Origin of the sequence: Pseudomonas sp. B6002, assembly GCF_013385985.1 — a bacterium.
Lineage (GTDB): Bacteria > Pseudomonadota > Gammaproteobacteria > Pseudomonadales > Pseudomonadaceae > Aquipseudomonas.
In genome coordinates this window covers 345735-402425 of record NZ_JACAOY010000012.1, presented here as the reverse complement: position 1 = coordinate 402425, position 56691 = coordinate 345735, and the positions used below count along the sequence as shown (strand labels likewise).

General features: G+C 60.3%; 51 protein-coding genes and 1 tRNA gene (2 of these 52 running past the window's edge). 24 read left to right on the top strand and 28 right to left on the bottom strand.

What is annotated here, in order from left to right; genetic code table 11:
* From bcsB to bcsQ, 8 genes are all read left to right on the top strand, one after another.
* Positions 1-514 carry the 3' portion of a cellulose biosynthesis cyclic di-GMP-binding regulatory protein BcsB gene (gene bcsB / locus HX792_RS17900; protein ID WP_176997316.1) on the top strand. 1760 nt of this gene lie to the left of the window's left edge, so 514 of the gene's 2274 nt are visible here — the last part of the coding sequence; its start codon lies beyond the left edge, outside the window; the stop codon is at positions 512-514.
* Complete coding sequence (bcsZ, locus tag HX792_RS17895; RefSeq protein ID WP_176997315.1) at positions 511-1707, top strand: cellulose synthase complex periplasmic endoglucanase BcsZ; 1197 nt, start codon at positions 511-513, stop codon at positions 1705-1707. Before bcsB ends, bcsZ begins: the two co-directional genes overlap by 4 nt.
* On the top strand, positions 1689-5579 hold the full coding sequence (locus HX792_RS17890; protein ID WP_176997314.1) for a cellulose biosynthesis protein BcsC: 3891 nt from the start codon (positions 1689-1691) through the stop codon (positions 5577-5579). The genes bcsZ and HX792_RS17890 overlap by 19 nt, the downstream gene beginning before the upstream one ends.
* 16 nt (positions 5580-5595) lie before the next feature.
* Positions 5596-6258 (top strand): SGNH/GDSL hydrolase family protein, encoded by a 663-nt coding sequence (locus HX792_RS17885; RefSeq protein WP_176997313.1) that lies wholly within the window; start codon positions 5596-5598, stop codon positions 6256-6258.
* Positions 6258-6923 (top strand): alginate O-acetyltransferase AlgF, encoded by a 666-nt coding sequence (locus tag HX792_RS17880; protein ID WP_176997312.1) that lies wholly within the window; start codon positions 6258-6260, stop codon positions 6921-6923. Before HX792_RS17885 ends, HX792_RS17880 begins: the two co-directional genes overlap by 1 nt.
* Before the next feature lie 17 nt (positions 6924-6940).
* The gene (locus tag HX792_RS17875; protein WP_176997311.1) at positions 6941-8356 is read left to right on the top strand and encodes an MBOAT family protein; all 1416 of its coding nucleotides are present in this window, start codon (positions 6941-6943) and stop codon (positions 8354-8356) included.
* A 12-nt stretch (positions 8357-8368) separates the two neighbouring features.
* Complete coding sequence (locus HX792_RS17870; protein ID WP_176997310.1) at positions 8369-9493, top strand: cell division protein FtsQ; 1125 nt, start codon at positions 8369-8371, stop codon at positions 9491-9493.
* 176 nt (positions 9494-9669) lie between these two features.
* Positions 9670-10596 carry a cellulose biosynthesis protein BcsQ gene (bcsQ, locus tag HX792_RS17865; RefSeq protein WP_176997309.1) on the top strand — a complete coding sequence of 309 codons (927 nt, stop codon included), beginning with the start codon at positions 9670-9672 and terminating at the stop codon, positions 10594-10596.
* Between the two features lie 241 nt (positions 10597-10837).
* On the opposite strand, the gene HX792_RS17860 is transcribed toward bcsQ, so the two are convergent.
* From HX792_RS17860 to HX792_RS17840, 5 genes are all read right to left on the bottom strand, one after another.
* Positions 10838-12025: a methyltransferase gene (locus tag HX792_RS17860; protein WP_176997308.1), complete on the bottom strand. Its 1188-nt coding sequence runs from the start codon at positions 12023-12025 to the stop codon at positions 10838-10840.
* Positions 12006-12695, bottom strand: coding sequence for an ABC transporter permease (locus HX792_RS17855; RefSeq protein ID WP_101273709.1), 690 nt, complete (start codon positions 12693-12695; stop codon positions 12006-12008). The genes HX792_RS17860 and HX792_RS17855 overlap by 20 nt, the downstream gene beginning before the upstream one ends.
* 38 nt (positions 12696-12733) lie before the next feature.
* Entirely contained in the window at positions 12734-13429 is a 696-nt protein-coding gene (locus HX792_RS17850; RefSeq protein ID WP_176997307.1) for an ABC transporter permease, read from the bottom strand.
* Between the two features lie 72 nt (positions 13430-13501).
* Entirely contained in the window at positions 13502-14254 is a 753-nt protein-coding gene (locus HX792_RS17845; protein WP_060754625.1) for an ABC transporter substrate-binding protein, read from the bottom strand.
* A gap of 13 nt (positions 14255-14267) precedes the next feature.
* The gene (locus HX792_RS17840) at positions 14268-15041 is read right to left on the bottom strand and encodes an ABC transporter ATP-binding protein (RefSeq protein ID WP_176997306.1); all 774 of its coding nucleotides are present in this window, start codon (positions 15039-15041) and stop codon (positions 14268-14270) included.
* Between the two features lie 555 nt (positions 15042-15596).
* On the opposite strand from HX792_RS17840, the gene gabP reads away from it, so the two are divergent.
* On the top strand, positions 15597-16988 hold the full coding sequence (gene gabP, locus HX792_RS17835; protein ID WP_176997305.1) for a GABA permease: 1392 nt from the start codon (positions 15597-15599) through the stop codon (positions 16986-16988).
* A 119-nt stretch (positions 16989-17107) separates the two neighbouring features.
* Here the strand turns inward: gabP and HX792_RS17830 are convergent, their stop codons facing one another.
* Entirely contained in the window at positions 17108-17521 is a 414-nt protein-coding gene (locus HX792_RS17830; protein ID WP_176997304.1) for a hypothetical protein, read from the bottom strand.
* Positions 17522-17592: 71 nt separating this feature from the next.
* The gene (locus HX792_RS17825) at positions 17593-18513 is read right to left on the bottom strand and encodes an alpha/beta fold hydrolase (RefSeq protein WP_176997303.1); all 921 of its coding nucleotides are present in this window, start codon (positions 18511-18513) and stop codon (positions 17593-17595) included.
* A gap of 172 nt (positions 18514-18685) precedes the next feature.
* Between HX792_RS17825 and HX792_RS17820 the strand changes: the two genes are divergently transcribed.
* The gene (locus HX792_RS17820) at positions 18686-19651 is read left to right on the top strand and encodes an arsenic resistance protein (protein WP_176997302.1); all 966 of its coding nucleotides are present in this window, start codon (positions 18686-18688) and stop codon (positions 19649-19651) included.
* Positions 19652-19738: 87 nt separating this feature from the next.
* On the top strand, positions 19739-21346 hold the full coding sequence (locus HX792_RS17815; protein WP_176997301.1) for a glycosyltransferase family 39 protein: 1608 nt from the start codon (positions 19739-19741) through the stop codon (positions 21344-21346).
* A 95-nt stretch (positions 21347-21441) separates the two neighbouring features.
* Here HX792_RS17815 and HX792_RS17810 read toward each other — a convergent pair whose 3' ends face one another.
* From HX792_RS17810 to HX792_RS17760, 11 genes are all read right to left on the bottom strand, one after another.
* A complete protein-coding gene (locus tag HX792_RS17810) occupies positions 21442-21843 on the bottom strand; it encodes a GtrA family protein (RefSeq protein ID WP_371319362.1) in 402 nt (133 codons plus the stop codon).
* A complete protein-coding gene (locus HX792_RS17805) occupies positions 21837-23126 on the bottom strand; it encodes an NAD(P)/FAD-dependent oxidoreductase (RefSeq protein WP_176997300.1) in 1290 nt (429 codons plus the stop codon). The genes HX792_RS17810 and HX792_RS17805 overlap by 7 nt, the downstream gene beginning before the upstream one ends.
* 2 nt (positions 23127-23128) lie before the next feature.
* A complete protein-coding gene (locus HX792_RS17800; RefSeq protein WP_176997299.1) occupies positions 23129-24070 on the bottom strand; it encodes an NAD(P)-dependent oxidoreductase in 942 nt (313 codons plus the stop codon).
* Positions 24067-25263, bottom strand: coding sequence for a glycosyltransferase 87 family protein (locus tag HX792_RS17795; protein WP_176997298.1), 1197 nt, complete (start codon positions 25261-25263; stop codon positions 24067-24069). Before HX792_RS17795 ends, HX792_RS17800 begins: the two co-directional genes overlap by 4 nt.
* 73 nt (positions 25264-25336) lie before the next feature.
* Entirely contained in the window at positions 25337-26077 is a 741-nt protein-coding gene (locus HX792_RS17790) for an SDR family oxidoreductase (protein WP_176997297.1), read from the bottom strand.
* Positions 26074-27387 (bottom strand): FAD-binding oxidoreductase, encoded by a 1314-nt coding sequence (locus HX792_RS17785; protein ID WP_176997296.1) that lies wholly within the window; start codon positions 27385-27387, stop codon positions 26074-26076. The genes HX792_RS17790 and HX792_RS17785 overlap by 4 nt, the downstream gene beginning before the upstream one ends.
* The gene (locus HX792_RS17780) at positions 27384-28817 is read right to left on the bottom strand and encodes a UbiA family prenyltransferase (RefSeq protein ID WP_176997295.1); all 1434 of its coding nucleotides are present in this window, start codon (positions 28815-28817) and stop codon (positions 27384-27386) included. Before HX792_RS17780 ends, HX792_RS17785 begins: the two co-directional genes overlap by 4 nt.
* A 435-nt stretch (positions 28818-29252) precedes the next feature.
* Positions 29253-29328, bottom strand: a tRNA-Phe gene (locus tag HX792_RS17775).
* A gap of 103 nt (positions 29329-29431) precedes the next feature.
* Positions 29432-29704, bottom strand: a complete 273-nt coding sequence (locus tag HX792_RS17770) for an oxidative damage protection protein (RefSeq protein WP_176997294.1) — start codon at positions 29702-29704, stop codon at positions 29432-29434.
* Positions 29701-30768, bottom strand: a complete 1068-nt coding sequence (gene mutY, locus HX792_RS17765; protein ID WP_176997293.1) for an A/G-specific adenine glycosylase — start codon at positions 30766-30768, stop codon at positions 29701-29703. Before mutY ends, HX792_RS17770 begins: the two co-directional genes overlap by 4 nt.
* A complete protein-coding gene (locus tag HX792_RS17760; RefSeq protein WP_176997292.1) occupies positions 30765-32975 on the bottom strand; it encodes an AsmA family protein in 2211 nt (736 codons plus the stop codon). Before HX792_RS17760 ends, mutY begins: the two co-directional genes overlap by 4 nt.
* A gap of 326 nt (positions 32976-33301) precedes the next feature.
* Here HX792_RS17760 and HX792_RS17755 point away from each other — a divergent pair, with 326 nt between their 5' ends.
* The 7 genes from HX792_RS17755 (at position 33302) to HX792_RS17725 (ending at position 39111) form a co-directional block, all read left to right on the top strand.
* Entirely contained in the window at positions 33302-34963 is a 1662-nt protein-coding gene (locus HX792_RS17755) for an OFA family MFS transporter (protein WP_176997291.1), read from the top strand.
* A 279-nt stretch (positions 34964-35242) separates the two neighbouring features.
* Complete coding sequence (gene hisB / locus HX792_RS17750; protein ID WP_017849940.1) at positions 35243-35836, top strand: imidazoleglycerol-phosphate dehydratase HisB; 594 nt, start codon at positions 35243-35245, stop codon at positions 35834-35836.
* A complete protein-coding gene (gene hisH, locus HX792_RS17745; RefSeq protein ID WP_176997290.1) occupies positions 35836-36474 on the top strand; it encodes an imidazole glycerol phosphate synthase subunit HisH in 639 nt (212 codons plus the stop codon). Before hisB ends, hisH begins: the two co-directional genes overlap by 1 nt.
* Entirely contained in the window at positions 36475-36732 is a 258-nt protein-coding gene (locus HX792_RS17740) for a DUF2164 domain-containing protein (protein ID WP_176997289.1), read from the top strand.
* A gap of 39 nt (positions 36733-36771) precedes the next feature.
* Positions 36772-37509 (top strand): 1-(5-phosphoribosyl)-5-[(5-phosphoribosylamino)methylideneamino]imidazole-4-carboxamide isomerase, encoded by a 738-nt coding sequence (hisA, locus tag HX792_RS17735; RefSeq protein WP_008435688.1) that lies wholly within the window; start codon positions 36772-36774, stop codon positions 37507-37509.
* A 9-nt stretch (positions 37510-37518) separates the two neighbouring features.
* On the top strand, positions 37519-38289 hold the full coding sequence (gene hisF, locus HX792_RS17730) for an imidazole glycerol phosphate synthase subunit HisF (protein WP_016972251.1): 771 nt from the start codon (positions 37519-37521) through the stop codon (positions 38287-38289).
* A gap of 66 nt (positions 38290-38355) precedes the next feature.
* Positions 38356-39111: an ABC transporter substrate-binding protein gene (locus HX792_RS17725; RefSeq protein ID WP_176997288.1), complete on the top strand. Its 756-nt coding sequence runs from the start codon at positions 38356-38358 to the stop codon at positions 39109-39111.
* Here the strand turns inward: HX792_RS17725 and HX792_RS17720 are convergent.
* The 5 genes from HX792_RS17720 to gpmI form a co-directional block, all read right to left on the bottom strand.
* Entirely contained in the window at positions 39064-40356 is a 1293-nt protein-coding gene (locus HX792_RS17720; RefSeq protein ID WP_176997287.1) for a Vps62-related protein, read from the bottom strand. The two genes, HX792_RS17725 and HX792_RS17720, sit on opposite strands and share 48 nt — an antisense overlap.
* Positions 40357-40419: 63 nt before the next feature.
* Positions 40420-41205, bottom strand: a complete 786-nt coding sequence (locus tag HX792_RS17715; RefSeq protein WP_176997286.1) for a divergent polysaccharide deacetylase family protein — start codon at positions 41203-41205, stop codon at positions 40420-40422.
* 1 nt (position 41206) lies between these two features.
* Positions 41207-42523 (bottom strand): S41 family peptidase, encoded by a 1317-nt coding sequence (locus HX792_RS17710; RefSeq protein WP_176997285.1) that lies wholly within the window; start codon positions 42521-42523, stop codon positions 41207-41209.
* Between the two features lie 30 nt (positions 42524-42553).
* Entirely contained in the window at positions 42554-43849 is a 1296-nt protein-coding gene (locus HX792_RS17705; RefSeq protein ID WP_176997284.1) for a murein hydrolase activator EnvC, read from the bottom strand.
* A gap of 223 nt (positions 43850-44072) precedes the next feature.
* A complete protein-coding gene (gene gpmI / locus HX792_RS17700) occupies positions 44073-45599 on the bottom strand; it encodes a 2,3-bisphosphoglycerate-independent phosphoglycerate mutase (RefSeq protein ID WP_176997283.1) in 1527 nt (508 codons plus the stop codon).
* Positions 45600-45750: 151 nt separating this feature from the next.
* Here gpmI and HX792_RS17695 point away from each other — a divergent pair, with 151 nt between their 5' ends.
* The 3 genes from HX792_RS17695 to secB are packed head-to-tail and all read left to right on the top strand — an operon-like array spanning position 45751 to position 46942.
* Positions 45751-46164: a rhodanese-like domain-containing protein gene (locus tag HX792_RS17695; protein ID WP_176997282.1), complete on the top strand. Its 414-nt coding sequence runs from the start codon at positions 45751-45753 to the stop codon at positions 46162-46164.
* Position 46165: 1 nt separating this feature from the next.
* A complete protein-coding gene (gene grxC, locus HX792_RS17690; RefSeq protein WP_033896917.1) occupies positions 46166-46420 on the top strand; it encodes a glutaredoxin 3 in 255 nt (84 codons plus the stop codon).
* Positions 46421-46462: 42 nt separating this feature from the next.
* On the top strand, positions 46463-46942 hold the full coding sequence (gene secB, locus HX792_RS17685) for a protein-export chaperone SecB (protein WP_012721755.1): 480 nt from the start codon (positions 46463-46465) through the stop codon (positions 46940-46942).
* Positions 46943-47086: 144 nt separating this feature from the next.
* Here secB and HX792_RS17680 read toward each other — a convergent pair whose 3' ends face one another.
* Positions 47087-47542, bottom strand: coding sequence for a tRNA (cytidine(34)-2'-O)-methyltransferase (locus HX792_RS17680; protein WP_176997281.1), 456 nt, complete (start codon positions 47540-47542; stop codon positions 47087-47089).
* On the opposite strand from HX792_RS17680, the gene HX792_RS17675 reads away from it, so the two are divergent.
* Positions 47541-47981, top strand: a complete 441-nt coding sequence (locus HX792_RS17675; protein ID WP_176997280.1) for a hypothetical protein — start codon at positions 47541-47543, stop codon at positions 47979-47981. The genes HX792_RS17680 and HX792_RS17675 overlap by 2 nt on opposite strands.
* A gap of 624 nt (positions 47982-48605) precedes the next feature.
* Here the strand turns inward: HX792_RS17675 and ntrC are convergent.
* The 4 genes from ntrC to glnA form a co-directional block, all read right to left on the bottom strand.
* On the bottom strand, positions 48606-50042 hold the full coding sequence (gene ntrC, locus HX792_RS17670) for a nitrogen regulation protein NR(I) (protein ID WP_176997279.1): 1437 nt from the start codon (positions 50040-50042) through the stop codon (positions 48606-48608).
* Positions 50039-51124, bottom strand: a complete 1086-nt coding sequence (gene glnL, locus HX792_RS17665; RefSeq protein ID WP_016979130.1) for a nitrogen regulation protein NR(II) — start codon at positions 51122-51124, stop codon at positions 50039-50041. Before glnL ends, ntrC begins: the two co-directional genes overlap by 4 nt.
* 371 nt (positions 51125-51495) lie before the next feature.
* Positions 51496-52032 (bottom strand): chorismate mutase, encoded by a 537-nt coding sequence (locus tag HX792_RS17660; RefSeq protein WP_176997278.1) that lies wholly within the window; start codon positions 52030-52032, stop codon positions 51496-51498.
* A 120-nt stretch (positions 52033-52152) separates the two neighbouring features.
* Positions 52153-53559 (bottom strand): glutamate--ammonia ligase, encoded by a 1407-nt coding sequence (glnA, locus tag HX792_RS17655; protein WP_024072899.1) that lies wholly within the window; start codon positions 53557-53559, stop codon positions 52153-52155.
* A 334-nt stretch (positions 53560-53893) separates the two neighbouring features.
* On the opposite strand from glnA, the gene thiI reads away from it, so the two are divergent.
* Complete coding sequence (gene thiI, locus HX792_RS17650) at positions 53894-55348, top strand: tRNA uracil 4-sulfurtransferase ThiI (protein ID WP_176997277.1); 1455 nt, start codon at positions 53894-53896, stop codon at positions 55346-55348.
* Between the two features lie 139 nt (positions 55349-55487).
* Positions 55488-56691: the 5' portion of a translational GTPase TypA gene (gene typA / locus HX792_RS17645; protein WP_176997276.1), read on the top strand. 617 nt of this gene lie beyond the right edge of the window; only the first 1204 of its 1821 coding nucleotides appear in the window; its start codon is at positions 55488-55490; its stop codon lies off the right edge, out of view.

Here is a 56691-nt window from a genome sequence, read left to right as displayed (position 1 = left end):
GTTCAAGCAATGGCAGCAATACCTGCCGGCGACCGCCAATGGCCCGCAGCAGCACTTCAAACTGTCTGACCTGCCGCGCTACGTCAGCACGTGGATCAGCCCGGACGCCGCAGCCAACAAGCATGCGGCCAACGCGGCCATCAGCTTCAACAGCTTGAGCACCAGCACCTGGTTTGCCGGTTTCGAATCGCCGCTCAAGGCCGGTCGCAGCGTGGTGCTGATCTCCAGCACCAAGCCCGAAGGCCTGCAAGCCGCAACCGCCGTACTGATTGGCGGTGACCAATACAAAGACACCATCCAGGGCAGCCTGGCGGTGGTGCAAGGCACACAGGTCGACTCACTGGTGGCCGACCAGCAGTACTACGTCGGCAAACTGGGCCTGTTCAAGTCGGTGCAATGGCAACTGTCGCAAAACCTGGGCTGGATGCTGTTGTTCACCTTCCTTGGCATGGCGATTGTCTCCTGCCTGATCTACCTGTCCCTGCGTGCCCGTGCAAAACGGCGGTTGGCATGATGCGTCCAGCCGCTTGGGTTGTGGTGGGCGCCGTGATGTGTGCGGGGGCGGCCCAGGCCCAGACGTGTGACGCGCAATGGCCGCTGTGGCAGAACTACGCCACGCGCTTTGTGCAGGAAGACGGACGGGTGCTGAACTCGTCCCTGAACCCCAGCGAGAGCAATTCCGAGGGCCAGTCCTACGCCATGTTCTTTGCCCTGGTGGGCAACGACCGTGCGCGGTTCGACAAGCTGTGGACCTGGACTAAGTCCAACATGGCCGGCAACGACATCAATCGCAATTTGTTCGCTTGGCTGTGGGGCAAGAACAAGGACGGCGAGTGGGGCGTGATCGACGCCAACTCCGCCAGCGATGCCGACCTGTGGATCGCCTATTCGTTGCTCGAAGCGGCGCGCATCTGGAACGTGCCGCAATACCGTGCAGATGCGCAGTTGGTGTTGGCCAATGTGGAAAAGACCCTGATCGTACGCGTACCGGGCCTGGGCAAGATGCTGTTGCCGGGGCCGGTGGGCTATGCCTATCCGGGCGGTTTGTGGCGCTTCAATCCCAGCTATCAAGTGTTGGCGCAACTGCGTCGCTTCAATAAAGAGCGCCCGAACGGCGGCTGGAATGAAGTCGCCGACAGCAACGCGAAGATGCTGGTCGACCCGCACAGCAACCCCCATGGCTTTGCCGCCAACTGGGTGGGCTACCGCGCTACCAGCACCAATGCCGGCGTGTTTGTGGTCGATCCGTACTCTGACGACCTGGGCAGTTACGACGCGATCCGCGCCTACCTGTGGGCCGGCATGACCGCCAAGAGCGACCCGCTCGCCGCGCCGATGCTCAAGGCCCTGGGTGGCCTGTCGCGGGCGACGGCGGCGTCGGCCAATGGCCTGCCGCCGGAGAAGGTCCATGTGCTCACCGGTGAAGTCGAGAAAAACAATGGCTACTCGCCGCTGGGGTTCTCGGCGTCGGCCATGGTGTTCTTCCAGGCACGCGGCGAGACCGCCCTGGCGCAGCTGCAAAAGCAGAAGCTCGACGACGTGCTGGGCAAGGCCATGGCGCCGTCCGCGCCCGATACCGCGCAGCCGGTTTATTACGACTACATGCTGAGCCTGTTCGGCAAAGGTTTTGCCGATCAAAAGTACCGTTTCGAACAAGACGGTACGGTCAAATTATTCTGGGAGGGCGCATGCGCCGCCACACGCTAGCCCTTGCGATTTTGGCCACCCTGGCGTCCAGCGCCAGCCTGGCTGCAACCAGCGACCCACAAGCCTTGCTGATCGAGCAGGGCAACTACTGGCAGTCGAAGAAGAACCCCGAGCGTGCCCTGGAAAGCTGGCAGAAACTGCTCAGCCTGAGCCCCGAGCAGCCGGACGCGCTGTACGGTATTGGCCTGGTCCAGGTGCAACAGCAACATCCGGAAGAGGCACAGAAATACCTGGCCCGCCTGCGTGCGATTTCGCCACTGCCGCGCCAAGCCTTACAGCTTGAACAAGACATTGCCGTCAACATTCCCGCCAACGCCAAGCTGCTGGAGCAGGCCCGTGAACTGGGTGAACCGGTGGAAGAGCGCGAGCAGGCGGTGGCGCTGTACCGCCAGATTTTCCAGGGGCGCCAGCCTCAAGGCTTGATTGCGCGTGAGTATTACAACGCCCTGGCGTTCACGCCCAAAGGCACTGCCGAAGGTATCGCCGGCCTGCAACGCGTCACGCGTGAGCGCCCGAATGACTCGATCGCCGCGCTGTTCCTGGCCCGGCACTTGGCGCGTAACCCGTCTTCGCGCGTCGAAGGCATTCGTGCGATGGAGCGCCTGTCGACCGACAACGACGTGGGCGGCGCCGCCGATGAAGGCTGGCGTTTTGCGCTGGTCTGGCTCGGTGCGCCGAACCGTGAGCAGGTGCCATTGTTCCAGCAGTTCCTGGCCAAGCATCCGGACGACACTGAGATCCGTGCCCTGATGAACAAAGGCATTGCCCAAGGCAAGGGCGATGGCGGCTGGCAGCGTGATCCCAAGCTGGTCAAGGCGTTCAAGGCCCTCGACGAAGGCGACCTGAAAACCGCCGAACCGTTGCTGGCAGCGCGCCTGGCTGAAAAATCCAATGACGTCGATGCCCTCGGCGGCATGGGCGTGGTGCGCCAACAGCAGCAGCGCTTCAGCGAGGCAGAGAACTACCTCGGCCAAGCCACGCGCCTGCCCGGTGGTGCCGCCTGGCAAAAAGCCTTGAATGACGTGCGCTACTGGAGCCTGCTGAACCAGGCCCGTGACGCACAGAGCGCCGGCCGCAGCAGCCAGGCCCGTGACCTGGCCGCCCAGGCCGAACGCCTGAACCCTGGCAAGACCGACGCCACCATGGCCCTGGCCGGTTTCCAGGCGCAGGACAACCAGCTCGACGCCTCCGAAGCCAGCTACCGCAAAGTGCTGGCGCGCAACCCCAACGACCCGGATGCCCTGAGTGGCCTGATCGGCGTGTTGTCGCAATCCGGCCGGCCCGATGAAGCCTTGAAGCTGATCGACTCGCTGTCCGCGGCCGACCGTGGCAAGTTCTCTTCGAGTGCGAAGATCAAGGCCCTGCGCGCCACTCAGATGGGCAAGGTGGCCGACCAGCGCGGCGACCTGAAAGCCGCGCAGGCGGCTTACCAGCAAGCCCTCGACGCCGACCCGGAAAACCCCTGGACACGTTTCGCCCTGGCGCGCGTTTACCTGCGCGACGGGCAAATCCGCAACGCCCGTGCCTTGATCGATGGCCTGCTCAAAAGCCAGCCCAACCAGCCGGATGCGCTGTACACCAGCACCTTGCTCTCGGTTGAACTGGATGAGTGGAAAGCGGCGGACGCGACCCTGTCGCGCATTCCTGCGGCCCAGCGCACGCCGGACATGAATGAGCTGGCGAGTGACATCGCCCTGCACAAACAGACTGAGATCGCCATCGAGAGCGCCCGCCGTGGCCAGCGCCCCGAAGCCTTGGCGCTGCTCGGTCGCAGCGCTTCCCTGGCTGGCAAGAAGCCCGAGCGCCTGGCGGTACTGGCCTCGGCTTACGTCGAGGTGGGCGCCCCGGAAGAAGGCTTGCAGATCATGCAAGGCGTGCTGGAAAAGACCTCGAACCCAACGCCCGACCAGAAGCTGCTCTACGCGGGCGTGCTGCTCAAGGCCAACCATTACACTGAAGCGGGCGACATCCTGCGCGACCTGCAGGGCCAGCCGCTGACCGACGCCGGGCGCCAGCGCTACGAAGACCTGATCTTCCAGTACCGAGTCAAGCAAGCCGATGCGCTGCGCGAGAAAAATGACTTGGTGGCGGCCTACGACATGCTCTCGCCGGCGCTGGTGCAGCGTCCTCACGACACCTCGGCGATCAGTGTGCTGGCGCGCATGTACGCCGATGGCGGCGATGGCAAGAAAGCCATGGCGCTGTACGAGCCGCTGGTGCAGCAGAACCCCAACAACGCTCGCCTGCAACTGGGCCTTGCCGGCATTGCCTTGAAGGGCGGTAATCGCAGCCTGGCCGAATCGGCCACCGACAAGGCCCTGCGCCTGGACCCGACCAGTGCCGAAACGCTGACCGCTGCCGGGCAGATCTATCAGGGGCTGGGCCGTAATGCCGAGGCGGCCGAGTTGCTGCGCCGCGCCCTGGCCATCGAGAGCGCCCAGCGCGTCCAGGCGCGTTCGGCGCTGGCTGATGCCCAAGGCGTGGCCTACAACCCCTTCGTCGGCTTGCCGGGCCAGCGTCGGCAGATCACTGACCTGGCCGTGGATCGCGGCGCTGTGCCGCCGCCTATTGATGCGCCGGCCAACACGGTACCGGCACCGGTGGCCGTGCCGGGCGCTGCCGTCCCTGCCAACGGTTTTGTCGCGTCGAACAAGTTGAGCGACCCGTTTGTTCCGCCGACTCGAATTGCCGCGCTGGACAACCCGACCTTGAGCCCGGCACGCCGTGCCCTCGATGGCCTGTTGCGGGATCGCAGTGGCTACCTGGTGCAGGGCTTGAGCGTGCGCAGTAACAACGGTGAAAGTGGCCTGAGCAAAATCACCGAAGTGGACACGCCATTCGAAGCGCGCATGCCAGTGGGTGACTTGAATGTGGCGTTGCGTGCGACGCCGGTGAGCTTGAGTTCGGGTGCGGTCAAAGCTATTTCGGCTGCGCGTTTTGGCGCGGGTGCTGGCGAGGACAAAGCCAAGCGAGAAAACGGCGTCGGCCTGGCTGTTGCCGTTGAAGACCCGGCGCAAGGCGTCAAGGCTGATATCGGTGTGAGCCCGTTGGGCTTCACCTACAACACCGTGGTGGGTGGCGTGAGTGTGAATCGACCGTTCACCGAAGGCGGCAACCTGCGCTATGGCGTTAACGTTTCGCGGCGCCCGGTGACAGACAGCGTGACCTCGTTTGCCGGTTCGACCGCGAGGATTACTGACGCTGATGGCCAGGTCCACGAGAAGAAGTGGGGCGGCGTCACCGCTAACGGCGGGCGTGCCGAGCTGAGCTACGACGACCAGGAAGTGGGGGCCTACGGCTACGCGTCGTTGCACCAGTTGCTGGGCAATAACGTCGAAGACAACACCCGTATGGAATTGGGCAGCGGCGTCTACTGGTACCTGCGCAACACACCGACCGACACCCTCACCCTGGGCGTCAGCGGCATGGCCATGGGCTTCAAGGACAACCAGGGTTTCTACACCTACGGGCAGGGCGGCTACTTCAGCCCGCAACGCTTCTTCTCCCTGGCCGTGCCGGTTCGCTGGGCACAGAGCTTCGACCGTTTCAGCTACGAGTTGAAAAGTTCGGTGGGCGTGCAGCATATCGCGCAAGATGGCGCCGATTACTTCCCGACGGACAGTCGCTTGCAAGCCAATGCGCCCACCCAGAAATACGACAGCAGCAGCAAGACCGGTATCGGCTACAGCCTCAACGCGGCCGCCGAATACCGCCTCAGCTCGCGCTTTTACCTGGGTGGCGAAGTCGGTGTCGACAACGCCCAGGATTATCGCCAGTACGTCGGCAACGCGTACCTGCGCTACCTGTTTGAAGACCTGAGTGGGCCTATGCCGCTGCCGGTCAGCCCTTACCGTTCCCCGTATTCGAATTGATTGATAGGAGTCATCCATGCCTGTTTCCGCGATTGCCGGCCTGACCCTGCTGGTACTGGGCGAAAGCCACTTGAGCTTTCCCGATCACCTGCTGGACCCGCTGCAAGCCAACCTGACGGCGCAAGGCGCCAAGGTCCACACCATCGGGGCCTGCGGTGCTGGCGCAGCCGATTGGATCGTGCCGAAGAAAGTCGACTGCGGCGCCGAGAACCTGCCGGGCGCCAAGCCGCAAGTGTTCGGCAAGAACGCCATGAGCACCACGCCGGTCAAGGACCTGATCGCCAAGGACAAGCCCGATCTCGTCGTGATCATCATTGGCGACACCATGGCGTCCTACCCGGACCCGCAATTCCCGAAAGTCTGGGCGTGGAAAAGCGTGACGTCCCTGACCAAGGCCATCAGCGAAACCGGCACCAAGTGCGTGTGGGTCGGCCCGGCCTGGGGCAAGGTCGGCACGATGTACAAGAAGGATGACGCGCGCACCAAGCTGATGTCGTCGTTCCTGGCGACCAACGTTGCGCCGTGCACCTACATCGACTCGCTGACCTTCTCCAAGCCGGGCGAGTGGATCACCACCGACGGCCAGCACTTCACCATCGACGGCTACCAGAAGTGGGCCAAGGCCATCGGCGGTGCGCTGTCGGCATTGCCGGCTGACGCTGTGAAGGGAGCCAAGTGATGAAGCGTCTTTCCCTGGGCCTGGCGGCCTTGCTCGTCAGCGTCAGTGCCTACAGTGCCGACATCCCGCTGTACCCCACCGGGCCGGAAAAAGACTCGGCGTTCCTGCGTTTTGCCAACGGCACCAGCAGCGAGTTGAAGCTGGTGGCCGACGGATCCAAGGCCAGCCTGGTGCTGGGTGGCGACAAGCTCGTCTCCGACTACCTACCGGTATCGGGTGGCACTGCGCCGATCAAGGGCGTGTTGAGCCAGGGCGGCAAAACTGCTGATCTGGCGGTCACCGTAGCCCCTGGCGAGTTCGCCACGGTGATCGCGGTGGCCGATGCCAAAGGCGGTATTCGCCAGTTGGTGATCCACGAGCAACCGGACGACTTCAACGCGTTGAAGGCCTCGCTGGCTTTCGTCAACGCCGACGCCGCGTGCGCCGACGCCAGCCTGGAAGCCGTGGCGCAAAAGGCCGAACTGTTCAAGAAAGCCGCCGAAGGTTCGGTGCAACGTCGCATGATCAACCCGGTGGAACTGTCGGTGCAGCTCAAGTGCGCGGGTACGCCAACGGGCCAGCCATTGACGTTCACCCTCAAGGCCGGCGAGCGCTACAGCGTGCTGGCATTGCCATCCGCTGCCGGTACCAGGTTGTTGTTCGCGCCTGACACGCTCGCTAACTGATCGGGCCCGAACCCACCATGGTCTTTGCCTCACTCGAATTCCTCACGCTGTTCCTGCCGGCCTTCCTGTTGATTTATGCCCTGGCTCGTCCGAGCTGGCGCAACGTCATCCTGTTGATCGGCAGCTGGTTGTTCTACGGCTGGTTGAGCCCGTTGTTCCTGTTCCTGCACATGGTGTTGACCGTGGTGGCGTGGGTCGGCGGCTTGCTGGTGGACCGCTCCCGTGAGGACGGCAAAGGCCGGGTGCGCCTGTTGATCGCGTTGATCGTGTTCAACACGGCGGTGCTGTGTTGGTACAAGTACGCCAACATCGTCGCGGGCACCGTGAGCGAGGTGATCACCTGGTACGGCTACATGCCGCTTGATTGGCAACGCGTGGCCTTGCCGGCCGGCTTGTCGTTCATCGTGCTGCAGGCCATTTCCTACCTGGTGGATGTGCACCGTCATACGGTGCCGGTGGAGCGTAGCTTCATCAATTACGCCACCTACATTTCGATGTTCGGGCACTCGATTGCGGGCCCGATCATCCGTTACGACTGGGTTCGCCGCGAGCTGAACCAGCGTTATTTCAACTGGCCGAATTTTGCCCTCGGCGCGCGGCGCTTCATGATCGGCATGGGCATGAAAGTGCTGGTGGCCGACACCTTGTCGCCCTTGGTCGACATCGCGTTTCACTTGGAAAACCCCAGCCTGGTGGACGCCTGGATCGGTTGCCTGGCGTACTCGCTGCAACTGTTCTTCGACTTCGCCGGCTACAGCGCCATGGCCATCGGCCTGGGCCTGATGCTGGGTTTCCACTTCCCGGAAAACTTCAACCGGCCTTACCTGGCCAGCAGCATCCAGGACTTCTGGCGGCGCTGGCACCTGTCGTTATCCAGCTGGTTGCGCGACTACCTGTACATCGCCCTGGGCGGTAACCGTGACGGCGTGTGGCGCACCTATCGCAACCTGTTCCTGACCATGGCGATTGCCGGGTTGTGGCACGGTGGCGACAGCTGGAACTACCTGCTGTGGGGTTCGGCCCACGGCGTGGCGCTGTGTGTTGACCGTGCGTGGTCGCGGTCGAGCCTGCCGAGCATTCCGCCGGTGCTGTCGCACATCCTCACGCTGCTGTTTGTGTGCCTGGCCTGGACCCTATTCCGCGCGCCGGACTTCCACTCGGCGCTGACGATGTACGCCGGCCAGTTCGGCCTGCACGGCATGGGCCTGGGTGATGCGATGGCCGTGGCCATGCGTCCGGCCCATGGCATGGCCGCGTTGTTGGGCCTGGTGTGCATCATTGCGCCGATCTGGCAGGTGCGCTGCGAGCAGCGCTTTGGCACACAGCCGTGGTTTGTGGTGGCGGCCTCGCTGTGGCCGGTGGCCGGGTTTGTGTTGTCGTTCGCGCTGATTGCCAGCCGCGACGCCGTACCGTTTCTGTACTTTCAGTTCTAAGGACGCCCGACCATGCCTGCTCCTACCGCGCCGACGCCACCGAGTGAAGTGGCCGTTCGTACCAGCCCGCTGGCGGCCTGGGTGCTGGTGCCTTTCCTGGCGGCCGGGCTGTTGTCCTGCGCCTGGCTGATGGTCAAAGGGCCGATCAGTTTCCTGCCGGCCAAGGTCGACAGCGACATGCTGCTGCACGGTGACGTGACCCATCGCTTTGCCAAGGAGCTGGCCAAGGCGCCGATGGCGATCCAGGCCGCCAACCTTGAGCGCGGCGGCAGTTGGCTGGCGTTTGGCGACACCGGGCCGCGTGTGCGCCAGGGGTGCCCGGGCTGGCTGTTTATCAGCGATGAACTGCGCATCAACCGCCACGCCGATGCCAACGAACAGACCAAGGCCCAGGCGGTGATCGATCTGCACAAGCAACTGGGCAGTAGAGGCATCGACCTGCAAGTGCTGGTGGTGCCGGACAAGAGCCGCATCGCCGCCGCCGAGCGTTGTGGCCTGTACCGCCCGGCCGTGCTTGATGGCCGGATTGAGGATTTCACCGATGCGTTGCAGGCCGCTGGCGTTTCGGCGCTGGACCTGACCGACACCTTGAAACCCTTGGGCGCCGAGGCGTATCTGCGCACCGACACCCACTGGAGCGAGATCGGCTCCAACGCCGGTGCGAAGGCCCTGGCGCAGCGCATCCAGCAGCGCGGCATCCAGGCCACGCCGGAGCAGGCGTTCGACATCACCCAGGCACCGCTCGCGGTGCGTCCCGGTGACTTGGTGCGCCTGGCCGGCCTGGATTGGCTGCCGCCGAAGTTGCAACCGCCAGGGGAGTCAGTCGCAGCGAGCAGCGCCCATGAAACCGGCGGCGCCACCAGCAATGCCGACGACCTGTTTGGCGATGCCGGCCTGCCGAACGTGGCGCTGATCGGCACGTCGTTCTCGCGCAACTCCAACTTTGTTGGCTTCCTGCAAAAGGCCCTGAATGCGCCGGTGGGTAACTTCAGCAAGGACGGTGGTGAATTTTCTGGCGCGGCCAAGGCGTACTTCGACAGCCCGGCTTTCAAGCAAACGCCGCCTAAGTTGTTGATTTGGGAGATTCCTGAGCGGGATCTGCAAACGCCTTACGATCCGATCAACGTAAGTCAGTAATTTGACGATTTGCCGCCTGTCTAAAAAATAGGCGGCCATATACCAAAATAATGACACTTTGACGGCTCTGTAACAGAATGCTTGCACAGAGACGCACACAAAAAGACCTGCGGTAAGCCCTCGTTTTTCTTGCCGACCCCTCACGTCTTTAAGATGCGCCGTGTGGAGTTCAGGCCATGAGCCTTACTGATCGAATTTTCTGTCTGCTAGGCAAGGATGTCGCCCGAGATCCCCAAGGATTGAATGCGCGCCTGCATTTCTTTGGCAGCATTCCCGTCGACGACGGCACCCCGTTTCCCCCTCCCAGTGCCAATGAACACGCCCTGCCGGTGCAGGTGATGGCGCAGCGCCCGAAAGTCGTGGCGTTGGTGTCGATCAATGGCGGCGTCGGCCGCAGCACCCTGGCGGCGGCCCTGAGCAGCGGCTTGCAGCGCCAGGGCGAATCGGTGGTCGCGCTGGACCTGGACCCGCAAAACGCCTTGCGTCATCACTTCGGCGTGAGCGCAGCGTTGCCGGGGATCGGTCGCACCAGCCTGCAACACGGCCAGTGGCGCCCACTTCAACAAGCCGGGTTTGCCGGCTGCCAGGTGATTGCCTTTGGTGATACCACAGAGCAACAACAGGAAAACCTGCACCGCTGGCTCAAGCAGGAAACCGGTTGGCTGGCGCGGCACGTCGCGGACCTTGGCTTGAGCGAGCGGCAAACGCTGATCATCGATACGCAGGCCGGCAATAACGTGTATTTCCATCAAGCGCTGAGCATCGCCGATGTGGTGCTGGTCGTGGCCCAGGCGGATGCCGCTTCACTGGGTACCCTCGACCAGATGGAGGTATTGCTCGCGCCGTACCTGGCACACGCCAAGGCGCCGCGTGTTCATTACGTGATCAACCAGCTGGATGAGGACAATGCCTTCAGCCTGGACATGCTCGAAGCCTTTAAGCAGCGCTTGGGCAATGCCCCGATGGAAGTGCATCACGACGCGGCGATCAGCGAAGCCCTGGCGTTTGGCACCGACCCGTTGGACAGCCCGTCGATCAGCCTGGCGTGTGACGACATCAACGACCTGTGCCGTGTGTTGAAGGCGCCAAAAAAAACCGCATGAAGTGCGGTTTATACGCTTAACGCCCGATGCTTATGCACAATCGGTTGGTTGGGGCTGTCACGAAACAGCCATTTTGTGGAGCCGTTCTCAACACGCCGCAACTGCCTGTTTTGCGTGCATTTTATTTTATGAACAAAAAATGACCAGCAGGGCTTTTGGGCTGTAGCGCTTATAGCTACAGCCTCCGTAAAGAATTCATCAACAGAGTTATCCACAGGGCGCGGCGCGAAGAATTTGCCCCTTAATCGCGCTCGGCCAGCACCATCAGGTTGCGTGGGGTCAGGGCCGGTTCGCAGAAGGTGCCTATCTCAACCTTATAGCCCGCTTCCTTCAGAAAAAGTGCCCGATCCAGCACCAGCCACATCTCCAGCGGGCGCCGAAACAGCCCGCGCACCAATTCCAGGTTGCGCACCTGTGCCAGGCGCTGCCAGCCGTGGGCTTCCAGCGCGTCCCAATCCTGTTCGCCTGTGGATAACCCTTTGAGGGTTGCCAGGGCCTGGCAGTACTCGGCGAACGGCTTGCCCAGCCAACTGGCGGGCAGTGAGGGCGTGGGCAAGTAGTCGTCACACCCGCGCAGCTGGCGTTGCAGATGATCGAACGCCAGGCGCCGGGCCATCGACACATCGCGCTGTTGGCGCACCCGTGCACCTGCGGTGACGGTTTCGCTCAGCGGCAGGCCCAGGTCATCCACCGACAACTGCAAGGCCGAAGCACGCCCCGCAGCGGACAGCGCTTGATAGCGCTCCGCGCCGATGCGGTTGTAGCAGCAAGGCGCCACTGCCAGTTGTTTGCAGCCGGCGGCGCTGGCCAATTGCAACAGCCGCACGTGCAAATCGCCGCAGGCGTGCAGGGCGACGGGGGTGTGCTCGGGGCTTATCGCCACGTTCGCCATGACGTCTTGCAGGGTGTGGGTCGCGGGCAAGTGATGGTGATCACTCAAGGCCTGGCCTGCAGCAATCAGCGCCGGGTCGTATTCCAGGCAGGTCAGTTGCTGGCCGGGCTGCAGCAGGCGACGGCCGAGGTGGCCTTTGCCGGCACACCAGTCCAGCCAGTGTTGGGGCGTGTCAGTAAAGGTCAGGGCGCCGCCGAACGCTTCGATCTGCTGCCACTTGCGTCCGGGAACGTCGACGTTCAAGCGAGGGTGAGCGGGTGCCAGGGGTTGGGTCGGTAACTTATCCACAGCACTGAGCTGGCGTGCTCTAGCGGCCAGCTGTGGAAAAGGTACCGGCGCGGGCAGGTCATGGGGATGGTTGTGGCTGGTTTCGGCGTCCTCCAACGAGCGTTGACGCAGCCAACTCGCAAGCTCGGGATGCTCGGTTTCCCAGGGTAAGTGCAGATGCGTAAAGGGCCGTGGTCGCCACAGCCCTTGGTGCTCGATCAGAAACGCATCCAGCGCCTGGAAGCGTGCCTCAACGTCCTTGGCAGGCATCGACGCGCAGCCAGCGTTCCAGCAGTTTGAAGCCACGCACCAGGATGTAGGCCATCAACAGGTAGAACAGGCCGGCTGCGAAGAAGATCTCAACCGGCAAGTAGGTGCGGGCAATGATGGTCCGCGCCATGCCGGTCAATTCCAGCAACGTCACGGTACTGGCCAGGGCGCTGGCCTTGAGCATCAGGATCACTTCGTTGCTGTAGGCCGGCAGGCCGATGCGCGAGGCGCGGGGCAGGATGATGTAGAACAGCGTCTTGGGCTTGGACATGCCTAGGGCGCGCGCCGCTTCGATCTCTCCCGGCGGGATGGCCTGGATGGCGCCGCGCAGGATCTCGGCGATATAGGCGGCGGTGTGCAGGGTCATGGTGGCGGTGGCGCACCAGAACGGATCGCGCAGGTAGGGCCACATGAAGCTCTCGCGCACGGTGTCGAACTGCGCCAGGCCGTAGTAGACCAGGAACAGTTGCACCAGCAGCGGCGTGCCACGGAAGAAGAAGATGTAGGCGTAGGGCAGGGCGCTCACGTACCAACGGCGCGAAGAGCGGGCGATGCCCAACGGAATCGCCAGCAACAGGCCGGCGATCACGGCAATGGCCACCAATTCCAGGGTCAGGGTTGCGCCTTGGGCCAGTTTGGGCAGCCACTTGATGATCACGGCCCAGTTCAGGCCCAGGTCAAAATGCGACAGCCAGCTGTAGTCACCGCTCATTGGGCGCTCCTTGCAAAGCCGCGGGCGGCGCGTTTTTCGAGGAAGTGCATGCCGGTCATGGCCAGCACGGTGAGGCCCAGGTACATGAAGGCCGCCACCATGAAGAAGGTGAACGGTTGCTTGGTGACGGTCACGCCGATCTGCGCATGGCGCATGATTTCTTCAAGGCCGATCACCGAGACCAGCGCGGTGTCTTTCATCAGGATCATGAACAGGTTACCCAGGCCCGGCAGGGCGATGCGCCACATTTGCGGCATGATCAACCGGGTGAAAATCCGCAGCTTCGACAGCCCCAGCGCCACACCCGCTTCGCGGTGGCCCTTGGGAATGGCGAGAATTGCGCCACGAAACACTTCCGTGGCGTAGGCACCAAAGCACAGGCCCAGGGCGATGACCCCGGCGGCAAAGGCACTGAGGGAAAGGTCGGGGTTGCCGAAGAACTCACCGAGGGCGCGCATCAGGTTGACGGTGCCGAAGTAGATCAGCAGCACCCACAGCAATTCAGGAATGCCGCGAACGATGGTCGAGTAGGCACCGCCCAGCCATTGCAGGGGCTTGTACGGGGAAGTCTTGGCCAAGGCGCCGGCAAGGCCCAGCACCAGCCCCAGGCACAGGGCCGTGAGCGCCAGTTTGACGGTCATCAGCGCGCCAGCGGCAAGCGCCGGGCCGAATCCGTAGAGGTCGAAATTCATGGTGTTTTCATATCGCAAGGCATTGCTAAAAGCCGACGCGCTCAGGTGAGCGCGTCGGGCAAGTCGCTCAGATCATTCGATGCTGAACGGGAAGTACTTGTCGTTGATCTTTTTGTAGGTGCCGTCTGCCTTGATCTCTGCCAGGGCTTTGTTCAGGCGCTCGCGCAGCGGGTCGCCCTTGCGTACGGCGATACCGATCTTGTCGCTTTCTACAACCGGGTCGCCTTTGAACTCATAGGCCGAACCGTCTTTGCTCTTGAGCCATTCGTACTGCACGTACTTGTCGGCGAGGATTCCATCGAGGCGGCCGGACGTCAGGTCGAGGTAGGCGTTTTCCTGGGTGTCATACAGCTTGGCGGTGGTGTCCGGCAGCTTGTCTTCCAGGTAGGTGCCGGCCAGCGTCGCGCGCTGGGCGCCGATGGTCTTGCCCTTCAGGTAAGCGGCGTCGGTCTTGAAGTCTGCGGTGGCTTTGGGCGCGATGAATTGCAGCTTGTTGGAGTAGTACGGGTCGGTGAAGTCGACGGCCTGCTTGCGCTCATCGGTGATGGACAGCGAGGACACCAGGAAGTCGAACTTCTTGGCGTTCAGGGCCGGGATGATGCCGTCCCAGTCGGACACATACACTTCGCACTTCTCGACTTTCATCTTGGCGCACAGGGCGTCGCCGATGTCTTTGTCGAAGCCCACGACGTTACCGCTGGCGTCTTTATTGTTGAACGGCGGGTAGGCCGCTTCGATCCCCATTTTCAAGGTTTCTGCCATGGCCGTGGCGCTGAACGCCATCGAGACGGCCGCGGCCAGAAGGAATTTTTTATAGTTCTGCATGCATGTTGCTCCGTTAGCGGTTGCTGGACATGAATTGTTTGCAGCGCGCCGAAAGCGGGTTTTCAAACACCTGCTGTGGCGATCCTTGCTCTTCGACCAGGCCCTGGTGCAGGAACACCACTTCACTGGAAACCTGGCGGGCGAAGCCCATCTCGTGGGTGACCAGCAGCATGGTGCGGCCTTCTTCGGCCAGCGCGCGGATCACATTAAGTACTTCCTGGACCATTTCCGGGTCAAGGGCGGAAGTGGGCTCGTCAAACAGGATGACCTTGGGTTGCATCGCCAGGGTGCGTGCGATGGCCGCCCGTTGTTGCTGGCCGCCGGACAATTGCGCGGGGTAGGCGTGGCGCTTGTCGGCGATGCCGACCTTGGCCAGCAGGGCTTCGGCCACGTCGATGGCTTCGGCCTTGCTCTGGCCGAGCACACGGCGAGGGGCCTCGATGATGTTGTCGAGGATGCTCATGTGTGGCCACAGGTTAAAGTTTTGAAACACAAAACCGATTTCGCTGCGCAGGCGGTTGATCTGCTTGCCGTCGGCGGCGTGCAGTTCGCCGTTCTTGGCGGCCTTGAGCTTGAGTTCTTCGCCGGCCACCAGGATCTGGCCCTGGTGCGGGTTTTCCAGCAGGTTGATGCAGCGCAGGAAGGTGGACTTGCCGGAACCGGAGGAACCCAGGATCGAGATCACGTCGCCGTCGCGAGCGGTCAGCGAGATACCTTTGAGTACCTCCAGCTCACCATAGCGTTTATGCAAGTTGCGGATTTCAAGCGCGGGCGTGGCCTCAGCCATGTGGGGTCCTCAATGTGTTCGTTGCGTTCTTCGCTGTTGGGCCGCCTTCCTGGCGAGGCGCCAAGCTAGCATAGCGTTTGGATGACAGCCAACAGCGCTGCGGACGGTAAACGGGTGGTCTGCGGCAGGGTGTCGCATCGGCACAGCAGCGTGTCGCGCCATCAACAACCAAACAGCCGTTTGAACCCGAAAACCCGCAGGTTTCGCGTAAAAAAGGGCGCGATGGTGCCAGCTTTGGACGGGTGTTGGAAGGGTTAACCGGGCAAACGGTACGTATCAGCCCTTTTATGGGGCGTCACGTACTTTTTGTGTGTGTTTTTGGTGCGCTCGTTCGTCTTTAAAGTGGGTCGCACGGTAACGCTATAGCGGAATGCCATTGTTCTCAAGGACTTGCGATTGCTGTTGAAGTGCGCTGCAGCCCGCGTCAATCGCGGCTCTGTAACATTTTGGCGCAAATCTTGCGTAAAAAATAAAGAACGCCCTGTTGGATTCTTTTCACGAGAAAGACTGCAGGCCGGGCGGACCGTTTTCGCAATTCCTCGCAAAGGTGTGTCAATGAGTAGTACGCAAAGCTCCAATGACCTCGAACAGGGGCTCAAACCGCGTCACGTCACCATGCTGTCGATTGCCGGCGTTATTGGTGCCGGTTTGTTTGTCGGCTCCGGCCACGCGATTGCTGCCGCCGGGCCCGCCGTACTGCTGGCGTATGCCGCAGCGGGCACCCTGGTGGTGCTGGTGATGCGCATGCTGGCCGAAATGGCCGTGGCGTCTCCCGACACCGGTTCGTTCTCTACTTATGCCGACCGCGCGATCGGTCACTGGGCCGGTTTCACCATCGGCTGGCTGTACTGGTGGTTCTGGGTGTTGGTGATTCCCCTGGAAGCCAACGCCGCTGCAACCATCCTGCATGCCTGGTTCCCTGACGTGGCCATCTGGGTGTTTACCCTGGTCATTACCTTGTTGCTGACGGCAACCAACCTGTTCAGCGTGAAGAACTACGGCGAGTTCGAGTTCTGGTTCGCGTTGATCAAGGTAGTGGCGATTGTCGGCTTCGTGATCCTGGGCCTGGCAGCGATCTTCGGCTTCTTGCCCACCAGCCAGGTCAGCGGCGTTTCGCACCTGTTCGACACCCAGGGCTTCATGCCAAACGGCATGGGCGCAGTATTGGCCGCCATCCTGACCACCATGTTCTCCTTCATGGGCACCGAGATTGTGACCATCGCGGCCGCCGAGTCGAAGAACCCGGGCCAGCAAATCACCAAGGCCACCAACTCGGTGATCTGGCGGATTGGTTTGTTCTACCTGCTGTCGATCTTCATCGTGGTGTCCCTGGTGCCATGGAACGATCCGACCCTGGCAGCCGTGGGTTCCTACCAGACCGTGCTGGAGCGTATGGGCATCCCGAATGCGAAGCTGATCGTCGACCTGGTGGTCCTGGTGGCCGTGACCAGTTGCCTCAACTCGGCGCTGTACACCGCATCGCGCATGCTGTTCTCCCTGGGCCGTCGCGGTGACGCCCCGGCCGTGGCCAAACGCACCAACAAGAGCGGCACGCCTTACTGGGCGGTTCTGCTGTCGACCGGTGCAGCGTTCCTGGCGGTATTCGCCAACTACGTGGCACCTGCTGCGGTGTTCGAATTCCTGCTGGCCAGCTCTGGCGCCATTGCGCTGCTGGTGTACCTGGTGATCGCGGTTTCGCAACTGCGCATGCGTCAGAAGCGCACGGCGGCGGGTGAGAAGATTGTCTTCAAGATGTGGCTGTTCCCAGGCCTGACCTACGCGGTGATGGTGTTCATCGTGGGCACGCTGACCATCATGCTGTTCCAGGAAGCGCACCGGGTCGAGATCATCGCGACCGGGATTTTGAGCGTGTTGGTGGTGGCGGCGGGGCTGATTGTGGCGAGCCGTCGCAAGGCCCAGCGCGTGGGTGCTGCGGTACTCAACTGACGAAATGCGGTCAAAAATGTGGGAGCGGGCTTGCTCGCGAATGCGGTGGATCAGTCAGTACATCTTGTGACTGTCAATCCGCATTCGCGAGCAAGCCCGCTCCCACATTGGGTTTTGCGTCAGTCTGCTGGGTTGGTCAGGGCTTGGGAGGCTGCGACGTAGTCCGCCTGGAACTGCGGCGACTCAATCCATGCCAGCGCCGCGGCTTCATCCTCGGTGTCGGTGGCCCACTGCCGGTACTCGATCAATGCCGCCAGAATGAAATCGGTGGCTTCCTCTTCGCCTTCCTGCTCCAACACCACGGCCAGCAACGGGTGGGACAGGAATGCGGCGCACAATGCCTGCTGGCTGATCTCGCTGGCGGTGCGCATCTCTACGAACAACTCGGTCAAATCCACCGACTCAAGGTCAATGCGGCTGTCATCGCCGGCAAAGGCATCCGGCTTGGTCGCGACGGCGCGTTGGGTGCGGTTCTGCTTGGCCTTGGCCTTTGCCCGGTGGGCGCGTTTTTGCTGCTTGTTCGGCGAAGCCATGGGCTCAACGTCCTGAGGTGTGTATCTGGGTGGCGTATTGAAGCGCAGGTTGGCACAAATCCCAAGGGCTTCTAGATGCGTTCCGTCACCCGGCGCCCGGGCGTGCCGTGTGCCAGCTCACCCTGTTGCAACCACGCCAGTGCGATTGGCCACAAACGGTCCTGATACTGGCTGCGGAAAAATGCGAAATGCCCGACCTCTTTTTCGCCAATGTCCTGCGGGGCGATGCGCAGGTGAGTGCGTTCGCTGTTCTTGAAATACCCCAGCAAGCGGTCGACAGCCGCCACCGTTCCGAATGGGTCGTCGGTGATGCTGATCGCCAGTACCTGTGCCTTCACCCGGGCGAAGGGCAGGTCGCCCAAGGCACGCCCGCTGGGCCGCGTTTCATAGGTGGGCGTTGGCGTGCTCCAGTCCCGTACCACGCCGGCTGGTGTGTCTTCCAGCCAGCCCATGCGCTTGCCGGGAAAGTAGCCGCACACGGCTGTCACCAGTGGCATCACCACATGCCACTTGCCGAACATTTTCCAGCGCCCGCTCGCCTGATAATCACGCCAGTAGGCGAACTGCGCGCCCACTGTCACGATCCGCCGAATCGCCGCCCCCGAAGCGCCCAACCCTGCGGCGCACCCGCCAAAGCTGTGAGCGACCACATCAATCGGCTGCCCGGGAAACTCCCGCTGCGCGCGCTGAAGCATCGCCTCGAAATCCAGCACGCCCCAATCCGACCATGACGCCTTGAACCCCCGCAGCGAGCCGGCCCGCGACTCGCCGATGCCACGGTAGTCGTACGTGATGACGTCAAAGCCGTTGGCAAACAGGTAGTCCGCGAAGCGTGAGTAGTGGCGGCAACGCACGGAGGTGGCGGCGTTGATGATCACGACGGGGCGCGTCAGGTCTGTGCGGACATGGCGCCATGTGAAACCACCGAGGAGGTGACCATCGGCAGCGGGCTCGCGAAATGTTTCGGGAGCAGGTTGGGCTGGCAGATTCATAGGGCGGCTCGGTATGTACGCTTTCGATGTGGGTTTGAAGGCCCGCGCGCTTTTTATCAGTTCCCGAAATTAGCAAATTTGGCGGAGTCTTTGCGCAAAAAAATGGACGTTGCTCGACCTCGACCTGTTGGATGCTTAGGCTGATGTTCTTTCGATCCAGCAGAGTCAGCCTATGACCCGCGACACCCTCGAGCGCAATCAGATCCCCGTCTACTTCGCCACCGTCTTCCTGGCCGTCCTGTTCGGCCTGCTTGTCCCTTCTGTGGCCCATGGTCTCGGCATGCTGGTCACGCCGGCTATCGCCCTGTTGATGTACGCCATGTTCCTGCAGATCCCCTTTCTTGATTTGCGCGAAGGGTTGAGTAACAAGCGCTTCATATCCGCCCTTTTGCTGGCCAATTTCATTCTTGTGCCGTTGCTGGTCTGGGTACTGACCCGTGGGCTCGTGGAGCGCCCGGCGCTGCTGGTCGGGGCTTTGCTGGTGTTGCTCACGCCGTGTATCGACTACGTGGTGGTGTTCACCCATATCGGCAAGGGCGATTCGCGATTGATGTTGGCGGCGACGCCGGTGCTGTTGCTGCTGCAACTGCTGCTGTTACCGGTGTACCTGGGTTTCATGCTGGGGGCGGAATCGGAGGTGGTGGTGGCGGTCGGGCCGTTTGTCGAGGCGTTTCTGCTGCTGATTGTGGTGCCCATGGTGTTGGCGGTGCTGACCACGTCCCTGGCGCGGCGATCCAGGGTTATCAATGCGTGGAACGACGCCTGGGCCTGGCTGCCGGTGCCGGCGATGGCGCTCGTGCTGTTTGTGGTGATTGGTTCTCAGATCACCTCGGTGGTACGGGATATCGCCCTGTTGTTGCCAGTGGTCCCGGTGTACATCGGTTTCTTGCTGCTGGCGCCGTTGATGGGTGTGTTGGCTTCGCGGCTGTTTGCATTGCCTGCGACGACGGCGCGGGCGGTGACCTTCAGCGCGTCCACCCGCAACTCGCTGGTGGTGTTGCCGCTGGCATTGGCCTTGCCCGAGGACGTGCGTGGGTTGGCTGCAACGGTGGTGATCCTGCAAACCCTCGTCGAGCTGGTGGGAGAGCTACTCTACATCCGGTTGATTCCGATACTTGTGTGGCCCGCAGGTCGGTAAACCCGCAATTGTTCGGGTTTGTTCAGGCGTTATTCAGGGTTGCCATCGGCAACATGCGTCAGCGCACCCAACCTGAAAGGACAGCCGATGGACCACCGCAACCGCTTTCGCCTGGAGTCTCTGGGCATTTTCCTGATTGCTTTGTTGCTGTTTACCCTGGGCATCTGGGACCAGCAGCCCCAAGGGTTTGACGGGCGCTGGGCGCTGTTCCTGCAGGAAATGTTTCGCCATGGCGCGAGCCTTTTCCCCACCACCTACGGCCAGCCCTACGCGGACTATCCCGGCACCGCGACCTTCTTCAGCTTTGTATTTGCCCGCCTGTTTGGCGCACCTAACCACTTGGCGAACGTGCTGCCCACGGCACTCGCTTCGGCGGGCGTGGTTGCTCTGATCTATCGCTTGCTGGCGCCGTCCGGTCGCCCTTGGGCGCTGCTCACCGTCTTGTTGACGTTGCTCACGACTCAACTGCTCGAAAAATCGCGCTCGGTGTGTCTGGATCAGATGGTCGCGCTGCTGTGTGTGGGCAGTTTCTACCTGCTGCACAGTGGTGAGCGCCTGGGTTCGCGCTTGAGGCAGTTGGCGGTGTTCCCGCTGTTTGTCCTGGCGTTTGCGATTCGCGGGCCGTTGGGGTTGATCGAGGTTTGCGGTGTGGTGTGTGTGTACTGGGCGTTGGGCAAGCCCGGGGAGCGGGTCAAGCAGGTATTGATCCACGGGGCCGTCGGTTTGGCTTTGCTCGCGGCGTGTTGGTGGGCCTTGATGAAGCTGGCGCGCATCAGTGGCGGCGATGCCTTTGCCGATGCTGTGTACAAGATGCAGGTAGGAGGGCGCCTGGATGAAATTGGCGAGCCGTTCTACTTCTACTTCCAACTGAGCCTGTATCGCTATTTCCCGGTAGTGCCGCTGGCGTTGGCCACGTTGATTGCGCTGCGTCATCGTTGGCCTGAGCGGTGGGCAAATAATGATCTGCAACTGATGCTGCGCCTCGGCGCATGCGGCCTGATGATTCTGCTCGGGCTGTCGGTGCCGCACTTCAAACGCGCCTACTACATCCTGCCGATGGTCCCGATGTTTGCCGCTGTCGCCGCCTATGGGCTGCTCCAGGCGCAAGGCTGGTTGATTGGCGTGCGCCGATGCTATGAATGGCTTGTCGCCGCGCTACCGGCGTTGTGCGTGGTTGTGGTGTTTGTCTGCCGGCACGGGTGGCAGAAGCATGGTTACTGGCCTGACGTTTCGTTGCCGCTGCTGATTGGAGGTTTGGTGATCCTGCAAGTCGCGGCGTTGATTGCGTGGCGGCGGGCGGGCCGGTTGGTGTGGCTCAGCCTGATTGCACTGGCGGCGCAATGGTTGCTGTTGGTGACAGTGGTAGAGCCGTCCAAGGACCTGCAATTCGATACGCGACAGTTTGTCCGCCAGGTTGAGGCGCTTCGCGTGTCGACGCCCGGGCCGTTGGTGTTTGTCCACCTGGGTCGAGACACCTGGGCGGTGCGCTACATGATGAACCTGGATGACGACGAGCAGCCGCTGTTTGTCGGGCGTAACGAGCTTGAGAAGCTGGCGACGCTGCCTCGGCCATCGTGGGTCATTGTGTCGCGCAAGGAGGCCGTACTGTTGAGCGGGACGCCCATGGAGACAATGGCGCCGAGTTTCGAAGGGCGCTTGAACGACAACCCGCTGATGGTGTTTTTGCTCAAGTGAGCGGGCAGCGGGTAGCGCTCATAGGATCGGTCGCTCCCGCTTCGGATGGCTGAGCATTTGCTTTGCCGTGATTCATTGGCAGACCGTGGTCGCTCTTACTTGAACGACCAGTGCTTATGGCCCAGATAGCTGGTGAACACGGGGACAATGACACCTATGGCATGGGATATTTCTTTGATGAAATGAGCCACGCCTAACGCGGGCAGTGCGTAATACGCAAGAAAAAGACTAATGGCTAATGTCTGCAAAATAGCAATTAAGTTGACCAGTACGAAATACATAATGGAATGACGAACTGCCCGCGTACTCTCCGTGAAGACAAAAATCTTGGAGAGTATGAAGGCGGTTACCATGCCTGTTATATAGGCCGCTACTACCGATGTTGAAAAATTTACCCAATGGCTATAAATAATTCTCGATCCAAAGTTAATGCTGGCGGCAAAGCCGCCCACCAGCAAAAACATTATGAATTGCTTTGATCTGAACTGGTTTAGCACGCAGCAGCATCCTTGGCTAATTGTCTGCCGAACCCAATGCTTTCGGAGATCCCCCGGTCTTCAGGGTAGTAGTAGGATGTGTCCGCAACCCACAATCCCCGTACGGGTAGCGCTGCGGGTGGCAGATGTTCCAGATATGCCGGATCGCAGATAGGTTGGGCATGACGATAACGACTTGCGCGAATATCAATAAAGTCGTCAGCACCAAGTTCAGGATTTATCTTTTGCAAGTACGCACGGACCTTATCTATAAACACTTGGTCTGGTTCAGAAAACTTCGGGTGTTCCCCGGGCATATAGAACGGGACGTAGACGATCGATTGATCCAGAGGACGAAGGTTGGAGTACTCGACCAGGCCTGGAATATCCATGTCCGGATCATTGGTGTTCAGCCAGAAATTTTCAGTGAGTGGCTTGCGCAGTTTGGCAATCACACAGACGACCGCGATATTTTTGAGCGCGCGGAATTTTTCCAGTATTTCGACAGGCAGGCCCGGCATGATGTGCGGCACATAGGGCAGTGGCACAGTGCTTATCACCTTATCAAAGACGTGTTGCATACCGGCAACTTCTACGCTGTTGACTTGGCCATCGCTGATGTGGACGCAATCAACCTTTGCACCCAGGTGTACGTCTCCGCCCAGCGCCTCGATTTCTGCTTTCATTGCCTGCAGCAGCGTCGTTGAGCCGCCTTCGAGGTAGCCCAGCTTTTCTCGGAACAAACTGTAGCGAGAGCGGCCAATCCGTCGAATTCGACTCCATATCCACGCCGCTGAGAGCCCGTTCGCATAGTTGTAGAATTTGTAGTCAAACAGGCGGCGCCATAGTACTTCCCACGCTTGTTCGCCGACCCAGCGGCGAATCCATCCGGAAGCTTCGACATTGTCGAGCGGGGTCCAGTCGTTGCGTTTCGTACACAGGAATGCGTGGAGTCCATAACGAATTTTCGCGATCAGCCCGAGGCCACGAAACTTCAGCAAGGCAATAGGGTTGCCCCACGGCTGCAGCTGGTTCTGGTACCAATAGCCCATTTTGGTTTCGACCCAGCGCATTTTTCCGGCCAGGCCCAACTCATCCAGCATGGCCAGGAATGCATGATCTGAAATGCAGTGAAAGTGATAGTAGCGCTCAATTTCCAGCCCGCCGAAGTCAAAGCATGCTGTCATCCCGCCGACACGATCATCGGCTTCGAACAAGACAGGCTTATGTCCATCTTTTGCCAGCTGGTAAGCCACGGCGAGACCCATGGGGCCTGCGCCGAGTACGGCAATGCGCTGTCCCATACTCAAAACTCCAGTTCTACCTTGCTATAAATGGGATGGTTGAATGTTTCGTCCACAGCTTGAGAGAACGGAGTATAGGAAACATCAAAGAGTGTCGGCCAATCAATGATTTCGAATTCATCCTTCGCGCTTAATGCCGCGAGCTGTTGCGTGGTGAAGGGTGGGTTTTTATCAAAGATAGCCCACACCCACAGCAGACCATAAAAGAGCGAATAAGGAATGCGCGCGATAAGGGTATTGACTTTTGTAGCGCGTTTGATTTCACGGATGATGTCAATGTAATCGATTTTTTCATGCCCCGAGATATTGAATATTCCGGTGGCCGAAGATGACGCCAGGCAACTGATGATTATGTTGCAAAAGTCGCCAACATAGAGGGGCTGTCTCATGTAGCGTCCGTCTCCCGGGATAGGGAATACAGGCACTTTTTTCATGAAGCGGGAAAGCCAGCCAAGATGCTTGCGATCAAACCAACCGAACATCAGTGTCGGACGCAGTATCGGGCAAGGGATACCGCTCTCCAGCACCATTTGCTCTTGAGTAGTCTTGGTTTGTGTATAAAAGTCATCCGCGACAGACACAACGACAGAAGAACTGATGTGTACAAGGCGTGGAATGTCATTAACCTTGATCTGCTCAAGTATGAGTCGTGTGGAATCTATGTTGTTGCGCACAAATTCTTGAAAATCGTTTCCACCGATTTGCGCTTGAAGCATGACAACAGCGTCGGCACCGGAAAAATGCTGTTGCCAGTCCCCCGCGACAGCCAAGTCAGCATATATAGCTTCAATCGTAGGCTGGGTTTTCTTTAGCGTAGCAAGGTTTGCGCGATGCTTATCAAGCACAACGATGTTTTTGTAGCCTCTTGCTATGAGCCTGGCTATTAGATTCTGGCCGACCAGGCCTGCCCCGCCCGGTAATAGTATCTTGCTGTTTAAGTTCATTTTTTAAACCCAAGGCTCAAATATTTGAAGAGGAAAGAAAGGCACAGAATATAGATCACCCAGTCGACAGCCTCATCAAAGCAATAAAGGGCAATTCGCGCAGCCAGGAAACCGTCCAGGTATCGTGCAAAAAACAGGTACCAGAATGACAGCAGCACGGCTGTTATGAAAACCTGTGTGCAGAAGCGAGCTGTGCGGCTTGAAAAAATGTTGAGTGCGGATGCCAGTGCTGGAATCGTCAGCATCAGAAAAATCAGGCGATAGTCCCAGTTGTTTCCAATAAAGAAAGTGCCGACATAAATCAGGGCGCCTGTAAGAAAAAAGCCTTTTCCTTCCAGGGCGTTGAACTCTTGCGAGCTGCTCGGCAGCAGTTTCTTGCTGACGAAGTACGCGAGCCCCGACGCGATGAGGAACAATGTATTGATGACGATATCAACGTAAATTGAAAAGTGCTCCGGGATATTCCCTTTCAAGCGATTTGCGAAAACGCTTCTTCCGTAGGAGAGGTCGCCGGCTCTTGGTGTAGAGTGACTGATCAGAATCAGGTCTTGATAGGTAAAGGCAAAGTAGGCCAGGCAGGCGACGGTTGAAACAATGAAAATCCTGATCAGGTTTCTTTTTTTCGATGCCAGGACAATGATCGGCAGGCAGAAAAAGGGAAATATTTTCAGAACGGTTGAAGCCATCAAGATCAATGCTGAAAGTAGAGGGCGCTTATTTACATGAACGGCTGCTGCGGTAACCATCAGGAATATCAATAAATCGATGTTTCCCCTTTCGACACCGAGCATGGCTGCAGGTGATATCGCGCAACAGGTAATTAAAAAATTGGAAAGCGTGTTTTGGCTGACCCTGAGCAGCATGAAAAGAGCGACTAAATAAAAAGCCAACATCAAATAGCCGATCAGCAGGGTATGGCTTTGGTTGAGCCCGAAGTAGAAAAGAGTATGCCAAACTCTCGGGTAGTTCATCGGGTTCTTCGACCACATCATCGGGTTGTTGACCAGTGGGTCGAAGCCTTGGTAGTAGGACTCTGCCCCGGCCGTAATGACGCGTGTGTCATTGAAGATGGGCTTTACTATTTGGACGCCTAAAGCCGACCATAAATCGTCGTAAAAGAAAAAGCACAGGAAGATAAAGGCTGCTATGAAAACAAAGAACAAGGTTGAGTTGGCTTTCTTTAGGTGATTCATTTAAAGCTTTGTCCTGTCGCAAGCCAGTCTGATGATGGAAAGACTAAAGTTGAGGGTGATGTGAGCCAGAAACTTACAGGTTTGTTTTTTTGAAAATAAATTGTGGTACCAGCTTTATGATCAGCATTATTGCTTTCCAGAATCCAGGGGCGTACAGGACGTCTGTGTTGTTCTCAATGCCCTTGACGATGCGTTTCGCAATCTGCTCGGGCTTGACCACCAGCGGGGCGGGCAATGGCAGGCCTCGCGTCATCGGGGTGTCCACAAAGCCTGGTTTGATATCGATCACATGTACCCCGACCTTGTATAAACGGGCGCGCAGGCCTTCGCAGAAGGTCGAGACCGCTGCCTTGGCAGTGCCATACAGATAATTGGATGGGCGGCCGCGGTCGCCGGCAACCGAGGAGATCACGGCGAGTGTCCCGCAATGCTGGGTTTCGAACTGTTTTGCCAATAGGGTGAGAAGGCTGATAACGGAGGTTCCGTTGATGGCGAACTCTCTGAGGGCTAGCTCGACATCCTGTTCGCAGGCCTGCTGACTTGGCAGTGTCCCATGCGCGATCAGAGCGATATCAATCTGCTGCATGGCCACGCGACACTGTTCAACCATGTCGGCATGACTGGAAAAATCGGCAGCATCCATGGTGTAGGAAGTGGCAACTTTGGCTCCGCGTGCAAGCAGGTCGGCGCGGGTCTGCTCAAGTTTTTCGCTATCGCGGGCGACCAGGAAAAACTCCGCGCCTTGCTCTGCCCACAGGCGTGCGCAGGCTGTTGCAATAGCGGATGTTGCGCCAACAATCAAAACTCGTTTCATGTGATAACTCGGTTCCAAAAGCGGGACATCAAAGAAGGGTCGCGCAGGGCTTCAAGCTGCTCCCAGGCTGGGTACGCCTGGCGGAAATCGATGCCGGTCATATGGGCATCTTTCGCGGGGTACAGCCGCCCTCCCGCCTCGAGGACGATGGCGTCCAGGCGGGTGAAAAGTGCTGCAAGGCTGGCCTTTTGTGGAAAGTCCAGGGCCAGTGAAGTGCCCGGCAGCGGGAATGACATCAAGCCCGGTGAGGCGATGTCTCCACAACGCTTGAGCACGGCAAGAAAGGACCCTTGGCCTGACTCAGCAATCACCCTCAACAGCTCTTTCGTTGCCGCTTGCGCCGTCGCATCGGGGATCACGCATTGATACTGTTGAAAACCTTTGCGGCCGTAGATTCGATTCCAGTGCAGAAGGCGATCCAATGGATAAAAGAAGGCGTCGTAACTGCTGCGCTTGAAGGTGTGCTGGGCGGGATGGCTACGCCAGTAAGCTTCGTTGAAAGCGCGTAGCGACAAGTTGTTGATCAGTGAAACAGGAGGCGTGAGGGGCACCTGAAGCTTGGTGCGCGCATCGACCTCCAGCGAGCCGTAGGGCGCATGGTCACCGACGATGAATACGCCGCGCCCTGCGTGAGCGCCTTTGGCCAGGCAGTCTATCCAGGCGACGCTGTACTCATGTTGAGGGTCCAGTTCCGCGGAGAGGGTGAAGAACTCTGCCAGATTGCTGAAGCGCACCACGCTGCTATCAATCTGGCTGCTGCGTATTGGCATCAGCTGGATTTCCGACCAGGCGATTATCCCGGTCAGGCCTAGCCCGCCAATAGTTGCGGCATACAGATCAGTATTCTCTGTTGGTGAGCAGGTCAGAATGCCTTGTTCGTGACGCAATAGGCCAAAGCGCCGAACGTGATTGCCAAAGGTGCCGCGCACATGGTGGTTTTTGCCGTGTACGTCGTTGGCAATGGCTCCCCCCAAGGTGGCGAACTGGGTGCCGGGGGTAACGCAGAGGAACCAGCCATTGGGAATCGCCATGGCGAGGATTTCGGCCAGCGTGACACCGGCTTCGGCCACCACGATCCCCTGTTGCCAATCGACGTGGATAAAACGGTCCAGACTGCGCACATGCAGTGCTTGGCTGCTGCTGGCAAGACAGCTGTCGCCATAGCTGCGCCCATTGCCATAAGGCAGGGTGCTGCCATGGGCTTCGGCCAGCTCCGTGAGCAGGCCTGGAAGTTCGCTGCGCCAGCTACAGGCGTGCGCAGTTTGTGGTGCGTAGGGGTACCGTCCCCATGAGTAGAGAGAATCACTCATGCTGCAATCCAGAACACGAGACCGAACAGCGCACCGACGATCAGGCTGACACGATCACGAATGGCAAAAACTACCGGGTCGTCATGCATTTGCCCGCGATGGGTGAGCATCCAAACGCGCGTTATCCAGAACAGTAGCAGCGGGCAGGAGATCCAGATCAATTGGGGGTGAGCGTAAAGCCCGCTGTCTGTCTGGTCATGGATGTACAGCGCCAACACCATAACTGCGAGGTAGCCGGAGGCTGCTCCCAGAGATGAAATCATTTCAAGGTCCGAGGGGTAGTAGCCTCGTCCTCGGGTTTTTCCGGTACGTCCCTTGTGTCGCGCTTCATGCAGCTCTGCATAGCGCTTGACCAGTGCCAGGCTGAGGAACATGAACATTGAGAACGCAAGCATCCAGAAGGTTAGGGCGAGGCTGAATGCTGCCGCGCCCGCTATCAGGCGAATGGTGTACAGATTCGCCAGGGCTATAACGTCGATTGCCATGTGTCGCTTCAATGACAGCGAATAGGCCAGGGTCAAGACGTAGTAAGCCAGGAGTGTTGCAGCGAACTGCCAGGGCAGCAATAAGGCGGCGCCGGAAAATGCGCCAATCAGTAGCAGCGGGAAGGTAAGCAGCCCCGACTTTATCGATAGGCGTCCTGCTGCAAAGGGGCGTTTGCGCTTGGTTGCATGGTGGCGGTCGTCGGCAAGATCCAGCAGGTCGTTGAGCAGGTAGACGCTGGAGGCGCATAGCCCGAACAGTATGAATGCCAGTATGCCCTGCCATAACAGCGTGAAATTGGTGAGCTGATGGGCTGCCAGCAGCGGAACGAAGATCAACAGGTTTTTCATCCATTGGTGTAGGCGTAAGGCCTTCAGCCAATCCTTGGCGCCCCCAGGATTGGAGTGGATGACTTGTTCTACGTTGCCTTGAGCTTTTGCGCGCCGCTCTACGCCGTTTTCTGGGTTGATGACGTAGGCCTTGCGAGCTTTTGACCACACAGGAAGGTCGTCGCTGGAGTTACCTGCGTAATCGAAGCCCTGTTCGCCGTAATGTTCAACCAGTAAGTCGCGCTTGCGATGGGAAGACAGGTTCCGTTCACCGTCAGATGCCAGCACTTGGTCAAACAGTTGCAGATGCTCTGCGATACGTTCTGCCAGCGTGTAGTGACTGGCAGTTGCCAGCACGATGCGGCGTCCGTTGCTGCGTTCCAGCTTGATTAGCGCAATGACCTCCGGGTCATAGGGCAGCACACTGATATCCATATTGGTTGCGCAGGCAAGCCCTTCCTTGAGGGTTGCTTTGCCCTTGGCCAGCCATCCGAGAGGCTTGAGCAGTTTTAACGGTTGAAGGCGCACATAGGCCATGCCTGTTTCCAGAAGCAAGTCGGAGCGTAGCAGGGTGCCATCAAGATCGACTACTAAAGGGGGGGGCGAAAAGGCGGTCAAAGGAGCTTTCCCTAATGGCTGGTCAAGTAGAGCTGTGCCAGCGAAATGAATCCAAGGTGACAATGATGGGTGTTACCACAAGGTACGCGGGCGTCCAGTGAGGAGAGTTGCATGCCCGGCAGCGTTTACGGCGCTATGCTTTTCTTGCCTGCACTTCGTGTTTGGATCGCCGAGCGCTGACCGTGCTGAGATGCGGTCAGGAGTTTTTGTCAGATGTGGCTGTAGGAAAAATCCCAACTGGCGGAATCATATCACTCCAGCAGGGTCACCTGAACCCGGACGTGATGTGCAGAGCTTTATCGGAAATGCCCCGGGTCTTTTTACGAATGCGTTCGTAATGGTCGGGTTCGACTTTTTTCAGGCAACAAAAAACCCGCACTAGGCGGGTTTTCTGTGTGCTTTCACGTGATGTTGACACCACCTGAAAGCTGAAGGTGGTGCCCAGAGACGGAATCGAACCGCCGACACGGGGATTTTCAATCCCCTGCTCTACCGACTGAGCTATCTGGGCAACGGGGCGCATTAAACGGGTTTTTCAGGGGGTCGTCAAGCAAGTTTTCGAAAAATATTTAATTATTACCGTCGCTTACGTGCTGACCCCGGTTTTTGATCAATTATTGAGCAGGTGGAACGTAGCCATCGGCCTTGGCGTAATCTTCGCCGGAAAAGAACTTGTCCATCTCGCCTGCCAGATATTTACGATCTTCGGCATTCATCATGTTCAGGCGTTTTTCGTTGATCAGCAGGGTCTGGTGTTTCAGCCAGTCGGCCCACGCCTGGGCGGAGACGTGATCGAACACATCCTGGCCCTTGGCGCCCGGATACGGAGGGCGTTCCAGGCCTGGCAATTCTTCTTTGTACTTGCGGCACATTACGGTGCGGGTCATGACGACTCTCCTGCATTCAATACATCGGCCGCGCGCTTCAGCAGTTTTTTCACCGGGGCGGCAAGGCCCAGGCGCGGCGGGGTGGCGAGGTTATACCAGAGCCAGTCGGCCTCGGCCACGTGATGGGCGCTTTCCTCGACCCGGACCAGCCAGGGTTCGATGGCTAGCTGGAAGTGGCTGAAGGTGTGGATCAGCCCCGGTAGTTCCTGCTGCGTGCCCAGCTCCAGCGCGTGCTGGTTGGCGAGGTGTTCCAGGTCTTGCAGGTCATCCAGCTCCGGCAGGCTCCACAGGCCGCCCCACAGGCCGGTGGACGGGCGACGGTAAAGCAGGATCGCGCCCTCGGCATTGGCCAGCATCGGCATCAGTGTGCGTTTTTGCGGGATGGTCTTGCGCGGCTTGGGGATCGGGTAGCGCGTCTCCAGGCCGAGCATGTGGGCTTCGCAGCCTTTTTCCAGCGGGCACAGCAGGCAGCTGGGCTTGCTGCGGGTGCAGAGAGTGGCGCCCATGTCCATCATCGCCTGGGTGTAGGCGTTGACGCGATCATGGGGCGTGAAGCGCTCTGCGGTGGCCCACAGCTGCTTGGCCACCTTCGGCTCGCCTGGGTAACCCTCCTGCGCCGTAAAGCGCGCCAGCACGCGCTTGACGTTGCCGTCGAGGATCGGCGCCCGCAGGCCCATGCTCAGGCTGGCGATTGCGCCTGCCGTGGACAGGCCGATGCCAGGCAGCTCGGTAAGCTTCTCGACGTCCTTGGGAAACTCGCCGCCGTACTCGGCCACCACGATCCTGGCGGTCTTCTGCAGGTTGCGCGCCCGGGTGTAGTAACCCAGGCCGGTCCACAGGTGCAGCACTTCATCTTCCGGTGCGGCGGCCAGTGCTTCGACCGTCGGCAGCGAGGCCATGAAACGGTCGAAGTAATTGAGCACGGTGCTCACCTGGGTCTGTTGCAGCATGATCTCCGAGACCCACACCCGGTAGGGCGTGATGCCCTGTTGCCAGGGCAGATCATGGCGACCGTGGCGGTCGTACCAGTCCAGCACCGCCGTTGAAAACTGCTCGTTTCTCATCGCTTGAACAGGCCCTTCAAAGCGTCTTTAAGTTGCGGGTTGACCTTGTCGAGCTTCTCTTCCAGCTTGTCGCTGAGCTTGTTGCCGGCCGCCTTGATAGCGACCTGGGTCAAGCCGTCCTTGTCCAGTCGGCAAGCCTTGGCGCCCAGTTCCAGCGGGCCGCGGCAGCGCAGCGGCACTTCGATGTTCTGGAAGTTGGAGCCGACCTGGCAAGCCGGGTCTGGCACGTCGCGCTGGTCGCCTTCGACGATGATGCCAACGCGGTAGTCCATGCCCAGCACGCGCAGGTCGACGTCGCCGTTGCCGTTGACAGTCAGGCCAGGGATGCGGACTTTCAGGTCCGGGTTGTTGGCCACGCCATTGCGGAACGTCAGGTTGCCGCGCAGTTCCTGGAACGGGGTGTCCTTGCCTTGCGGCGTGGCGCTCAATGTCTTGCGGTTGAGCAGGGCGATGCCCGTGCACAGTTGCTGTTCAAGGTTGGCGTTGAGCAGCACGCCGTTGTTGATCACAAAGCTTGCCGTACCGTTGAGGCTGTCGATCAGTGCCTTCTGGCTGTTGCCACGGCCGGTCAGGTTGCTGTCGAGGGTGATCTGGCCCTTCACCGGCGGGTTCTGCCCTTGGGCCTGCAGGATGCGTTCAACCGGCACTTGCTTGATATGGCTTTGCAGCGCGAGTACCGGAATGTCCTGGCGTACATCGAGCGAACCGTTGGCCTGGAAGGTGCCGTTATAGAGCCCGCCACTGAGGGTGTCGAGCTTGAGCTGACCATCGATGCCGGAGGCTTTCAACGCGGCGTTCTGGATCGGCAGTTTGCTCAGGGTCAGTTGGCCGAAGGACAAATCGGCGTTCACATCCAGGGTGCGCAGGCGCGTCAGGGGCAGCAGCTTGTCAGTGCTCCAGGCGCCTTTGGTCGGTGCGTCCGGCAACGGTGTGGTGCCCCCGGCCGCCATGGCGCCGGCTTCACTGTTCTGCACTTCGGCCTGGCGTGCGGCGCTGGCGCCCTTGGCGGACTCGGACTTGGCCGGCAGGTAGTTGTCGGCGTTGAAGGTGTCGCCCTTGAGTTGCACGCGCAGGGACTGCTTGGCGAAATCATCCACAGCGACGCGGCCGGTGAAGGTGCTGCCATCGAGCTTAAGGTTCAAGTCTTCCAGGGCCACGCTGGTGGGCGTGCCCTTGAGGCGGCTGACCAGTTCGACTTTGCTCAGGCTGCCTTCGGCCATGGCCGGTAGCGGGTGGCCGATGCTGTCGAGGAACTTGGCCAGGTCGAACTGGGCAATGGACAGGGCGCCACTCACTTGCGGGGTTTTGTTCAGGTCATTGACCTTCACTTCGCCCAGGGCGCGCAGCTGGTTGGCCGACAGCTTGAGGTTGGTCCACTCGGCAATGTTGGCCGCCAGGTCTACCAGCAGCTGGCCCTGGGTGGAGAACGTCACGGTCTTGTCCTGCAGTGGCTCGCCGGTGGCTTCGCCGCTGAGCTTCATGTCTTCGAACTGGTAGCGCTTGAGGGCGCGTTGGATTCGCAGGTTGCCGTTCAGCTCGGTCTTGACGCGCATCAGTGGCTGGTTGGTGCCCAGGAAGGCGGTGAGCTTCAGCGGGATACTGGCGCCTTCGTGCACGGCACCGGCGCTCAGCTGGATGCTTTCGGCACTGTATTGCTTGCCGGTCTGCTCATCGTTGTATTCAACGCGGGCGTTGTTGATGGTCAGGCTGTCGATGTCCAGGCGGATCGGTTTTGGCGGTTTCTCCGGCTCGGCTTCGGCCGGTTTCTCAGCAGGCGTCGGGGTGCCGGCAGTGGTCTCGGTCACGTTCTTGCCGATGTCTTCCCAGTTGCCGTGGCCTTGCTTGTCGCGGCTCAGGCGCAGGTTCAGGCCCTCTACACGGACGTCGCTCATCTGCACTTCGCGGCGCAACAGCGGCAGCACGCGCACGGACAGGCCGAGCATCTGCAGGTCGGCGAACGGTTGGGTCGGGTTGGTCATGGTCGCCACGCTGGCTTCATGCAACTCCAGGCCCAGCCAGGGGAACAGGCTCCAGCCGATATCGCCATTGAGCGTCAGCTCGATGTGGGCCTTGTCGCGGGCAATCTGGCGAATCTCGTCTTTGTAGTCGTTGGGATCGAAGAGGTGGGTCAGGGCAAAGCCCAGGGCCACAATGATCAGCAACAGCCCGAGAAGTACCAGACCCAGGATTTTGCCGAACGCTTTCATGGGCGAGTCCTTGTATGTCGAATTCAAAATTTAGCCGCAGAGTATAACGCCCGACGGCTCACGTCAGTGCCCGGATCGTTACATTGTATCCAGCGCCCGGGGAACGGGATTCTGGCGTCAAACAAAACAGATTTCCCGAAAAAGGTGATATCAGTTTGGTTTTTCTGTCATCCACTGGTGCTAATCTGCGCAGGTTCGTCTGTCGTCTGCGACATAGCGTCGCGTTTAAAAGGAGCTTTACTCAACAACAACGGCCAACGCTTTGCGTGCAAGGTCGAGGGAGAGAGCGCCTGACGGACACATACTAATAACTGGGGGAAACACCAATGAGCACTAGCACTGCGGCAGGCCATACTGCCGCACAGCCTGCGTTCCTGTCCAAGGAGCGCATCATCGCCAAGCCGGGCTTCAACCGCTGGCTGGTTCCACCGGCCGCCCTGGCCATTCACCTGTGCATCGGCATGGCCTATGGCTTCTCGGTGTTCTGGCTGCCGCTGTCCAAGGCACTGGGCATTACTGCGCCGGTCGCCTGTGCGCCGGACATGAGCTTCATCGCGCAAGTCTTCTCGTCCCAATGCGACTGGCCCATCTCCATGCTGGGCTGGATCTACACCCTGTTCTTCATCTTCCTGGGCTGCTCGGCAGCGATCTGGGGCGGCTGGCTGGAACATGCCGGGCCACGCAAGGCGGGCGTTGTATCGGCGCTGTGCTGGTGTGGCGGCCTGTTGATCTCGGCGCTGGGTATCTACACCCACCAGATCTGGCTGATGTGGATCGGCTCCGGCGTCATTGGCGGTATCGGCCTGGGCCTGGGCTACATTTCGCCGGTGTCGACCCTGATCAAGTGGTTCCCGGACAAGCGCGGCATGGCCACTGGCATGGCGATCATGGGCTTCGGCGGCGGTGCGATGGTCGGTGCTCCCCTGGCGGCAGCGCTGATGGGCCACTTCGCAACGCCAACCAGCGTCGGCGTTTGGCAGAGCTTTCTGGTGATGGCTGCGATCTACTTCGTGTTCATGATCGGTGGCGCGTTGTCCTACCGTGTTCCGCCGACTGGCTGGAAGCCTGAGGGCTGGACCGCTCCGGCGAAAAAAGCCAGCAACGCGATGATCACCCACCGCCACGTCCACGTGAACGTGGCCTGGAAAACCCCGCAGTTCCGCCTGGTATGGCTGGTGCTGTGCCTGAACGTTTCCGCCGGTATCGGTATCCTCGGCATGGCCTCGCCCCTGCTGCAGGAAGTGTTCGGCGGCAAGCTGCTGGGCGTGGATGTGCCGTTCGGCCAGCTGGACGCCGGTCAACTGGCGTCCATCGCGGCGATCGCGGCGGGCTTCACCGGTCTGTTGAGTCTGTTCAACATCGGTGGCCGGTTCTTCTGGGCGTCGTTCTCCGACTACCTGGGCCGTAAAAACACCTATTTCGTGTTCTTCGCCCTGGGCTTTGCCCTGTACGCGCTGATCCCGAACCTGGGGCACCTGGGCAACGTGGCGCTGTTCGTGGCGGCGTTCTGCATCATTCTGTCGATGTACGGCGGTGGTTTTGCGACCGTTCCGGCTTACCTGGCCGACCTGTTCGGCACCCAGATGGTGGGCGCGATCCACGGCCGCCTGCTGACGGCCTGGGCTGCTGCGGGCGTATTGGGCCCGGTGCTGGTGAACTACCTGCGTGAGTATCAGCTGAGCATCGGCGTGGAGCGCGCCGCAGCCTACGACATCACCCTGTACATCCTGGCTGGCCTGCTGGTGCTGGGCTTCCTTTGCAACCTGCTGGTTCGCCCTGTGGCCGACAAGTACTTCATGACCGACGCCGAACTGGCCGCCGAACAGGCGCTGGGCCACGACAAAGGCGCGGATGCCACCACTTCCCTGGAATGGAAAGCCGCATCCGGCAGCGTGCCATTGGCCATTGCGGCCTGGCTGGTGGTAGGTATCCCGTTGGCGTGGGGCGTGTGGGTCACCCTGCAGAAAACCGCCGTACTGTTCCACTAACACTGCAAGAACTTTGTGGGCACGGTTCCTGTGGGAGCCGGGCTTGCCCGCGATGGGGGCGCCTCGGTGATACAGGAAGACCGGGGTGTCTGCATCGCAGGCAAGCCAGCTCCCACACAAGCCAGCTCCCACATGAGCTGGCTTTCACATGTACGCACATGTCTATCCCCGACATTCCTCGCTTCAACTCGTCAGTCTTATCCCCTTCGATGTTTCTGTTTGGCGCCCGCGCCCCTATAATGGCTGCCTTTTTCGCCCAATGATTTTGCGGAGCTGGTGATGGCCGAACGTAAGGCGTCCGTCGAGCGCGACACTCTGGAAACCCAGATCAAAGCCTCGATCAACCTGGATGGCACCGGAAAGGCCCGATTTGATATCGGTGTACCTTTTCTTGAGCACATGCTGGACCAGATCGCCCGTCATGGGCTGATCGACCTGGATATCGTCAGCAAGGGCGACCTGCACATCGACGACCACCACACGGTGGAAGACGTGGGCATCACCCTCGGCCAGGCGTTTGCCAAGGCCATCGGCGACAAGAAAGGCATCCGCCGCTACGGCCACGCCTATGTCCCGCTGGACGAAGCGCTGTCGCGTGTGGTCATCGACTTCTCCGGCCGCCCAGGCCTGCAGATGCACGTGCCCTACACCCGCGCCACCGTGGGCGGCTTCGACGTCGACCTGTTCCAGGAATTCTTCCAGGGTTTCGTCAACCACGCACTCGTCAGCCTGCACATCGACAACCTGCGCGGCACCAACACCCACCACCAGATCGAAACCGTGTTCAAGGCTTTCGGCCGCGCGCTGCGCATGGCCGTCGAGCTGGATGAGCGCATGGCCGGGCAAATGCCTTCGACCAAGGGCGTCCTGTAATGCAGACGGTCGCGGTTATCGATTACGGCATGGGTAACCTGCACTCGGTGGCCAAGGCCCTCGAGCACGTAGGTGCCGGCAAGGTGCTGATCACCAGCGATGCCAGCGTGATTCGCGAAGCCGACCGGGTGGTATTCCCCGGCGTTGGCGCGATTCGCGATTGCATGGCCGAGATCCGCCGCCTGGGCTTTGACAGCCTGGTGCGCGAAGTCAGCCAGGACCGTCCGTTCCTCGGCATCTGCGTGGGCATGCAAGCCTTGCTCGATCGCAGTGAAGAGAACGACGGCGTCGACTGCATCGGCCTGTTCCCGGGCCAGGTGAAGTTCTTCGGCAAGGACCTGCACGAAGACGGCGCCCACCTGAAAGTCCCGCACATGGGCTGGAACGAAGTCAGCCAGACAGTGGATCACCCGCTGTGGCACGACATCCCGGACCTGGCGCGTTTCTACTTCGTGCACAGCTACTACATCGCCGCCGGTAACCCGCGCCAGGTAGTGGGTGGCGGGCATTACGGCGTCGATTTTGCCGCCGCACTGGCCGAAGGTTCGCGCTTTGCCGTGCAGTTCCACCCGGAGAAGAGCCATACCCATGGCCTGCAATTGCTGCAGAACTTCGCGGCGTGGGACGGTCGCTGGTAGATGGCCAGGAAGCCGAAGCTGCCGATCCTGAACCTCACGCCCGAACAGGAGCGTGAGGCTACGCAGAAGATCAAGCGCTTCATGGAAGACCGCTTCGAGCTCAGCCTGGGCTCGTTCGAGGTCGCCGAGATTCTTGAGCTGTTTACCACCGAAGTTGCGCCGCACTATTACAACAGGGCGATTTTCGACACGCAGACGCTCCTTAAAGAAAGGTTCGAAAGCATCGAAAGCGACCTGTGGTCGCTTGAGAAACCCTGATTTCCCAAGCATTGCTGAATATCGAATAAGGTTTGCCAGATGCTGATTATCCCCGCTATCGATCTCAAGGACGGCGCTTGTGTACGCCTGCGCCAAGGCCGCATGGAAGATTCCACCGTGTTCTCCGATGACCCGGTGAGCATGGCTGCCAAATGGGTAGAAGGGGGCTGCCGTCGCCTGCATCTGGTGGACTTGAACGGCGCCTTCGAAGGCCAGCCAGTCAATGGCGAAGTGGTCACCGCTATCGCCAAGCGCTACCCGAACCTGCCGATCCAGATCGGCGGCGGTATCCGCTCCCTGGAAACCATCGAACACTACGTCAAGGCGGGCGTGAGCTACGTGATCATCGGCACCAAGGCGGTCAAAGACCCGGCCTTCGTCGCCGAAGCCTGCCGCGCGTTTCCGGGCAAGGTCATCGTCGGCCTGGACGCCAAGGACGGTTTTGTCGCCACCGACGGCTGGGCTGAGATCAGCACCGTGCAGGTGATCGACCTGGCCAAGCAGTTCGAAGCCGACGGCGTGTCCGCCATCGTTTATACCGACATCGCCAAAGACGGCATGATGCAGGGCTGCAACGTACCGTTCACCGCTGCCCTGGCGGCCGCTACCAGGATTCCGGTGATCGCTTCCGGTGGTATTCACAACCTGGGTGACATCAAGTCGCTGCTGGACGCCAAGGCCCCCGGCATCATCGGCGCCATCACCGGCCGCGCGATCTACGAAGGTACCCTGGACGTCGCCGAAGCCCAGGCTTACTGCGACGCCTACAACGGCTGAGGACTGACCATGGCGCTGGCCAAACGCATCATCCCTTGCCTGGACGTCGACAACGGTCGCGTGGTCAAGGGCGTCAAGTTCGAGAACATCCGCGACGCCGGTGACCCGGTGGAAATCGCCCGCCGCTACGATGAGCAGGGTGCCGACGAGATTACCTTTCTCGACATCACCGCCAGCGTCGACGGCCGCGACACTACGCTGCATACCGTGGAGCGCATGGCCAGCCAGGTCTTCATCCCGCTGACCGTGGGCGGTGGCGTGCGCACCGTGCAAGACATCCGCAACCTGCTCAACGCCGGCGCGGACAAGGTCTCGATCAACACGGCGGCGGTATTCAACCCGGAGTTTGTCGGCGAAGCCGCGCAGCACTTCGGCTCCCAATGCATCGTCGTTGCCATCGACGCCAAGAAGGTTTCCGGCCCGGGCGAAACCCCGCGCTGGGAGATCTTCACCCACGGCGGTCGCAAGCCGACCGGCCTGGACGCGGTGGAGTGGGCGATGAAGATGGAAGGCTTGGGCGCCGGTGAAATCCTGCTGACCAGCATGGACCAGGACGGCATGAAGAACGGCTTCGACCTGGGCGTGACCCGCGCCATCAGCGACGCGCTGGGCATCCCGGTGATCGCCTCCGGTGGCGTCGGCAACCTGCAGCACCTGGCCGACGGCGTGACCGAAGGCCATGCCAGCGCCGTACTGGCTGCGAGCATTTTCCACTTTGGCGAATACACCGTGCCCGAGGCCAAGGCCTACATGGCGGCGCGCGGTATCGTCGTTCGCTAAACGCTGCTGGACACCATGGCAGGCGCGGGGCACTCTCTGCGCTTGCCATGGATTTCGGTAACCTTCATGTTCAAACACCTGCTGCTTGCCCTTGCCAGTACCTCCCTGCTTTTGGCGGGTTCAGCCCATGCCGAAGAACCGTCTGACGCCGCCCTGGTGTTGCTGACGGAAAACTTCCCGCCTTACAACATGGCGAAAAACGGCAAAAACTTCGCCAAGGAAGAGAACATCGAAGGCATCGCCGTGGACATCGTGCGCGAGACCTTCAAGCGCGCCGGCATTTCCTACAACCTCACCCTGCGATTCCCATGGGAGCGAATCTACAAGCTCGCCCTGGAAAAACCCGGTTACGGCGTGTTCGTGATGGCCCGCCTGCCGGACCGTGAAGCCCTGTTCAAATGGGTCGGCCCCATTGGCCCGGACGATTGGGTGATGTTGGCCAAGGCCGACAGCAAGATCCAGCTGGCGGACCTGGAGCACGCCCGCCGCTACAAGATTGGCGCCTATAAAGGTGACGCTATCGCCGAGACCCTGGAAAAGCAGGGCCTCAACCCGATCGTCGCACTGCGCGACCAGGACAACGCGCAAAAGCTGGTGGACGGTCAGATCGACCTGTGGGCTACCGGTGATCCGGCAGGCCGTTACCTGGCCCGTCAGGTTGGGGTGACCGAACTGAAAACCGTGTTGCGTTTCAACAGTGCCCAGTTGTACCTCGCGCTGAACAAAGACGTCCCGGATGACCTGGTCGCGAAGCTGCAGGCGGCGCTCGATCAGTTACGGGGCGAGGGTGTTGTCGACCAGATCATGGCCCGTTACCTCTAGCTCCGGCACTGCCTGAGGCATCTCAATCGGTGGCGTTACCTCTTCGGGCATTGGCTCAACGCTGGAGGATTCGCTCATGTACACATGGTCGCCATTGGTGTAGCTGACGGTGCCTGATACCTGGCTGCCATCCTGACGCAGCAAGCGATACTCACTGTGCAGAAGGTAAGCCGCAACGGCTTTTTTCGGCGGCACGTACGTGATGATTTCCAGTGGCGCTGCATGGCTCCAGCCTTTTGCCGAGCGCAGTGTATGGGTGAACTCTCGACCCAGATGCGCCGAAAAACTCAATTCAAAGACATGCTCGCCAGCAGGCCATTCCTTGCCAAGTTCCACGCTGGTGTTGGCTGCCAATGCTTTTACATTCCCACCCAGCTCACCTTTGGTGGCTGTCCACATGAACGGCTGGCTGGTTGCATCGGTGTTATGCCCAAACCCTGCGAGCAAGTGCCGATCGATACGCTCCAGCCGATAACTCGGCGACGACTCGAGCTGTTCAATCACGGTCAGCTCCGGGTCTTTTACGCAGAACCACGGCAGTTCGCACACTTGAGGCGCGTAGGTGCTTTCTTCCTGCGCAGGGCTTTCATGCCCGAGGAGCGCGGGCGGCGGTGGTAAGTCGCTGAGCTGCGCAGTGAGCGCCAGGCGCAGCGAATAGGCGGCAAGGCCCGTCTTGGCATAACTGTCTGTGCCGATGAATGTACCCGGCGCCAGGTAGAGTTCGCCGGTGGGGGCGTCAGGAAGGGCGGTCGACCAGAGGCTCAAGTCGTTGGTGGAACCGCTGCCTTTGTCGTTCCAGATCAGATCGCCTGCTTGAGCCGCTATCACCAGGTCTTCCCTGATACAACGCACGGCGTGACGTGAAGGCTTGTCGTAATCGACCCCGAACACCAGCCCCATCGCCACGTAGCCTTCGGGCGGCAGTGGGCGCCAGATGGACGCATTGTTTCGCGCACCGGTTCCCTCGTCATGCCATACCAGTTGGTAGTCGACTGGCGGACGCAGGGCGGTGCCGTCGGTTTTGTTGGCATCGCTGACCAAGGCGACGACTTTGTTCTGATTGATATTGCGGTAATGACCGACCGCAACATCCCCCAGGGAGAAAAACGAGCTCAACGCGTCGGACGTTGCGCTGGGCCGCCACAGGCTGACGGCTTTGTGCGCACTTGACCCCTTGTCATTCCACAGGGGCAGGAACTCGCTGGTAAAGCTGATGAGCAGGTCGTTGAATTGCAGAGGCTTCATGGAGGGCTCTCCAGTTGATTGAAGCCTCAACTATCGAGCAGGGCGGGCGCCGCCGAGTGGTATCTATCTACGCGCGGGAAGGTAGGTGCCGTTTTTTCCATGTGCCGCCATCGCCTGGTTGCTGCGCACGCTGATCATCAACTTGATATCGATCCAGTCAACGCCCTGGTCCTTGAGCTTGGGCAGCTCACGCTCCAACACTGCGAGGGTCTGGGGGTAGGGATGGCCGATCATGACGGCTGAACCCTGTTTGTGGGCCAGCTTGATCGCCGTCTGCAGTTGCGTGGTGATCGCTGCTTCCGTGCGTTCGTCATCCAGGAACACGTCCCGTGAGACATGCGCCAGGCCAATTTTCTGGGCCTCGGCGGCCGCGACGGTCTGCGCGCTGGTACGGCTGTCGACAAAGAACTTGTTGCGCCGTTGCAGCTCGGCCATCAACCACGCCATCGCCTCGGGTTGCGCAGTCATGCGGCTGCCCATGTGGTTGTTGATGCCAGCGGTGTAGGGCACTGCCTTGAACGCGGCGTCCAGGCGCTTGCCAAGTTCTTCGATGGGCAGGTCGGGGTGCCAGGCGAACGGGCCGGTAGCCGGGTCCATGGGCATGTGCAGGATCACGATCTTGCCGGCCTTGTGGGCTTCGCGGGCGAATTCGGCAGCGTGGGGCGTGTCGGGCATGATCGCCGTGGTCACCGGCCCAGGCAGCGCCAGCACGCGCCGATCCCGGGGCAGGTTCTGCCCCAGGTCGTCGATGATCAGGGTGAGGTAGGCTTTGTGAGGCTCGCCGGCCGGGGTCGCATGGGCGACTCCCGCCAGGCTGCACAGCACAGCGATGATCAGGGCAAAACGCATATCAACGGCTGCGGGTGATGCTCAAGCCCTTGAGCAGGCTCAGCGCCTGGGCCAGTTGGTAGTCGTCGTCCTGCGGCATCGGCTTGGCTTTGGTACCGCTGCCGGTCGGCTGGTCGGCGCCGCCGTTGCCATTGCCCAGGTGGCCTTGCAGGTCCGCCTCTTTGTAGAACTCGCTGTCGGCCTCGTTGGTGATCTTGGCCTTGCGCACTTCGATGTCCGGGACAATGCCCTGGGCCTGGATCGAGCGACCATTGGGCGTGTAGTACAGCGCCGTGGTGATCTTCAGTGCGCGATCGTTGTTCAGCGGCAACACGGTTTGTACCGAGCCTTTGCCGAAGCTGGTAGTGCCCATCAGTACGCCGCGTTTCTGGTCTTGCAGAGCGCCGGCAACGATTTCCGAAGCCGAGGCGCTGCCGCCGTTGATCAGCACGGCCAGTGGCACGCCTTCACTGAGGTCATTGCCGGTGGCCGAGAAGCGCAGCTCGGAATTGGCGATACGGCCCTTGGTGTACACGATCAGGCCTTTGGTGATGAAGTGGTCGACCACTTCCACCGCGGCCTGCAGCACGCCGCCTGGGTTGTTACGCAGGTCGAGCACGATGCCGTTGAGCTTCTTGCCGTTGTCCTTGCGCAGCTTGGCCAGGGCCTTGGCCACTTCGTCGCCGGTCTTGACCTGGAACTGGGTGATGCGGATGTAGCCGTAGCCCGACTCCAGCAGCTGGCTCTTCACGCTCTTGACCGTGATGGTTGCGCGGGCAAGGGTCACGTCAAACGGGTTGCCGCCGTCGCGAACCAGGGTCAGGGTGATTTTCTGGCCGATCTTGCCGCGCATCTTGTCGACGGCTTCGGTCATGGTCTGGCCACGGGTCGGCTGGCCGTTGATCTTGACGATGAAGTCGCCGGCCTGGATGCCCGCCTTGGACGCCGGGGTGTCATCGATCGGCGAGACGACTTTGATGTTGCCGTCTTCGGAGCCCACTTCAATGCCCAGGCCGCCGAATTCGCCGCTGGTGCTTTCCTGCAGCTCGGCGAAGTCTTCAGGCCCCAGGTAGGCGGAGTGCGGGTCAAGGTTGCTGAGCATGCCCTTGATGGCATTCTCCAGCAGGGTCTTGTCATCTACAGGGTCGACATAGGCTGCCTTGATCCGGTCCATGACCTCGGCAAAGGTGCGCAACTCGTCCAGCGGCAGCGGCGCCTTGGTGGTCGCAGCCGAGGCGGCAGGCGCAGCCGGTGCGGCCTGGTCGGCGAAAGCCAGAGGCGCGCCGATCACGAGGGCGATCGTCAGGGCCAGCGAAGTGAGGCGGGACAAATGCAGCATGTCGAACGAACTCCTAATGTAGATGCGGCCCTATCCTTGGGAACGGCACCATTGTGCAGGATCGCTCGGGCGACCCTGCTGACGAATAGCGAAGTACAGCGCCGGGGTGTCCTGGCCACCACTGTTACCCACAGTGGAGATGGATTCACCGGCTTTTACAACATCACCTGCCGACTTGAGTAAAGTCTGATTGTGGCCGTAAAGGCTCAAATAGCCATTACCGTGGTCAAGAATCACCAACAAACCGGCCCCGCGCAGCCAATCGGCAAACACCACGCGCCCACCGTGCACCGCATGAACCTGGCTGCCGGCAGCGGCGCTGATCATCACGCCGTCCCACTTGGCTCGGGTGTCATCGCCACGGGTTTCACCAAAGCGTGCCAGTAATCGACCATCAACTGGCCATGGAAGTTTGCCGCGAGCTGAAGCAAAAGGGCCGCCGAAGGACTCGCCGCTGCTGGAAACCAGCGGGCCGGGCGCTGCATGTGCCGGTTTGCGGGGCGCCGGGGCGTCCGAGTTGGCTGCCAGCTCGGCCTCACGCTGGCGCTTTTTTTCGGCTTCCTGCTGGGCGATCAGCGCTTTTTGCCGCGCTTCTTCGGCCTCGCGTGCCTGGCGAGCCAGGGTTTCTTCGATGGTCTTGAGCACTTTGGCCAGGTCGGCCTGGTCTTGCTCGCGAGCCTGCAGCTTCGCGTCGCGGGCTTTTACGTCGTCGTTGAGCTTGGCCAAGGCCAGCTGGCGTTCCTTGCGCACTTTGTCGAGCTGATCGCGCTGGGTGTCGAGGGCGGTTTTCTGATCCAGCAGTTGCGACTGCTGGTCAGCGATTTCCTGCTCGACGTTGGCCAGTTGGCGCAGGGTTTCGTTAAAACCCTTCAATTGCGCCAGGCGTGCCTGGCTCAGGTAGTCGTAATAGGTGAGGGTACGGGCGAATTTTTCCGGGTTCTGCTGGTTGAGCAGCAGCTTGAGGTATTCCTGGCGGCCGCTCTGGTAGGCGGCGCGGGCCTGGATTGCGATCAGGCGTTGCTGTTCAACGCGTGCGCTCTGGAGTTTTTTTTTCTCAGCGTCGAGTCGCTCCAGTTCCGACTCGCTCTTCTTTAATTCTTTTTGTAGCTCCTGGACCTGCTTCTCCAGCTTGCCCATCTCGGTTTCCGTGCCGCGCAGGTCTTTCTGTACCCCGGATTTCTCTTCCTGGAGTTTGCCGAGCAGCTTTTTCAGCTCGGTAATGTCCTGACGCGTAGCGTCCAACTGTTGTTGGGTTTGTGCGCGCTCGTCGGCAAACGCCGGTTGGAGCAGGCAGACAAGAGCGAGGGTAATCAAGGCGCGAAGCATAGAGGCGGGCGACACCAGGGAAAGGGACGGCCTAGTATGCCCGCCAAGCGCGGCAAAAAAAATGCCCAATTCGGGCTGGGCCGCAAGATAGGTGCCGAACGGCGCTTACCCTCTGTAGGCGCTGGCTTGCCAGCGATGCGGACACCTCGGTGTTTCAGCGATACCGAGTTGATGCTATCGCAGGCAAGCCAGCTCCCAGAGGGGCTCGCGGCGCTTGTGAGGGTTAAACCAGAATCGAAGTACCGGTCATCTCGGCCGGCTTCTCCAGGCCCATCAGCTTCAGCATGGTTGGCGCCACATCCGCCAGTACGCCGCCTTCACGCACTTTCAAATCACGCTTGCCGACATAGATGAACGGCACCGGCTCGGTGGTGTGGGCGGTGTGGGCCTGGCCGGTAGATTCGTCGGACATCTGCTCGCAGTTGCCGTGGTCGGCGGTGATCAGTGCTTCGCCGCCGACTTTTTCCAGGGCGTCGACGATACGGCCGACGCACGTGTCCAGGCATTCTACGGCCTTGACCGCAGCTTCAAGGTTGCCGCTATGGCCCACCATGTCGCCGTTGGCGTAGTTGACCACAATCACGTCATAACGCTGGTTGTCGATGGCGTCGACGATCTTGTCAGTCACTTCCGGCGCGCTCATTTCCGGCTGCAGGTCGTAGGTGGCGACTTTTGGCGACGGGATCAGGATGCGCTCTTCGCCCGGGAACGGCTCTTCGCGCCCGCCGGAGAAGAAGAAGGTCACGTGGGCGTATTTCTCGGTTTCGGCGATGCGCAGCTGGGTCTTGCCGTTTTTCGCCAGGTAGTCGCCCAGTACGTTTTCCAGACTGCCCGGGGCAAACGCCGACGGGGCCGGGATGTTGGCGGCGTATTGGGTGAGCATCACGAACTCGACTTTCGGCTGGCGCGAGCGCTCGAAGTCCTTGAAACCGTCATCGACAAACACATGGCTCAGCTCGCGGGCGCGGTCGGCGCGGAAGTTCATGAACACCACGGCGTCGCCATCTTCGACCTTTACCGGCTCGCCGATGGTGGTGGCTTTGACGAACTCATCGCTCTCGCCACGGGCGTAGGCAGCTTCCAGGCCTTGCTGGGCGGTGGCGGCGTTGAATTCGGCCTGGCCATTGACGATCAGGTTGTAGGCCTGGGACACGCGGTCCCAGCGGTTGTCGCGGTCCATGGCGAAGTAGCGGCCGACCAGGCTGGCGATGCGGCCTTTGCCCAGCGCGGCGAACGTGGCGTCCAGCAGTTCGATGGACGATTGCGCGCTTTTTGGTGGCGTGTCGCGACCGTCGAGGAAGGCGTGCAGGTAGATCTTGTCGGCGCCGCGCTTGAAGGCCAGTTCGGCCATGGCGACCAGGTGGTCCTGGTGGCTGTGAACGCCGCCGTCGGACAGCAGGCCCATGAAGTGCACGGCCTTGCCCGCTGCAACTGCTTTATCCACCGCCGCGCAGATGGTCGGGTTCTCGAAGAACTCGCCGTCGCGGATCGCTTTGGTCACGCGGGTGAAGTCCTGATATACCACTCGTCCGGCGCCGAGGTTCATGTGGCCGACTTCCGAGTTGCCCATCTGGCCGTCCGGCAGGCCCACGTCCATGCCGGAACCGGAGATCAAGCCGTTGGGTACGGTGGCGGTCAGGCGGTCCAGTACCGGCTTGTTGGCCGAGTACACTGCGTTGTCGTGGTGGCTTTCACTGTGTCCAAAGCCATCGAGAATTATCAGGACCAAAGGTTTAGGCGTAGTAGTCATAGATCCTCTCGCGGCGGTAATAAAGGAAGACAATTGAAAAGGGAGTGGCAGTTTAAAGCGAAGTTCCGACGACGTCACCGCTTTACGGGGGTTGGCCCCCCCTGACGGCTGTGTATACTTACCGCCATTTTAACGCCCTGGAACCTCCTTGATGGTTGATCACCTGATTGCATTTGCCACTGCCCACTACCTGCTCGTGGGTGCCTTCGTCATCCTGCTGGCGCTGCTGATCGCTCATGAATTGAGCCGCGGTGGCCGCAGCCTGAGCACGGCGGAGCTGACCGCGCTGGTCAACAAGGATGAGGCCGTTGTCGTGGATATCCGTCCGGCCAAGGAATTCGCCACCGGCCATATCGTCGGTGCCCTGAACATTCCACAGGACAAGCTGATCGCGCGCCTGGCCGAGCTTGAAAAGCACAAGGCCAAGACCATCATCCTGGTCGATGCCCAAGGCCAGCACGCCGGCACCCACGCCCGCGAAATGCTCAAGACCGGTTTCACCGCCGCCAAACTGTCTGGTGGTATCAGCAGCTGGCGCGCCGATAACCTGCCGCTGGTGAAGTGATATGAGCCAGGTTGTCGTGTATTCCAGCGATTGGTGCCCTTACTGCATGCGGGCCAAGGCTTTGCTTGAGAAAAAGGGCGTTGCCTTCGAAGAGATCAAGGTCGACGGCAAACCCCAGGTGCGTGCCGAAATGGCCCAGAAGGCGGGGCGCACGTCCGTGCCGCAGATCTGGATTGGCGCCAGGCACATCGGTGGTTGCGACGACCTGTTCGCCCTGGAGCGCGCCGGTAAACTCGATGCGCTGCTGCTCGTCTGACTCCTAAACCCTAAAAGACCCCAAGATCAAGAAGGATCTGCGATGACTGACCAACAGAACACCGAAGCAGCAGAAGCTCAAGGCCCACAGTTTTCGCTGCAGCGGATCTACGTGCGTGACCTGTCGTTCGAAGCGCCGAAAAGCCCGGCGATCTTCCGTCAGGAATGGACCCCAAGCGTTGCGCTGGACCTGAACACCCGTCAGAAAGCCCTTGAAGGTGACTTCCATGAAGTCGTGCTGACCCTGTCGGTGACCGTCAAGAACGGCGAAGAAGTGGCCTTCATCGCTGAAGTGCAACAGGCCGGTATCTTCCTGATCCAGGGCCTGGACGAAGCGTCCATGAGCCACACCCTGGGCGCGTTCTGCCCGAACATCCTGTTCCCGTATGCCCGTGAGACCTTGGACAGCCTGGTCACCCGCGGCTCGTTCCCTGCGCTGATGCTGGCTCCGGTGAACTTCGATGCCCTGTACGCTCAAGAGCTGCAGCGCATGCAACAGGAAGGTTCGTCGACGGTTCAGTAAGCCGACGATGTAAAAAAGCGCCATAACCGGCGCTTTTTTTATGCCCTGTAGGAGCCGGCTTGCCGGCGATGAGGCCCTTGAAATCGATGCACTATTCAAGGTCGCCATCGCCGGCAAGCCGGCTCCTACAAAGGGTGATGTGTGTTATTTGAAGCCCAGTTGGCGCCAGCCCTCGTAGACGGCAACCGCCACGGTGTTGGACAGGTTCAGGCTGCGGCAGCCCTCGCGCATCGGCAAGCGCAGGCGATGGCCGTCGGGCAGGGCGTCCAGTACCTCGGCCGGCAGGCCACGGCTTTCAGGCCCGAAGAGGAAGGCGTCGCCTTCGGCAAAGCTGACATCATGGAACGGCTGCGAGCCCTTGGTGGTGAACGCGAACAGCCGTGGCTGCCCCAGGCTTTCCAGGCAACTGGCCAGGTCGGCATGGCGCTGGAGGGTGGCGTACTCGTGGTAGTCCAGCCCGGCGCGGCGCAGGCGCTTGTCGTCCATGTCGAAGCCCAGGGGCTCGATCAAATGCAGGTGGCAGCCACTGTTGGCGCACAGCCTGATAACGTTGCCGGTGTTCGGCGGAATTTCTGGTTGAAAAAGGATGACGTGAAACATGCACGGCTCCGAAGGTAAAGATGCGCTGCATTCTACCCCTGAAGACGATCCAAGACCGAAGCTATTGCCGCGGGTGATGGGCTCTTTGGCGATTGTGGGGCTGATGATCGGCTTGATGATCGGCCGCCTGACCACGCCCGACCCCGTCGAACTGCAGCAGGTCGAGACAGCGGCGGATGGCGTGGTGGTGTGGTTCAACAGCGAACCCAAGCTGCACGGCGAGCATATCGACGGCACCGTGGCCTTGCTGTTCGACGCCCAGGGCAAGGCGGCCAGCGGGCAACTCAAGGTCAATGACAAGGATGTGAACTGGCGCGTGCGCAAGACCGATGGCGGCCTGCTGCTGAACCTGGTGGCGGCCCGGCCGTTGCGTGGAGAGTGGAGGGGGGAGAAGGTCGATGGCCGCTGGCGGCTGGAGATCCATCTCCAGGAGCAATAAAAGAGGGAATCCCCGGCCTGCCTGTACCAAGGTCCCCGAAACGGGCTGGGGCTATGGGCGCTGTGCCACATAAGCCCCGGGTGTAAAGAAGGGAGTTCCCGGCCTGCCTGTACCAGGGCTCCCAAAACGGGGTGAAGCCTTCAAGGCTTCGGTGTTAAAGAGGGAATCCCCGGCCTGCCTGTACCGAGGTTCCCCAAAGCGGTGTGGAGCGCGACGCGGTTCGCATCAAGCACCCCGGGTGTAAAGAGGGGATTCTCGGCCTGCCTGTACCAAGGTCCCCGAAACTGGGTTGTACAAGGGTTATTGCAGGGCGCGTGCCAGAGTGGCCAGGTTGTACCAAAAAATTTCTCCAGAAAGCGCAAAGCCCCGGAATACGGGGCTTTGGTGTTTTTGGTCTTTGGATTCTTTTCAGCAAGGCTGAAGTTTCAGGCATTGGATCCGTGCCCGATGCTAGTTCATGGTGCATTGAAGCGGTGCACGGTATTCGGTCCAACACAAAACAACTGTGGGAGCTGGCTTGCCTGCGATGGCGGTATTTCAGTCGACATATTCGGTGACTGACACACCGCCATCGCGGGCAAGCCCGGCTCCCACATTAGATTTTCAGCGATTCAGAAATGGAGTTCAGGCTTCATCGCCCTCGTCATCATCCCCACCATCAACCTTCATCCCCAATTCCTTGATCTTGCGCGTCAAGGTGTTGCGGCCCCAGCCCAGCAGTACGGCGGCGTCGCGGCGGCGACCTGCGGTGTGCTTGAGCGCGGTTTCGATCATGATCCGCTCGAACGCCGGTACGGCGCTGTCCAGCAGGTTCGACTGGCCGCGTGCCAGGGCCTGGTCGGCCCATTGGCGCAGGGCCTGCTCCCAGTTGGTCACCGGTGCCGAATCCTGCGGCAGGCTCAACAGCTCGGGCGGCAGGTCACTGATGTGCACTTCGCGTCCGGACGCCATCACCGTGATCCAGCGGCAAGTGTTCTCCAGCTGGCGCACGTTGCCCGGCCATGGCAGGTTCTTCAGGTACTCCTCGGTCTCGCTTTTCAGCAGCTTCGGCTCCACGGCCAGCTCCTGGGCGGCGCGGCTGAGGAAGTGGCGGGCGAGGGTCGGGATGTCTTCGCGACGGTCCGACATGCGCGGAATATGGATGCGGATCACGTTGAGGCGGTGGAACAAGTCCTCACGGAACTTGCCGGCGTGCACCAGGGTTTCCAGGTTCTGGTGGGTCGCGGCGATGATGCGCACGTCCACCTTGACTGGCGTGTGCCCGCCCACGCGATAGAACTCGCCGTCGGCCAGTACACGCAGCAGGCGCGTCTGGGTGTCGGCAGGCATGTCACCGATTTCGTCGAGGAACAAGGTGCCGCCATCGGCCTGTTCAAAACGGCCGCGACGCAGGTTGGCCGCGCCGGTGAAGGCGCCTTTTTCATGGCCGAACAGCTCGGATTCCATCAAGTCCTTGGGAATGGCCGCCATGTTCAGCGCGATGAACGGCGAGGCCGCCCGTGGGCTGTGGCGGTGCAGGGCGTGGGCCACCAGTTCTTTACCGGTGCCCGACTCGCCGTTGATCAGCACGGTGATGTTGGAGTGGCTCAAACGCCCAATGGCGCGAAACACTTCCTGCATCGCCGGCGCTTCACCGATGATTTCCGGGGTGCGGGTCAGGGTGGGTGGAGCTTCCTGGCTCTGCTGTTCCTGGGCGTGCTGGTTGGCGCGCTTGACCAGCGCCACCGCCTCGTCCACGTCGAACGGCTTGGGCAGGTATTCAAAGGCGCCGCCCTGGTAGGAAGCGACAGCGCTGTCCAGGTCCGAGTGCGCGGTCATGATGATCACCGGCAGGCGCGGGTGCTGCTCGCGAATGCGGGCCAGCAAGTCCAGGCCACTGGCGCCGGGCATGCGGATATCCGAGATGATCACATCCGGCTGCTGACGGGCCAGGCGGCTCATCACCCCATCGGCGCTGTCGAAGCTCTGGGTGGTCATGCCTTCCTGTTGCAAGGCTTTCTCGAGGACCCAGCGGATAGAACGGTCGTCATCGACGATCCAGACAGTTTCACTACGGCTCATGTCGATGGGGCTCCTTGTTCCAGAGGCAGAAAGATCGAGAAAGTGGTGTGGCCAGGATGGCTCTCACATTCGATCAGACCCTGGTGCTGGCTGATGATGTTCTGGGTAATGGCCAGGCCCAGCCCGGTGCCATCCGGGCGGCCGCTGACCATGGGAAAGAAGATGGTTTCCTGAAGTTCCGCAGGAATGCCCGGGCCGTTGTCGATGATCTCGACCTTGGTCACCAGGCGATGGCGCACATGGCCGATGGTGAACTGGCGCAGGGCGCGGGTGCGCAGGCTGATGCGGCCCAGGCGCAGCTCGTTCTGGCTGCTGATGGCCTGCATGGCGTTGCGCACGATGTTGAGCACCGCCTGGATCATCTGTTCGCGGTCGATCAAGACGTCGGGAATGCTCGGGTCATAGTCGCGCACCAAGGTGATGCAGCCCTGGCTTTCGGCCTCGACCAATTGGCAGACGCGCTCGAGCACCTCGTGCACGTTGGTCATCGCCAGCGACGGCAACTTGTTGGAGCCGAGCATGCGGTCCACCAGGTTACGCAGGCGGTCGGCTTCTTCGATGATGACGTTGGTGTAGTCCTTGAGATTCTCGTCGGGCAGCTCGCGGGCCAGCAATTGCGCCGCGCCGCGAATCCCGCCCAGGGGGTTCTTGATCTCATGGGCCAGGCCGCGCACCAGCATCTTGCTGGTTTCCTGCTTGGACAGCTGGGCTTCTTCCTTGGTGATACGCAGCAGGCGGTCGCGGGGGTGTACCTCAAGCAGCAGCAGGGTCGCGCCGTTGCTCAGGATCGGGGTCACGGCGTAGTCGACGGTCAGGGTCTGGCCGGTGAGCGCCGTGAGCATCGCCTCACGCTTGGTAAAGGGGTGTGCCTGCTCCACTGCCTGGCGCAACGAGCTCAGGGCTTCGGCCGACTCGGTGAACAATTCGCTGATGAACTGCCCATGGCTGCGCTGGCCGCTGATGGCCAGGAGCATCTCCGCCGCCGGGTTCATGTACTCAAGACGCAGGTCGTCATTGAGCAGGATGGTCGCGGTGGTCAGGTTGTCGAGTAGCAAACGGTGCAGTGCATCGCTGATGGTCATCAGGACCTCTTTTGGAGCAAGGCGCGGGCTTCGGGCACACGCTGATACAAGGAAAATGCAAAAACCAAACCAAGGCTCCGAAAAGAAGCGCGAAACCCCTGAAATGGGGGTTTTAGGCGCGAAACTGTGGCGTTCTGCCAGCTCGCTCGGGAAGTTTCGAACCAAAATGGGCTGAGTCGATGGGAAGGGTGCAGCCTATCGCACCAATATAGTGCGGTTTTGTGAAGGTTGTTCAGGAAGTGAAGGTTGGCGATGAGTTGACTGCGAGACTGGGTAAGTGTGGGAGCTGGCTTGCCTGCGATAGCGGTCTTGAATGTGCCGAAGCTATCGCAGGCAAGCCAGTTCCCACATTTTGATGGGGTTTGCAGGCTTTAGCCTTTGTGGATGCACAGCTCGGCGGTGGCGCGGATCATCGCCAGTTGTTGCATCGGTTCGTTCAGCGGCTCATGGACGGCCTGGGCGAGCCATTGCGGGCATTGTGGGTCGGTGCGTTGCGGGGTGAAGTCCGCCAGTTGCTTGAGCAGGCGCTTCTGCAATTCGTCGAGGCGGGGGCGAATCTGCTTCACCAGGTCCGGGCGTGGATCGTCGGGCGCCTTGCCCTGGAACTGCCAGTCGGACAGCAGGGTGTATTGCACCAGTTTGTTGGCTTCGATTTGCGCCGAGAAAAACTGCTCGGCGGCGGCAGGGCTCAGTTTGTAGCCCGGCGCTTGGGCGGCAACGCTGGCGATCACCTCTTGTTCGCGCGTCTTGTCCTCCACGGGCTTGTGGCTGTCCCATTTGCTCAGGGCGACCTGTTCGGCGATCTGCAGGCGTTCGGCGATGCTGTTGAGCAGGGGTTCGAGCGTGGGTGGCGCAGCGTGGGCACTGGCGCTCGCGAATAACAGGGCAAATAAGAGTCGACGTTTCAACGGTGATCTCCTGATGGGAGGGCGCCAGCCCTCTTTTATAGTGTTCAAAAAGCCTGGGCAAAAAAAAGACCTCCCGAAGGAGGCCTTTCTTGTCACGCTACGTCAAGTAGCGCTACTGGATTAGCAGCTGTAGTACAGCTCGTATTCCAGTGGGTGCACGAAGGTGCGTACTTTGATTTCTTCTTCGCTTTTCAGCTCGATGTAAGCATCGATGAAGTCGTCGCTGAATACGCCGCCTTTGGTCAGGAACGCACGGCCCTTGTCCAGCTCTTCCAGGGCTTCTTTCAGGCTGCCGCACACTTGTGGGATCTCTTTGGCCTCTTCAGGCGGCAGGTCGTACAAGTTTTTGTCGGCGGCATCGCCAGGGTGGATCTTGTTCTGGATACCGTCCAGACCCGCCATTACCAGGGCAGCGAAGGCCAGGTATGGGTTGGCTGCTGGATCCGGGAAGCGGGCTTCGATACGGCGAGCGCGAGGGCTGGACACGTAAGGAATACGGATCGAGGCGGAACGGTTGCGAGCCGAGTAGGCCAGCATTACTGGAGCTTCGAAACCTGGGACCAGACGCTTGTAGGAGTTGGTCGACGGGTTGGTGAAGCCGTTCAGGGCCTTACCGTGCTTGATGATACCGCCGATGAAGTACAGGGCAGTGTCGGACAGGCCGGCATAACCTTCGCCGGCGAAGGTGTTTTTGCCTTCTTTAGCGATGGACAGGTGAACGTGCATGCCCGAACCGTTATCGCCGTACAGTGGCTTAGGCATGAAGGTAGCGGTACGGCCGTAGGCATCAGCCACGTTGTGTACGCAGTACTTCAGGGTCTGAACTTCGTCAGCCTTGGCAACCAGGGTGTTGAACTTCACGCCGATTTCGTTCTGGCCGGCAGTCGCCACTTCGTGGTGGTGAACTTCGATGACCAGGCCCATTTCTTCCATGGCGTTGCACATGGAGGTACGGATTTCGTGGTCGTGGTCGAACGGCGGAACTGGGAAGTAGCCACCTTTGATACCTGGACGGTGGCCTTTGTTGCCGCCTTCCACGTCCTGGTCGGACATCCACGAACCTTGTTCGGAGAAGATCTTGAACATGGAACCGGAGATGTCGGACTTGAACTTGACCGAATCAAAGATGAAGAATTCTGGCTCTGGGCCTACGAATACGGTGTCGCCGATACCGGTCGACTTCAGGTATTCCTCGGCACGCTTGGCGATCGCACGTGGGTCGCGGTCGTAGCCTTGCATGGTCGAAGGCTCGATCACGTCGCAGACGATGATCAGGGTTGGGTCTTCGGTGAACGGGTCGAGCACGGCAGTGCTGTCGTCCGGCATCAGGATCATGTCGGAAGCTTCAATGCCTTTCCAGCCAGCGATGGAGGAACCGTCGAACATTTTGCCTTCTTCGAAGAAAGCATCATCCAGCGCGTCGCGAGCCGGCATGGTCACGTGGTGCTGAGTACCTTTGGTGTCCGTGAAGCGCAGATCAATCCATTTAACGTCATGATCTTTGATGAGTTGAACCGACTTCGACATGGTGTCCTCCGGGTGGCTTCGGGCTGGGGTAGTGGAGTTAGCCCTTAGAATGTGGGTGATGCCGGCGCGGATACTCCGCCAAGGCAACCTGCCTCACAAGAGAGCAAATTGCATGCCAGTGCGCCAACATGGCCTTTTTGCCTCAAAATGGCCCCTATAACGGTGCAATCCGCTGAAACGGAAAAAATAACGCACTGCAATGTAGCGTTAATTCTCGTAAATGACCCGTTTTGGTGCGCGAAGCGTGTTGTGCATATTAACTGGTTAAACCTTGAGCGATTTCCGCTATAATCCGCGCCCCCCTTTTTCAGCAGGCCCGGCGCGCGCTGTTTCCATGAAATTAATCGTTAAAGTCTTCCCCGAGATCACCATCAAGAGCCGACCGGTACGGACGCGTTTCATCCGTCAATTGGCCAAGAACATCCGTGCCGTGCTCCGAGACCTGGACCCGGCTGTGGTGGTGAACGGCGTGTGGGACAACCTCGAGCTGGAAACCCGCATCACCGACGCCAAAGCCTTGAAGGACATGACCGAGCGCCTGAGCTGCATGCCGGGCATCGCGCATTTCCTGCAGGTGGATGAGTACCCGCTGGGCGACTTCGACGACATCACCGAGAAGTGCAAGCAGCACTACGGTGACTCGCTGACCGGCAAGATCTTTTCGGTGCGCTGCAAGCGTGCCGGCAAGCACCCGTTCAGCTCCATGGACGTCGAGAAATACGTCGGCAGCAAGCTGCGTCGCGAGTGCGGCGCGGCAGGAATCTCGCTGAAAACACCGGAAATCGAAGTCCGTATCGAAATTCGCGACCAACGGTTGTTTGTGATCCACAGCCAGCACAACAGCATCGGCGGCTACCCGCTGGGCGCCCTGGAACAGACCCTGGTCCTCATGTCCGGCGGTTTCGATTCCACGGTGGCGGCCTACCAGATCATGCGCCGTGGCCTGATGAGCCACTTCTGCTTCTTTAATCTGGGCGGGCGTGCACACGAATTGGGCGTGATGGAAGTTGCGCACTTTATCTGGAAGAAATACGGCAGCTCCCAACGCGTGCTATTTGTGAGCGTACCGTTCGAGGAAGTGCTGGGAGAAATTCTCGGTAAAGTCGATAACGGTCATATGGGCGTAGTATTGAAGCGTATGATGTTGCGCGCGGCGTCGAGCATTGCCGACCGCCTGCACATTGATGCGCTGGTGACCGGTGAAGCGATCTCCCAGGTGTCCAGCCAGACGCTGCCCAACCTGTCGATCATCGATTGCGTCACCGAGAAGCTGGTATTGCGCCCGCTGATCGCCAGCCACAAGCAGGACATCATCGACCTGGCAGAAGAAATCGGCACCGCCGACTTTGCCAAGCACATGCCTGAATACTGCGGGGTCATTTCGGTGAACCCCAAGACCCACGCCAAGCGTTACCGCGTGGAGCATGAAGAGAAAGAATTCGACATGGCGATCCTGGAGCGTGCGCTCGAGAACGCCAAGCTGGTCCCGATCGATCGCGTGATCGACGAACTGGGCCAGGATGTGAAGATCGAAGAAGTCAGCGAAGCCCTGGCCGGCCAGATCGTCATCGACATCCGTCACCCGGATGCCGCTGAGGATGAGCCACTGGAAATCGCTGGCATCGACGTGCAAACGCTGCCGTTCTACGCACTGAACGCGCGTTTCAAGGAACTGGATAACAGCCGTCAGTACCTGCTGTATTGCGACAAAGGCGTGATGAGTCGCCTGCATGCCCACCATTTGCTCAGTGAGGGGCATGCCAATGTGCGCGTTTATCGACCGAGCTAAGAGCCCGGGGCTGTTTGCCTGTGGCCTGCGTCACCGGCCCCCCGACTCTGCCGTCAAGCTGTAACGGCAAGGCCTGACTCTACTGTTAATCGCTGCCACGACCTGTCAGCACACCGAATCCTCTGATCGAGATACACAAGTGATCGAAAATCTACGTAACATCGCCATCATTGCTCACGTTGACCATGGTAAAACCACCCTGGTAGACAAACTCCTGCGTCAATCCGGCACCCTGGAGCGCAACGAGCTCAACGACGAGCGCGTGATGGACTCCAACGACCAGGAAAAAGAGCGCGGTATTACCATCCTGGCAAAAAACACCGCCATCAACTGGAACGGCTACCACATCAACATCGTGGACACCCCGGGCCACGCCGACTTCGGCGGCGAAGTAGAACGCGTAATGTCGATGGTTGACTCCGTTCTGCTGTTGGTTGATGCCCAGGACGGCCCTATGCCGCAAACCCGTTTCGTGACCAAGAAGGCGTTCGAAGCCGGCCTGCGTCCGATCGTGTGCATCAACAAGGTTGACCGTCCAGGCGCGCGTCCGGACTGGGTTCTGGACCAGATCTTCGACCTGTTCGACAACCTGGGTGCCACCGAAGAACAGCTGGACTTCAAAGTCGTCTATGCCTCGGCCCTGAACGGTATTGCCGGTCTGGACCACACCGACATGGCTGAAGACATGACCCCGCTGTACCAGTCGATCGTCGACAACGTACCAGCACCGGCTGTTGACCGTGACGGCGCGTTCCAGATGCAGATCTCCGCACTGGACTACAACAGCTTCCTGGGTGTTATCGGCGTTGGCCGTATCGCTCGTGGTCGCGTCAAGCCGAACACCCCGGTTGTCGCTATCGGCGCCGACGGCAAGAAGCGCAACGGTCGTATCCTGAAGCTGATGGGTCACCACGGTCTGCACCGTGTAGACGTTGAAGAAGCAGCTGCCGGCGACATCGTGTGCATCAGCGGTATGGACTCGCTGTTCATCTCCGACACCCTGTGCCACCCGGACACCGTCGAGGCGATGAAGCCTCTGACCGTTGACGAGCCAACCGTTTCCATGACCTTCCAGGTAAACGACTCGCCTTTCTGCGGTAAAGAAGGCAAGTTCGTGACCTCCCGTAACATCAAGGAGCGTCTGGACAAAGAGCTGCTGTACAACGTTGCTCTGCGCGTTGAAGAAGGCGACTCGGCTGACAAGTTCAAGGTTTCCGGCCGTGGTGAGCTGCACCTCTCGGTACTGATCGAAACCATGCGTCGCGAAGGCTTCGAAATGGGCGTTGGTCGTCCGGAAGTGATCATCCGTCAGGTTGACGGCGTGAAGCAGGAACCGTTCGAAA

What these genes read in the sequence shown, in the direction of transcription:
- bcsZ (WP_176997315.1), top strand. Translation starts at nt 511, where the DNA reads ATGATGCGTCCAGCCGCTTGGGTTGTGGTGGGCGCCGTGATGTGTGCG.
- HX792_RS17890 (WP_176997314.1), top strand. Translation starts at nt 1,689, where the DNA reads ATGCGCCGCCACACGCTAGCCCTTGCGATTTTGGCCACCCTGGCGTCC.
- HX792_RS17885 (WP_176997313.1), top strand. Translation starts at nt 5,596, where the DNA reads ATGCCTGTTTCCGCGATTGCCGGCCTGACCCTGCTGGTACTGGGCGAA.
- HX792_RS17880 (WP_176997312.1), top strand. Translation starts at nt 6,258, where the DNA reads ATGAAGCGTCTTTCCCTGGGCCTGGCGGCCTTGCTCGTCAGCGTCAGT.
- HX792_RS17875 (WP_176997311.1), top strand. Translation starts at nt 6,941, where the DNA reads ATGGTCTTTGCCTCACTCGAATTCCTCACGCTGTTCCTGCCGGCCTTC.
- HX792_RS17870 (WP_176997310.1), top strand. Translation starts at nt 8,369, where the DNA reads ATGCCTGCTCCTACCGCGCCGACGCCACCGAGTGAAGTGGCCGTTCGT.
- bcsQ (WP_176997309.1), top strand. Translation starts at nt 9,670, where the DNA reads ATGAGCCTTACTGATCGAATTTTCTGTCTGCTAGGCAAGGATGTCGCC.
- HX792_RS17860 (WP_176997308.1), bottom strand. Translation starts at nt 12,025, where the DNA reads ATGCCTGCCAAGGACGTTGAGGCACGCTTCCAGGCGCTGGATGCGTTT.
- HX792_RS17850 (WP_176997307.1), bottom strand. Translation starts at nt 13,429, where the DNA reads ATGAATTTCGACCTCTACGGATTCGGCCCGGCGCTTGCCGCTGGCGCG.
- HX792_RS17845 (WP_060754625.1), bottom strand. Translation starts at nt 14,254, where the DNA reads ATGCAGAACTATAAAAAATTCCTTCTGGCCGCGGCCGTCTCGATGGCG.
- HX792_RS17840 (WP_176997306.1), bottom strand. Translation starts at nt 15,041, where the DNA reads ATGGCTGAGGCCACGCCCGCGCTTGAAATCCGCAACTTGCATAAACGC.
- gabP (WP_176997305.1), top strand. Translation starts at nt 15,597, where the DNA reads ATGAGTAGTACGCAAAGCTCCAATGACCTCGAACAGGGGCTCAAACCG.
- HX792_RS17830 (WP_176997304.1), bottom strand. Translation starts at nt 17,521, where the DNA reads ATGGCTTCGCCGAACAAGCAGCAAAAACGCGCCCACCGGGCAAAGGCC.
- HX792_RS17825 (WP_176997303.1), bottom strand. Translation starts at nt 18,513, where the DNA reads ATGAATCTGCCAGCCCAACCTGCTCCCGAAACATTTCGCGAGCCCGCT.
- HX792_RS17820 (WP_176997302.1), top strand. Translation starts at nt 18,686, where the DNA reads ATGACCCGCGACACCCTCGAGCGCAATCAGATCCCCGTCTACTTCGCC.
- HX792_RS17815 (WP_176997301.1), top strand. Translation starts at nt 19,739, where the DNA reads ATGGACCACCGCAACCGCTTTCGCCTGGAGTCTCTGGGCATTTTCCTG.
- HX792_RS17805 (WP_176997300.1), bottom strand. Translation starts at nt 23,126, where the DNA reads ATGGGACAGCGCATTGCCGTACTCGGCGCAGGCCCCATGGGTCTCGCC.
- HX792_RS17800 (WP_176997299.1), bottom strand. Translation starts at nt 24,070, where the DNA reads ATGAACTTAAACAGCAAGATACTATTACCGGGCGGGGCAGGCCTGGTC.
- HX792_RS17795 (WP_176997298.1), bottom strand. Translation starts at nt 25,263, where the DNA reads ATGAATCACCTAAAGAAAGCCAACTCAACCTTGTTCTTTGTTTTCATA.
- HX792_RS17790 (WP_176997297.1), bottom strand. Translation starts at nt 26,077, where the DNA reads ATGAAACGAGTTTTGATTGTTGGCGCAACATCCGCTATTGCAACAGCC.
- HX792_RS17785 (WP_176997296.1), bottom strand. Translation starts at nt 27,387, where the DNA reads ATGAGTGATTCTCTCTACTCATGGGGACGGTACCCCTACGCACCACAA.
- HX792_RS17770 (WP_176997294.1), bottom strand. Translation starts at nt 29,704, where the DNA reads ATGACCCGCACCGTAATGTGCCGCAAGTACAAAGAAGAATTGCCAGGC.
- mutY (WP_176997293.1), bottom strand. Translation starts at nt 30,768, where the DNA reads ATGAGAAACGAGCAGTTTTCAACGGCGGTGCTGGACTGGTACGACCGC.
- HX792_RS17760 (WP_176997292.1), bottom strand. Translation starts at nt 32,975, where the DNA reads ATGAAAGCGTTCGGCAAAATCCTGGGTCTGGTACTTCTCGGGCTGTTG.
- HX792_RS17755 (WP_176997291.1), top strand. Translation starts at nt 33,302, where the DNA reads ATGAGCACTAGCACTGCGGCAGGCCATACTGCCGCACAGCCTGCGTTC.
- hisB (WP_017849940.1), top strand. Translation starts at nt 35,243, where the DNA reads ATGGCCGAACGTAAGGCGTCCGTCGAGCGCGACACTCTGGAAACCCAG.
- hisH (WP_176997290.1), top strand. Translation starts at nt 35,836, where the DNA reads ATGCAGACGGTCGCGGTTATCGATTACGGCATGGGTAACCTGCACTCG.
- HX792_RS17740 (WP_176997289.1), top strand. Translation starts at nt 36,475, where the DNA reads ATGGCCAGGAAGCCGAAGCTGCCGATCCTGAACCTCACGCCCGAACAG.
- hisA (WP_008435688.1), top strand. Translation starts at nt 36,772, where the DNA reads ATGCTGATTATCCCCGCTATCGATCTCAAGGACGGCGCTTGTGTACGC.
- hisF (WP_016972251.1), top strand. Translation starts at nt 37,519, where the DNA reads ATGGCGCTGGCCAAACGCATCATCCCTTGCCTGGACGTCGACAACGGT.
- HX792_RS17725 (WP_176997288.1), top strand. Translation starts at nt 38,356, where the DNA reads ATGTTCAAACACCTGCTGCTTGCCCTTGCCAGTACCTCCCTGCTTTTG.
- HX792_RS17720 (WP_176997287.1), bottom strand. Translation starts at nt 40,356, where the DNA reads ATGAAGCCTCTGCAATTCAACGACCTGCTCATCAGCTTTACCAGCGAG.
- HX792_RS17715 (WP_176997286.1), bottom strand. Translation starts at nt 41,205, where the DNA reads ATGCGTTTTGCCCTGATCATCGCTGTGCTGTGCAGCCTGGCGGGAGTC.
- HX792_RS17710 (WP_176997285.1), bottom strand. Translation starts at nt 42,523, where the DNA reads ATGCTGCATTTGTCCCGCCTCACTTCGCTGGCCCTGACGATCGCCCTC.
- HX792_RS17705 (WP_176997284.1), bottom strand. Translation starts at nt 43,849, where the DNA reads ATGCTTCGCGCCTTGATTACCCTCGCTCTTGTCTGCCTGCTCCAACCG.
- gpmI (WP_176997283.1), bottom strand. Translation starts at nt 45,599, where the DNA reads ATGACTACTACGCCTAAACCTTTGGTCCTGATAATTCTCGATGGCTTT.
- HX792_RS17695 (WP_176997282.1), top strand. Translation starts at nt 45,751, where the DNA reads ATGGTTGATCACCTGATTGCATTTGCCACTGCCCACTACCTGCTCGTG.
- grxC (WP_033896917.1), top strand. Translation starts at nt 46,166, where the DNA reads ATGAGCCAGGTTGTCGTGTATTCCAGCGATTGGTGCCCTTACTGCATG.
- secB (WP_012721755.1), top strand. Translation starts at nt 46,463, where the DNA reads ATGACTGACCAACAGAACACCGAAGCAGCAGAAGCTCAAGGCCCACAG.
- HX792_RS17675 (WP_176997280.1), top strand. Translation starts at nt 47,541, where the DNA reads ATGCACGGCTCCGAAGGTAAAGATGCGCTGCATTCTACCCCTGAAGAC.
- HX792_RS17680 (WP_176997281.1), bottom strand. Translation starts at nt 47,542, where the DNA reads ATGTTTCACGTCATCCTTTTTCAACCAGAAATTCCGCCGAACACCGGC.
- ntrC (WP_176997279.1), bottom strand. Translation starts at nt 50,042, where the DNA reads ATGAGCCGTAGTGAAACTGTCTGGATCGTCGATGACGACCGTTCTATC.
- glnL (WP_016979130.1), bottom strand. Translation starts at nt 51,124, where the DNA reads ATGACCATCAGCGATGCACTGCACCGTTTGCTACTCGACAACCTGACC.
- glnA (WP_024072899.1), bottom strand. Translation starts at nt 53,559, where the DNA reads ATGTCGAAGTCGGTTCAACTCATCAAAGATCATGACGTTAAATGGATT.
- thiI (WP_176997277.1), top strand. Translation starts at nt 53,894, where the DNA reads ATGAAATTAATCGTTAAAGTCTTCCCCGAGATCACCATCAAGAGCCGA.